Raw genomic sequence first — 57,671 nt, forward strand, 5'->3', positions numbered from 1 at the left:
TAGGGATCAGAACGCTGATATACAACAGGATAGATGAATAAAATATCAACAAAAAATAGAAATAATGTGGAGAATAGTAGAAAATAAAAAAAGGCTGCTCAAAAATTACTTTTGAGACAGCCTCTTTATTTTTAATAAAACTTTTTGCAACATCTCTGATATGAATCCAACGTATAGGATAAATTCTACTATTTTTGGCAGCAATCATCAATAATCTGTATGAAGAATAAATTTTCGAAGGCCTTACACGCACTTTTTCTTTCGGGCTTTTTGTTTTTAGGAGCAAAAGCGCAACAAGAAACCCTACTTTTGAGAAACCCAGATATAAGCGATAAGCATATTGCTTTTGTTTATGCTGGAGACGTATGGATAGCGAATAAAAATGGTGAAAACCCGCGGCGCTTGACAGTAAATCCCGGCGTAGAGCAGAATCCTATCTTCTCGCCGGATGGCCAGCAGATTGCTTTCACAGGCAATTACGATGGAAACACCGATGTCTATGTGGTTTCTATACAAGGGGGAACGCCACGACGGATTACCTTTCACCCCACCTCAGATATACTTCGCGGCTGGCTAAATAACGACGAGGTTTATTTCACAAGTACGCGAGAGTTCACCTACTCTTTAGGCCCCCGTTTATATAAAACATCGGTGAACGGAGAACTAGCTTCTCCACTGTTAATGCCGGAAGCCTATCAAGGAAGCCCCTCTCCCGACGGTCGTTATTGGGCATATATTAAAAACACGGATCCTACGGAAAGGGATCGCGTAGCGTTCAAGCGCTATCGCGGAGGCGGCATGCCTTCTGTTTGGATCTTTGATACGCAAACAAAAGAAGTAGAAATCATCCCAGGAGAAAACAGCAACGATGTGAAGCCCATCTGGTTGGGCGACAAGGTTTATTTTCTTTCAGATCGAGACAAAATAGTAAATATTTTCAGCTATGATACGAAAACTAAAAATATTGAGAAACTGACAAATTATAAAGATTACGATGTGCGTACGCTGAGCGGAAAAGGAAATGAGCTTACATTTGAATATGCCGGCCGCGTGCATATCCTTCATACCGCTACGAAAAATGTGAAAAGACTAGCCATCAATGTGAATGCCGATGCCATGTACAAGCGGCAGCATTATATAGATGTTGGAAAGGATATTCGTTCGTACACCATTTCTCCAACAGGTCAAAGAGTACTATTCGAGAATAGGGGAGAAATATTTACTGTACCGAAAGAAAAAGGTGATGCACGAAATATTTCTAAAGCGCCTGCTTCGCACGAACGCTTCCCAGCTTGGTCCCCGAATGGAAAATGGATTTCGTTTATTTCCGATAAAAATGGAAAATACGAATTGGTACTACGCGATCAAATGGCTAAAAACGAACCGATTTATATTCCCTTAGGAGAAGCTGCTTTTTATTACCAACCGAGTTGGTCGCCTGATAGTAAAAAGCTTTTCTATAATGATGCCCATCTCAATCTCTACTATGTGGATATAGAAACCAAGAAAATAACGCTGGTAGACGACGACCACCTTAGTTCAACGACAGGTAGGGTTTCCAATCATTTTCAGCCCTCGTGGTCCTTTGACTCTGACTGGATAGCTTATGTCAAAAGTCTAAGAAATGGTGTTCGTACGCTATTTATGTACAACCTGCAAACAAAACAGTCCACGCAGATCACAGACGGCATGAGTGCCGTCAACCAACCAACTTTTAGTCGGGATGGAAAGTACCTTTTTTTCTCTGCAAGTACGAATACCGGTTTGACAAATTCAGGACTACACATGACAGCTTATGAAAGAAATGTAAATTATAATGTTTACGCTTTTATTCTTTCAAAAGAAACACCGTCCCTGTTTAAAAATGAAAGCGACGAAGAAGAAATAACGGACGACAAAACGAAAAACAAAAAAGAGGAGAATAAAGAAAAGGAAGATAAATCTGAAGAAAAGCCTAGGGAAGATAAATCAAAGCAGTCAGTAACAAAAGTTGATCTGGAAGATATAAGCCGCCGTATCATTGCGCTACCCCTCTCTCCTGGTCGCTATTCGTTGAATGGGACGACGGAAAACATGTTGACTTATATGCGTGGCAATACGATTGGTGCCTACGACTTAAAGAAATTGGAAGACAATAAGTTGGTCGAAAATGCTTCGGGGTTTGATATCAGCGCAGATGGAAAGAAAATGCTTTATCGAAGCAATCGCGACTTTTTCATTGTGAATGCCGGACAAAAACCCGCCCCTGGAAAGGGAAAGATAGAATTTAAAGACGTTAAGCAATTAGTAGATCCGGTAGCGGAATGGAAACAGATTTTTCATGAAGTATGGGCAATGCAGAAGGAATTCTTCTATGTAGAGAATATGCACGGCGTCGATTGGAATGCAATGAAGATAAAGTATGAGAAATTTTTACCATACGTAGGACATCGATCAGATTTAGGGTATCTGTTGAACGAGATGATGGGTGAAATGGTCGTAGGACATAATTATATATATCCTGGTGACGAACCGGCAACGCCCGCTGTGCAAACGGGTACATTAGGAGCGGATTTCGACGTAGTAGAAAAAGGATACAAGATCAACAAGATATATACTACTTTAGATTGGAATCCGTCGCTCAGGGCGCCACTTGCTGAACCCGGCTTAAACGTCAGCGAAGGGGAGTATATTGTTGCAGTGAACGGTATTCCCCTAAATGAGTCAATTAATATTTTCCAGTTGCTGGAAAATACGGTCGATAAACAGGTGACCTTGAAAATCAATGATACGCCATCATCGACCGGAGCGCGGGAAATTGTTGTAAAACCTATATCATTTGGACAGGAGACCAGTTTGCGCAGGATGGCATGGGTGGAATCTAACCGTAAAAAAGTAGATGAGCTTAGTAAAGGCCAAATCGCGTATGTGTACATGCCAAATACGGGACCGGAAGGATATGCCTATTTTAACCGCTATTATTTTTCCCAGATGGATAAGAAAGCACTTTTATTGGATGAAAGAAACAATGGTGGTGGTTGGGTCGCGGATTATGTCATCGATTTATTGTCTAGGGAACTTATATCCGGTTGGCGGATCCGTGACGGAAGGAGCTTTACTACGCCGGGAAATGGTATTTATGGTCCGAAAGCGATGATTATCAACGAGAATGCAGGGTCCGGAGGGGATATGATGCCATATATGTTTCGTTTCAAAGGCCTTGGAAAGCTCGTAGGGCGTACGACAATGGGAATACTAGTGGGTATTTCGGGATATCCGCCGCTGTTGGATGGCGGACGTATAACCTCGCCAAACTTTGGAATATTCGACCTAGACAGCAACTACATTATCGAAAATAAAGGCGTTGCTCCCGATATTTTTGTAGAACAGATGCCGAAAGATTTGCTCGAAGGAAGGGATCCGCAATTGGAGAAAACCATTGCTATTTTATTGGAAGAGATGAAAACCTACCCATACAAGGAATTAAAAGACCCCAAAGATCCTGTGCGGGTAAAGTAACAATACATAAAAAGGAGTGAATTTCACTCCTTTTTATGTATTAAAACGGATGAAATACCTATTTTTAATCTATGAATACATCCGAGGTACAAGAAAAGAGCCCATGGGGAGACCTGCTTTTTTTGATTATGGTCCTGTTTATCTGTGTTTTCGCTGTTTCACTAATTTTCGGCGGACTGGGGTATTTTCTTTTTGGGAATATCGACTTTTTTTCAAAGGTATCAGGAGCAAATCCAGTGCAGCAGTATTATGCCTATTTGGTATTGGGAATCAGCTCTGCAGCTACATTTATTTTACCAGCATATATTTTTCAGCGCAAGAAAAAAGCGGAAGAATTGTTCCCTCGTCAAAATCTTAACGATTGGAAGACCTATGTTTTAAGCATACTCTTTCTCTTTGCTTTTTCACCTTGTATGTCGCTGATTGCGGAGTGGAATGCCAATATGCGTTTGCCGGAGACTTGGCGCTTTATAGAAGAGTGGATGCGCATAAAAGAGGACGAGATGGCTTTGCTGACCGAGAGCATTGTTATGACGGCTTCTTGGGATAGGCTCTTGTTAAACATTGTCGTCATGGCGATTTTGCCGGGTATAGGCGAAGAGCTATTCTTTAGGGGCGCGTTACTACAAATAGGAACACGGATTTTTAAAAATGAATATGTTGCTGTTTGGGTCGTTGCGCTTGTTTTCAGTGCGATACATATACAGTTTTACGGCTTTTTCCCTCGCTTAATCCTCGGCGTGTTTTTTGGTTATCTCGTCGTTTGGACACGGAATATCTGGACAGCTAATATTGCTCATTTTGTTAATAATAGCATGGTGGTTATACTGGCTTTTTATTATGCTACGCAGGGCAAAAGCTATGCGGAACTCATGGAAGGTGATTCTTATCCGATAATTGTGTATCTTGGTAGCTTCGTTTTCAGTATCATCATTGCTTTTATATTTTATCAGTACATAACAAGACTAAGGCTATATGGAAAAAGGTTGGATTAAATTACAGACATACACCGATGCCATTCGGGGAGAAATAGATAAACAGGTGCTAGCGGAGAATGGAATTCCCGCTGTTTTGCTCAACAAGCAGGATTCATCCTTCATGTTTGGAAAAATAGACCTTTTCGTTAATGAACGCGATTTCAGACATGCCCAAGAATTAATAGCGGAAAACGAGTCAGAAACAGATGAAAACTAGGGCGATAACAGGATTTTTTTTTATTGCGGTTTTAATAGGGGCTGTCTTGCTTGGGCCTTATGTTTTTGTGTCTCTTTTTTCGTTGATAGCCACTTATTGTGTATATGAGTTTTATCGCATGGTGCACACCCAGCATACCCAACCTTTGGTCTTTCTAGGTGTTGGGGTTACCGCTTTGGGATTGGTCTTAGTGGACATGGTACTTTTAGACCTTCTCCCCTATGCTATTCTACCCCTTGGCGTGACAGCCGTTTTATTACTTTATATAGCGGCACTTTTCCGTAAAACGGTGCATCCCATGCAAGACGTAGCGTATTCGCTTTTTGGATTAATATACGCCGCTATACCCTTCGTTTTTTTTATGAGTCTGGGATTTGTGAATGGTATATACAACGCATATATCCCGCTTGGTTTTTTGATTCTTCTATGGACCAATGACACAGGTGCCTACCTCGCCGGGAGGAGTATTGGAAGGCGTAAATTATTTGAACGCATTTCCCCAAATAAGACATGGGAAGGATTTTTTGGAGGTGCCGTGTTTGCTGCCCTTGCAGGATTCGTCCTTTCGCATTATTTTGCAATCCTTCCAATGTGGTGCTGGGTATGTATGGGTTTGATTATTGCGATATTCGGAACACTTGGCGATTTGGTAGAATCCATGCTGAAACGTAACGTGGGTGTTAAGGACTCTGGGAATTTATTGCCGGGACATGGCGGCTTGCTCGATCGGTTTGACGGCTTGTTGGTTGCCGCGCCTTTGGTTTATTTGTTTTTAAAAAGTACACTCTGATATGAAGGTAGAAAAACAAACATTGGACTTTTTGAACCAGCTTCAAAAAAACAATAATCGGGAATGGTTTCAGGAAAACAAGCCGACATATGAAACGGCGCTCGCGAATATAAAAGAGTATATAACAGCGCTAATCGTTGCGCTATCGGAGTTTGATCCTCACATCAATACAGATATACAAGCTTCGCGATGTCTATTCCGCATATATCGTGATACCCGATTTTCAAAAGACAAAACGCCGTACAAGACATGGTTCGCCGCTGGGATTTCGATAGATGGCCGGAAACTAGACGGCCCGGAATACTATCTGCACATTGAGCCAGGAAAACACTTTTTGGCGGCAGGATATTGGCGTCCGGAAAAACATCATTTGAATGCTATTCGGCAGGAAATAGATTACAATTTTGAGGAGATGGTCGATGCGCTTGCACAAGGAGGCTGGACAGTTGGAGATTTATCTACCGAAGACAAATTAAAAAGAGCTCCCGCAGGCTATAGCGAACAAGACCCCCATATCGAGGTAATGAAATTAAAAAGTTATATCTTGTACAAATCCTTTACCGACGCGGAAATAACAGGTACTAAATCGTTACAGCAGGTTGTTGATACTGCCAAACGCATTTTACCGTTTAAGCGCTTTATCCACCACGCTTTAGATCAATAAGGCAGGCTAATTTTGCCCATGCATATCGCAGGAGAATCTTTAATCTGTTGGACATGGGATGGTGAACCTGCAATGGTCTCGTTGGCAAGGAGCGCAAAAAGACAGGCCTCTTTAGCATCGGGATTTAATCCCAACGAGCTAAATGAGGAGACAGATACGGAGGTAAAGACATCACGGATGTTCTTCATTAACAAAGGATTGTAGATACCGCCCCCGCTCACATATATGTGTACATCTTCTAGCTCTGCCGATGCACGTATGATGCCGTCTACTATCGCTTGCGCTGCAAATTTGTTTAGGGTTGCTAACACGTTCTCTGGAGCAATTGATGAAGTATTCGAAACCGTTTGGGCTTCTCTCAAATAAGCTAAATTAAACAGCTCCGGCCCAGTCGTCTTTGGAAAATCCGCGTGTAAAAAGGGAGCTGTCAACAACGCCTCCAAAAGTGCGATATCTACGGTTCCCTTTTTCGCTATTTGGGCGTTCTCGTCCATTTCCAATCCGTATTGTTCAAAAGCGAACTGGTTCATCATTGTATTTCCGGGTCCTAGATCGGTAGCATACGCTTTCAGCTCACTTTCCTTTTTGGGGAGGAATGTGAAATTAGATATCCCGCCTATATTGAGCAGAAACCTGTTTTCTGTCTCTGAGGAAAAGAGAAGAAAATCCCCATAGGCAGCTAATGGTGCCCCCTCTCCTCCGGCTGCCACGTGCTTTTGTCGAAAATCTGACAGCGTGATGATGCCCGTTATGTGGGCAATGTGGTCACCATCTCCAATTTGTAAGGTGCTATTCGGCAAGATTGTTTCCCCAGTCAAACGCTGAGGTGCGTGGTACACCGTCTGCCCGTGACTGGCGATTAAATCCACATCCGATGAGGGAATATTCCATTGTTCCAATGCGCGATTAATGAGCTCGCCATGTGTTTTTCCGACATAGGCGTGTAACGCGCACAGCAATTGTTGGTCTATATGGCGTTTGGCGAATATCTCCCGAATGCGTTGACGAAAAGTTGTATCGTAGGGAATAGTGGTAAAATTATCGAGAAATAATGTCGTCTCTTGACCACTGCTTCCAATACGACACAGAGCAATATCCAAACCATCTAATGATGTTCCGGACATCAGTCCGATGATACGACGCTCTTTTTGTTGCGCGATGCGGTATAGTTTTTCGACTTGCTGGTTCATTGAACGAATATAAGCAAGAACGAATGAATTTTTGGTTATCTCATGGGATAATTATATTTTTGGGCAAATAATATAGATATGAATTTTCCAGCAGAATTAAAATACACGAAAGATCACGAATGGATTCGTGTCGAAGGTGACGAGGCCGTTATTGGAATTACAGATTTTGCACAACGCGAATTAGGCGACATTGTTTTTGTTGATATCAACACTGTCGGCGAAGAAGTAGCTGCAAATGAAATATTCGGTACGGTTGAGGCTGTTAAAACGGTTTCTGATTTGTTTATGCCTGTGAATGCGACGGTTTTGGAAGTGAATGAGGCAATTGATGCGTCGCCTGAATTGGTCAACACAGATCCCTATGGAGAAGGTTGGATTATCCGTGTAAAATTGAGCAATCCCGCTGACGTGGATGCATTGTTGTCTGCAGATGGCTATAAAGAAGAAATAAATGCTTAGCAGTCTATTATAAATAGCATAAACGATAAAAGCCGATCCCATAATAGGATCGGCTTTTATCTTGATACGTATGTCACCGATACTTCGTGTACATTACGTCAATCCACTGTTGTCTCTATATCACTGATTATTTTAGCACCTTGTGCTTCAATCGTTGTTTTTATAGAACTGCTTTTTGTGAAGTGGGTTAGTTTGTCTAAGGTGTAACTGCCAGACATATGACCGATTTCTTCTCCAGACTCCTGTGACATCGTACCTTTGATATCAATAATGTATCCATCAGCATTCTCTTCGCGGAAGGTTGAGATCATTTCTATTTTTGAAAACAAAGGATTTTCTGCTACTTCAGTGGCGGTCTCCCAAGACTCCCCCAGCGCCACCGCCTTTTCCGGAAAAGAAGGTGATAAGTTAGAAAAAGAGGTCGCGTCGAATCCCTGTGCAGCGAAACTAGCTGGTAAGTCGATATCTATCGTTTTCCCTTTTTCCGTAACAACAGATGAAATTTTTTGATCAATGATTTTGGAGAATTGTTCACCTAACATTTTGGCGGCCTCACTTGTAGCTTCTTCTTCTGAGTTATAAGACAGCGTCATCATACCGGCATCTATATCCGCCTTAATCGCTTTGATAACATTTTCCAGAGTGAAGTTTTCGTTTTCTTTTTTCGCCGGAAGCAACTCCATTTTCATATTCATATCCATGATTACACTTTGAGGACCATCTACATCTGTCTTCATAAGCATATTGAGTTGAAGAGGCTTTCCGACTTCCGGATTGAGTCTAAAGTCTACGGTCTTTTGAGCAAACGAAAAGAGGCCCATACATAAAGCAAAACCGGTAATAAATAATCTTTTCATATAAAAGTATGTTATGGGGGTGAATATAAGAAAAATTGAAAAAAGAAAGAGTCTTCCATATACATAGAAGACTCTTTTCCAATTATATTATTCCTCAGAAAGAGGGATGAATCTATTTGGTAATATAAGACACTTCTTTTACCGCTTTTACTACTTTGGCGATGCTTGGCAGACTTGCTTCCACCAACGTTGGAGCATAACCAAGAGGAACATCGGCAGACGTTACGCGAATAACTGGCGCATCAAGGTAGTCGAAAGCATCTTTCTGAACCTTAAACGCGATTTCGCCGGAAATAGACGCTAACGGCCAAGCCTCCTCTACCACTACTAAACGGTTGGTCTTTTTCACAGACTCGATAATAGCCGTATAATCAATAGGACGAACAGAGCGTAAATCGATTAACTCTACACTAACACCCTCTTTTGTTAGTTCTTCTACAGCAGGTATGACTACGCGAGGAACCATTTTACCAAAAGATACCACGGTTACATCTGTACCTTCTTGTACAGTATGTGCCTTACCGATAGGCAAGTAGTATTCTTCTTCCGGAACCGATCCTTTATCTCCATACATGACTTCTGATTCCATAAAAATAACAGGATCTGGGTCAAGAATTGCAGTTTTTAACAAACCCTTCGCGTCATAAGGATTGGATGGAATAACAACTTTCAAACCAGGTGTGTTCGCGTACCAATTCTCAAAATTTTGGGAGTGTTGAGCACCCAGCTGCCCTGCGTTACCTGTTGGTCCGCGGAAAACAATCGGACAAGAGAATTGCCCGCCACTCATTTGGTGCAATTTTGCTGCTGAATTGATGACCTGATCGATAGCGACCAACGAGAAGTTGAAGGTCATAAATTCGATAATAGGTCTAAGGCCATTCATCGCTGCACCAACGCCGATACCAGCAAAACCAAGCTCTGCTATCGGAGTGTCGATAACACGTTTTGGCCCAAATTCATCTAGCATGCCTTGGCTCACTTTGTAAGCCCCGTTGTAATCAGCGACTTCCTCGCCCATCAAGAATATCTTATCGTCTTTACGCATTTCTTCGTTCAATGCCTCACGAAGCGCTTCTCTGAATTGTATTTCTCTCATCAGTTGTAAAATTGTGTCTTTTTTGAATATCGCAAAACTACTATAATTAATTGATATTTCGTAATGGATTATACGTAAAAAAGGATCGAAACAACGTAAAAATAGCATTGTTTTGACAAGGAGAAACAGGTTTATAGCAATTAATTTATCAACCTTAAAAGGTGCTGTAGAAAGTCATTCAAATTTTTGATTGCGAGCCCAATTTCCCAGGCGTTTCGATTTCTGGGTTCGATATAATTCGAGACGGACCGGAATTGCAAGCAGCAGATATTTTGCTGCTCGGCAACGAAGAAGGCTGCCGCTCCTTCCATAGATTCAATCAAAGGTTTTTGGTATTGTTGATGTAGTCGCAGGATGCTAGCCTCTGATCCGTGTACACTATTGACCGTGATGCCCCTCGCTTTCTGAATGTTAGGAAGCTGGATGTTGATCGGGAGCTTCTCGGTATACACCCGTTTTCCGAAGCCAAGCTCCTCGATCGATAAAAATGTACCATTATCTTCGGCGCCCAATCCAAATATTTCGTCTGTATATATTTGATATACTTCTCCCAAGGGTGCTGAGGAGTCCAATGCTCCGCCAATTCCGACATGGACTAGTAAATCGACCTTGTGCCGCTGCAAATGCGTTGCCAATGCGTAGGTCGTGGCTACCATGCCTACTCCGGTAATGAGATAAGGTATACGTTTTTCCTTCAAGAAAGAAAGAGAAGGCTTTATTTCTTCGATGGTGGCGGCTACAACTAAAATGCTCATGTGGAACTATCGCTTTAAGCGGTGAAGATACTAAGAATCTAGTTTTTATCCGCTATCTTTGTCTTTATGATTTACATCACGAGGCGCGAACGATTCAGCGCCGCACATAAGCTATATCGGGAGGATTGGTCTCTGGAGCAAAACGAGGCCGTATTCGGCAATTGCTCTAACCCCAACTGGCACGGCCACAATTATGAGCTTTTTGTGACCGTAAAAGGCGAGATAAATCCTGAAACAGGTTTTTTAATTGACCTTAAAAAGATGAAAAGCATCATTTTGCAGCACGTTATCAGTAAGTTAGATCATAAGAACGTGAACCTTGATGTCGACTTTATGCAGGGTAAGAAAGCCTCTACAGAAGTTATCGCCGTCGCGATATTTCAAGTACTAAAGCCCTTTTTTGATCAAGAAAATGTACAGTTGCATGCGGTCAAATTGTACGAAACAGAGAATAATTTTGTCGAATACTTTGGTGAATAAGTAAAAGCCATTTTTAATTTAAACAAATGAGTAATCTAACAGCCTTCGAAAGCGAAGAACAAGATGGTTATATCAAAATCGATCAATATAATCAAAAACAAGTAGAAGAAATTGCTTCTTACTACCCCGCGATTTTGCGCGCTCTCGGTGAAAATCCGGAAAGGGAGGGGTTGGTCAAGACACCGGAACGCGTTGCTAAAGCGCTACAGTTTCTAACCCATGGCAATGACGTTGATGCTGCGGAGGTATTGCGTAGTGCTATGTTCGAAGAAGAATATAGTCAGATGGTAGTGGTAAAGGATATCGAGGTTTACTCTTTATGCGAGCACCACATGCTTCCTTTTTTTGGAAAAGCGCATATCGCCTATATCCCTAATGGACACATTGTCGGTTTAAGTAAGATTCCGCGTGTTGTAGACGCGTTTGCAAGACGACTACAGGTACAGGAGCGATTAACCAATGAAATACGGGATTGTATACAAGAAACGCTTAAGCCGGCAGGTGTCGCAGTGGTGATAGAATGTAAACACATGTGCATGGCGATGCGCGGTGTACAGAAGCAAAATTCTGTCACGACCACCTCTGCATTTACAGGAGCGTTTCAGAACGATGTTACACGATCAGAATTTTTAAGATTGATTATGGCATCGTTGGATTAATAGCAAACCATGTAAAAAAGGCCTTTTTTGATAGCAAAAGAGGCCTTTTTTATTTACGGGGGGTAAACAACGCGAGCTTTAATTTATGTTAAAGTTTTTTGTATTAAGATGCTACTTAGTAGTTTTGCGACTATGCTTGAAAATGAAGACGTAATAAATACGTATTTAGAGAAGACTTGCGATGCAGAAAGCGAGCTTCTGAAGCGTATAGCGAGGGAAACCTATTTACGTGAGACAATGCCTCATATGTTGTCCGGTCATTTTCAAGGAAGGGTGCTTGCGATGTTAGCGAAACTAGTGAAGCCCAAAAGAATATTAGAAATAGGCACATTTACCGGCTACGCTACACTGTGTCTGGCAGAAGGTCTTGATAAAGAAGGCGTGTTACACACCATCGATATCAACGAAGAGCTGGAGGAACGCGTACAACGTTATTTTGATATCTCTCCTTTTGGAGATCGAATAAAGTATCATATTGGGGATGCTGCTGAGATCATCCCGGAAATTGAAGGTAACTTTGATTTGGTGTTTATTGACGCTGATAAAAAAAGAAACCTGTATTATTTCGAAACGCTCATCGATCGCGTTGTCAGTGGGGGGTTGCTATTAATAGATAATGTACTTTGGAAAGGAAGGGTTTTAACGGACCATCCAGATAGCCAAACTAAAAAGGTGATCGAACTAAATGAAACCGTGGCAAAGGACAGCCGTGTAGAAAAGCTGATTTTGCCCATTAGAGATGGACTTTTTGTATTGCGCAAAAAGTGATGGTTTAACTAAAATAAATAATATGCAAAAAACAAGTATTGGTAAGTATGTAATGATACTACTAATGTTTGTGTTTACGGTCACCACGACCATTGCACAAAAATTTTCACCAAGTAGTTATATTGCGGAGCACAAAGACCTAGCTCAACAATTAATGATCGAAACAGGAGTGCCAGCTTCTGTTATTTTAGCGGTAGCTTTTCATGAGAGTGCATATGGCAATAGCCGCGTAGCAAAACACCTTAATAATCATTTCGGAATCAAAGGAAAAAATAAAAGTAAAGCCATTCGGTCGGCATATAAGGGTTACGGGTCGGCCGAGGAATCCTATCGGGATTTTGTAGGATTGATGCAGCGACGAAAAGCAAACAGGGTACTCTTTGATAAATATGATGCAGATGACTATGAGGGCTGGGTCAAAGGTATTTTTAAAGCTGGTTATACGAGTTTAAGTAGCTGGACTCCCAAAGTCCTAGCGACTATTAGACGCTATAATTTAGATAAATATGATCAAGTACAGCAGCGATCCGCTGACAAAGGAATGTTAGCAAAGAGCGGAGCAACAAAAATTCAACAGGATATATTGTTACGTTCCATGGAAGCCAATGACATGTCTGTAGATTTTACACCGGGAGTAACCCACGTCGTGACAAAGGGGGAGACACTATCGGATTTAGCAACACGTTACAATACTTCAGTGGAAGCTTTAAAACGAAGGAATAATTTGCAATCGTCGAAACTATCGATGGGGCAACGTTTGTTGTTGTAATTATATAATTGATAAGATTAAAGTCGATAAATTAGTTTATAGCCTACAGCTAAAATGAAATACAAGGGTTTAGGTATATTGCTGATATTCGCTACTGTTCTGCTGGTATTCGGATCCTGCGCTTCGCGTAGAACAACGCTTCGGCACCCAAATACCGGAAATAAGAAAACTGACCAAGCTCGCGCTTCGGGAGCAGCCTTTATATCTGGACAAGCGTATATTGATCGGTATAAAGATATTGCCATTGCCGAAATGAACCAATATGGTATTCCTGCAAGCATAAAGTTAGCACAAGCGCTATTGGAGTCGGGGAACGGCAATAGCTATCTTGCGCGTGAAGCCAATAATCATTTCGGGATAAAATGTGGTGGTATTTGGCAAGGAAAATCCATTACACGTCCAGACGACCACGTGCGGGATTGTTTTCGCGTATACAACGATCCCGAGCACTCGTTTCGGGATCACAGCCAGTTTCTATTGAGAAAACGCTATGAAAGACTGTTTACATTAGACAAGAACGATTACAAGGGCTGGGCAAAAGGTTTAAAAGATGCGGGATATGCTACGAACCCGCGCTATCCAGAACTGCTTGTCAACCTCATTGAACGGTACCAGCTCTATCAATACGATCGATCAGAATCTTATGCCCACAAGGAGAAGCGGGAAGAAAAGATAGAGGAAATTATCGAGGAGAAAGAAGTTGTAGAACCGGCGGTCAAAACGAACGACGATGAGTTGAAAAGTGCGGTAGCCATGGTTATTTACGAAGTAAAAGCAACGGACACGCTGTACAATATTAGCCAACGACATGGCGTCACCATGGAACAGATCAGACAGCTAAATGGCATGTCGTCCGACGATCTTTCAGTGGGTCAGTTATTGGTGATTTCGAAATGACCTAAATAATAAGTGACGATCGCCGTTATGGACTAAAAAATGTTAAAATTTCGTATTATACGTTTCTTTTCCCTTAGTTTTATAAAGTGGAGACCCTAAAGTATATCTTCTTATTTTTTTTGTTTCTATATGTTCCCGTTTTGACAGTAGCACAGACTAAAACTGTGCAGGGCATTGTATTGGATAAAGGTACAAATCAACGGGTGGGAAAAGCTTTTATCAAAAACGACGATACCAAAGAAAATACATTCAACAATGCCCGCGGCGAATTTGAGATTGGGGTTTCCTTAGGAGATTTGATAATAACATCTAAAGAGGAGTACGTGGCTGATACCATCAAGTACACCGGACAACAAGTACTTATGGTCTATTTGGATCGTACTTCTATTTATATACCTGAAGTAAGGGTCGTAGCTCGGCAGTCGCCCGAGGAGGTTTTTCGCCGCCGACAGGAGGAATACAACAAAGCATATAAACTAGCTGCCCCAAGGGACGTTTTCAGCCAAGGGGCAACAGGTGCGGGCGTCAGTATCGATATGCTTTACGGATTATTTAGTAAAGAGCGAAAGAATGCGAAGCGCTTTACGCGTTTTGTTCAGCGCGAATATGAGGAAGATGTGATTGATTCCAAATTTACGCGTGATCTCGTTAGCAATGTTACCGGCTTAACCGGAGATCAGCTTGGAATTTTTATGAGCAACTACCGACCCTCCTACTATTTTGTCTCGGTTGCCTCACCCTACGAGTTGACAACTTATATCAAAAGCAAGTATGAAATATTTAAATTAAATCCTAACTTGCGCTTTTTACCGAAATTGCCGGAAATTGATTTGGAAGTAAATAATTAAAACGTCATGCTTAAAAAAATAAACGTTCTGTTTGTTGTTTATTTGCTCGTTATGAGTCAGATAAGTGTTGCGCAGGTCGACCTTAAAGGATTAAGGGAAAAACCTGATACCAATATTGTGGCGAAGCCCCAGGCACCTGTGGCTAATTTGCAGGAAGTTTCGGTACCCATTCCAAAGCTGGACCTGGAGATTAATTATTGGAAACATTGGACTAAATTTGGAGTAAACATGAATCAAGCCTCCTTCAGTGAAAACTGGAACGCGGGAGGGGTGAATTCTATTTCGATTGGTTTGTTAGGTTGGCATAAATCCGAGTATAATAAGAATAACTTTCAGTATGTAACGGAGCTGGACCTGCGGTACGGAAAAATTCGAAATAAAGATCAGCTGGCGAAAAAGAATAACGACCGGATTTTTTGGGATCATAAAATCGCGCACAAACTTTCCAAAAGTTGGGCACTCTATTTTTCGGTTACGTTTGAATCCCAGTTTGACGTCGGTTATAAATACGGACGAGATCAGGAGACAAACGACGAAATTATTACGGATACGGTTTCGGCGTTTATGGCGCCAGGCTATTTTACGGAGTCATTCGGTTTGGAATACAAACCGGACAATACATTTTCCCTTCGTCTTGGTACCGGCACAGCTAGGCAGACATTGCTTTTAGACAATCGCATCGCACAACCGGAAGGGGGAAGCGAAGTATATGGTGTGGAGCCCGGGCTGAGATTTAGAAATGACTTGGCCTTTCAAATAACCGCTAATTTGGACAGGAACTTATCGAAGAACCTCAACTTAAAGGCTAGGTATAATCTATTTGCGGATTATAAGGAAATTAGTGATCCCGATCACCGATTGGACGCGACGCTTACGGCCAAAGTAACGAATTTGGTTAACGTTTCCCTAAGCGGTATTATGGTTTATAATTCAGCGGAGGCTGATAAAGTACAATATAGCCAAGCACTGGCTTTAGGTTTGACTTATGCTTTACCGAGATAGTATGAATGGTTGTGTGAGAAAGTATCGTAACGTTTGAGAAGTTTTTGTTATTTCCTTATCGTTTTTTGGCTGTTGACGTCCTGCGGTACACCAAAGCAGCGCATACTGCATAATGCAAGCGCACCTGTGCTCCGCGCAGATACCATCAAACTCGACCCGGACTCCCTAAAACTTCCTTCGGTAGCAGCATCGTTAGCAGAAAAACAGGTGATGGCCCTACCCGTAGCGGTCACGACCGAAGATAAAATCAAGATGCTGATGCGTGAAGGCATTAACAAGAATGTGGATTGGTCGGAAGCTGCTCATTACGACATTAGAAAGCCGAATTTTGTCATTATCCACCATACGGCACAAAATAGTATACAACAAACCATACGCACATTTCAGTTAGAACATACCAAGGTATCTGCACATTACGTCATCGGTAAAGACGGCCGCGTCGTGCAGATGTTGAATGACTATCTTCGCTCCTGGCACGCGGGGCGATCGAAATGGGGAAATGTTACAGACCTGAACTCCGTGTCTCTCGGGATCGAGTTGGATAATAACGGAAAGGAACCCTTTCCGGATATTCAGATAAATGCCCTACTCGTTTTATTGGATACGCTAAAGACCAAGTACCAGATACCATTCACCAATTTTCTAGGACACGCCGACGTGGCGCCGGCACGAAAGAATGATCCAAGTGTACTTTTCCCTTGGAAACGCTTAGCCGAGCAAGGCTTTGGAGTATGGTATGATGATAGTAACCTCATGCCCCCTCCTGCCAATTTTAACTATGTGGATGCACTCCGTATCATTGGTTACGACGTTAGCAATCTTAATGCAGCTATTGTTGCATTTAAGCGGAAATTTATTATTACCGATCTCAGTAAAGAATTGACTGATTATGATAGGCGTGTTCTGTACAATTTATACCGACGGTACTTTTAATTTGAGCGTCGTTTGTAAGATCAATCCGAAGATGATTACACATACACAGCCGACTAAGTTGAGCCATAGATAAGCCATGATATCCGCTTTCCAGATTCCGAAAACAACAACTTCGGAGAGTACAGCGGCCCAAAATACAGCTTTCCCCCCAATACGTTTTACATAGAACGCAACAAGGAAAATTCCTAAGATAGTGCCGTAGAAAAGTGAACCTAAAATATTGACGGCCTCAAGGAGGTTTCCGAGCTGACTGGCGTAGAGCGCTACAGCAAGAGTGAGGATACCCCAAACGAGGGTAAATAGCCTTGATGCGCGGAGATATCCCCCATCGGAACCCTTTTTGTTGATAAATCGTTTATAAATATCAACAACGGTGGTGGACGACAACGAATTTATGGCGCTGGCGGTTGCTCCCATAGACGCCAAAAAAATGATGGCAATCAGCAATCCGATAAGCCCTTTTGGGAATGTACTCGTTACAAAAGAAAGAAAGATATAGTTGTTATCATTGAGTTCTGCATCGGGGTTATTCCTTTGCAACAACGCCTCCACTTCCTTTCTTAATTCCTGGTTTTGTTTGTTTTTTTCCTGCAGAGCTTGACGGGAAGCGTTAATCGTTTCGGAATCGTCGGCTTTAATAGCAGCGACTAATTTCTCCACCCACTCTTTTTTCTCTTCGCCGACGGCTTCATGACGCACTATTATATGCTCGTATTCATCGCTATAGACGCTATTTTCAATTTTGGCAACCTCTACATTATTGAAAAATAAAGGGGGCGTGTGAAACTGATAGTAAGCAAAAACCAAGATGCCAATCAATAAAATACAAAACTGCATCGGCACTTTTAGTAAACCATTCATGAGAAGTCCTAATCTAGAATCCCGGATAGAAGACCCCGTGAGGTAGCGCCCTACCTGACTTTGATCGGTACCAAAATAAGAAAGCTGAAGAAAGAATCCACCAACGAGCCCGGTCCAAACCGTGTACTGGTTATTGAGATCGAAACTCCAATCTATGGCGTTGGTCTTGCCTGATTTCCCTGCGATATGCAAGGCTTCTTTAAAACCGATATCCGTTGGGAGGTAGTGTACGACCATGACACCTGCAGCCAATAAAGCGGTAAATATGATGCCCATTTGTAATAACTGGGAATACGAAACCGCTTTTGTTCCACCCCAGACGGTGTAAAAGATCACCATGGTCCCGATAATCAGTGTCGTATAGGTGACATCAAGGTGCAGAATGCTGGAAAGGATAATGGAGGGGGCAAAGATAGTGATGCCGGTGGACACACCTCGTTGCACAAGAAAGAGTAATGCGGTGAGTACTCTGGTATTTACATCAAATCTTTTTTCTAGGAATTCGTAGGCGGTGTACACCCTTAATCGATGGAATATAGGCACAAAAGTTATGCAGAGAACAATCATGGCCAGGGGCAGGCCGAAATAAAACTGAACAAAGCTCATTCCCGAGGAATAAGCGAGGCCCGGCGCCGATAAAAATGTGATGGCGCTGGCTTGTGTTGCCATCACCGAAAGCCCTACGTTGTACCAGGGCAATTCGCGGTCGCCAACGATATATCCATCGATGTTTTTGATTCCCCTGCTCTTGTAGACCCCGTAGGCGACAATGAGCAAGAGCGTGAGAAAGAGTACTATCCAGTCAATAGTACTCATGAATAATTTTTAGTAAACCAGTACATGAGTAAAATGCACGCGACAAGCCATATACAAACGAGTATATAGAATTGCCGCCAGCTTTTTACAAAAGGAGGAAGGCCCTTATCTGTCATGTGGTTTATGGGGAAGGATGAAATTGACAAAAATGATCGCAATAACTAACCCCACAATAGCACCCGTGATAACACCTAGTATAGTTCCACTGGCAATAACAGCCATCAAGGCGAAGAATACCGTTCCTAACAATAAAATAATGGCTGTCGGATTAACATTCGCGTTCTTTTCTACTTGATTTTCCATTTCGTAAGTTATATCTATTTTTCTTTTGCTAACAAATTTACAAATAATCTATTAGCCCCGGGAACTCCGGCAGGTAATTGTCTGAAAAAAGATAACGAAGTATAAACAAACTTCCCTTTTCCCATTCTATATATGAGTAAAGATCCCGCGTGTGAAGGCTCGTTCTTATCGCCCATCGCAAGTGGCGTTTGGTAACGCGGATCAATGTTTTCTGCAAAATAAAGACCTCGTTCCTGCACCCAACCATCGAAGTCTTTGGATGTAATTTTGTTCGGGTAATTTAGTGCAGGATCATTGGGATCGGTGAAAGTGACTTTCGCGTCCTCTTCTGTTACTCTGGTGCGGGTGATAGTGAAGGGCGCCGGTTTGGGTGAAAAGTGCTCTTCTTGCAGTCTGGAATTTACATTGTATTGCATTAAGACTACGCCACCTTCCTGGATGTAATCATAAATCAAAGGCAGTTTTTGTGTAATACGTGTATTCATATTTAAGGCACGCACACCAAATACAACCGCATCGTATCGCTGTAATACACCCGAGCTAATTTCGGTAATATTGAGTATATCAACCGCGGTCCCGATATTTCGTAAAGCCTCTGGAACGAGGTCGCCCGCGCCCATGACATAGCCGACCCGTTTAACGGGATTGACCAAAGTAATAGGGTTCAGTTTTACTTCGGCATCGGGGAACCATGTTTGTCGAGGAATGTGGTTGTGTGTAATCTCGCGGATACCCTTCAACTTTTTCTCATCTACTACGAAGCTTAAAATAGCTTCTTCTTGTTCAGCATTCACATTGGTTATCTCCAGTGTTTTGGAAAGGATATCCTGCCCGCCGGCGAAAGATAAAGTCAATCTTTGTGGAGATATTTTCCATCCCCTGGAAGAAAGATGTACGTCGACTTGTACTTCGTAGTCCGTGTTACGCTGGTTCTGGAATGCCACATGTAAGGTTTTCCTTTCACCTTGTTGAACAAGCAGATTATTGACGTCGATAGCGGCCGTAATCACTGGCGCAACTTCCACATATTCGTGCAGCTCTCCCCTCACAGGGTCGACATAGCGGTATTGTATTGGGGTTTGTATAACAAGGGGAACCTCGGCAATTTTGAGATGGATGTGAGCTGCCGGCAAATCGGGATTCATGGGATAGCCGAAATTTTCCGGACCAACGTCAAACTTGCCCAGTGTGTGTGGTTTGCGTAACCAATACGGTTGGGTGATTGCTGTCGGTGGGAGAACCTGTTCAAAGGTCGTTACTTCGTTTGTAGGGAGCGCTTGTTTGATTTCGGTATCGTTGATGCGCAAAAGTTCCACGTGGACATCTGGATTTCGCACGACGACTTCCGTCTGAAAGGCGATTGGTTGTCCATCGACTACCCGTAATCTCGGTGAAAGACTTTCAATTTTTATTCCCGCGCAGGCGAGAATAATATTCTCTACTTCTTTGCTCTTTCTTTCTTTCCAGTAGCTGTCTTCTAATTTTTGAATCTCATGCCATATTTTGGCGAGTTGTGTGATAGCAAGCTGCGGTTTGTTCGCATCGAAAGACGACAACAGTTTTTGGATCGCTAATTGGATGGACTCGCTACGGGGAACACGCTTCCAAGACAGATCAATGCCGTCGAACAGATCTTCTGTCGCTATTGAACCGTCGACGTTTTCGAACGTTTCGAGTGAGACACCATTAGTACTTGCCGTGCCAAACCCTTGGCTTTTATGTTGTGAACGGCTGACGGCTGACAGTTCTCCGTAGGATTTGCCAAGTAAGGGGTTGTATTGGCCAATGTCGATGCGAAGCCGATTGGAGTCATCTCCTTGAAGCCGCATAAAACTAGCTGTATTCCAGAGCAGGCGTTTTGCCTGCCAGGTTTTTACCTCCGCGAGCTGTTCTGGAAACATTTTAGGGTCAGCTGCGGCTATAAAAGCTTCATGAGCGAGTATGGCAGAAGCTTGGTGATGGCCATGGCCGCCACGTTCGTCGGGTGGAAAGCGTGTAATAATGACATCGGGTTGTAACTTTCGGATAAGCCATACAGCCTCCCGTAATACCGCTTGTTTTTGCCAGAATTTAAAAGTCTCGTCGTATGTTTTGGAGAAGCCAAAGTCAAATGCAGAAGAAAAGTACTGTTCTCCGCCATCCACTTTTCGGGCCTGTAGCAGTTCCTGCGTCCGTATTAACCCCAGCTCAATGCCTTGCTCCGTACCGATTAAGTTTTGACCACCGTCACCACGCGTCAATGAAAGATAAGCTGTGCGAACTTTACGTTCAGAAGCGAGGTAGGATATGAGCTTGGTATTCTCGTCGTCGGGATGCGCTGCGAAATACAGTACGGATCCTAAGACATTCAGCCGTTCTATCTGCAGCTGTATATTTGACGAACTGCTGGAAAATGCGGATTGTGCAAAAGAAAAGTGATTCGTAAAAAGAAAAGCTAGAAGAATGCAGAAAATATATCGTCTCATAGTGCCTAAAAATAGGGAATATTTCCGCGATAAAAAAGGCCTGATGGTAAAGGACGAGGGGAAAAATAAAAGGAATCAGATGCGTTCTGATTCCTTTTACCAACAATTAAAAATCCTTTTGTCTAAAACTTCCAAATCAACCCAACAAATTTAAAAACAAACGGGAACAGTCGATAGTTTTAAAGTAGTAACCTTATAGTGCTAGTAAAATTAGGATTAAATAATAGGAATCGCCTTCTTCTTGACAGAAAACTTTTCCACATAGAAGAAGTTATAAACAGGCCGCGCGTTCTTTATTTATCGATAGACCCGAGCACTCGTTGCATAAAGCCGTTTAATGCTTCTTTTTTAGGCGTGCCATTTTTAATCAGTTTGTCCACCTCCACGGCTCCATACATATTGGAAATCAATTCCCCTATCACATCAAGTTCTTCATCCTTGAGGGAGGGAACTTCCGTTAGCGCCTCCAGCGTTTCGATAGTTTCTAATACGAAATCTGCATCGTTCTGCTCTATAAACTCAATAAGGTGCTTAATTACTGGTAGCTTCATTTAATAAATCAATTAATCCGTCAATTTTGTTTGTTTGTACCTGGTTGACTAACTTTCCATTTTTAAACGCCGCAAAAGTCGGCAAATTGTTTACGTTTGCAAGTTTTCGGGATTCAGGAAACTTCTCTGCATCAACGATGACGAATGAAACGTTGTCGTTTTCTGACGCTAGTTTTTTGAATTTTGGTTTCATGATACGGCAATTCCCACACCACGAAGCTGAAAATTGTACCATGACGGTATCGTTATTCTCTACAATTTCCTGTAGATCGTCTTTGTCTAATTCTTGTAACATGATAATTTTATTTAAGAAAGGAGAGCGAATCTCTCCTTTCGAGGGTTGTGTATTTTAACTAGTTTGCAGAAAGGTAAGTCGCAACGCCTTCTCGTGTGGCGTTCATCGCTTCTTTTCCTTCTTCCCAGTTTGCTGGACAAACTTCTCCGTGTTTCTGCACATGTGTGTAGGCATCGATTAAACGAAGATATTCTTTTACATTACGTCCTAGCGGCATGTCGTTGACGGACTCGTGAAATACTTTACCTGTTTCGTCAACAAGATAAGTTGCGCGGTAAGAAACAGCAGAACCTTCAACCAATGTACCGTACTCTGGGTGCTCTACTTCTTTCATTTCTAAGATACCCAATACACTTGATAAGTTGCGGTTGGTGTCTGCAATAAGCGGGTACTCTACACCCTCGATACCCCCGTTGTCCTTTGCTGTGTTTAGCCACGCGAAGTGAACTTCAGCAGAGTCGCAGGAAGCACCAATGACAATCGTATTTCGTTTAGCAAATTCTTCCGAAAGCTCTTGGAAAGCATGCAATTCCGTTGGACACACAAAAGTGAAATCTTTTGGGTACCAAAATAACAATACTTTCTTGTTTTCTGCTTTTGCTCTTTCGAATACGTTGATCGTGAAGTTGTCACCTAAATAATCAATTGCGTCAACTGAAATGCTTGGAAAATTTTTACCTGTAAAACTCATAATATATATTTCTTTCTTTTTGTACTGCAAAAGTAGGCTTTTTATTGTCAATAAAACATCAAAAATCTTTATGACTTATTGCTAAAATCTATAACACCAGCGGTAGGAATATAGCTAATGATTATAAAATTAATAGAGAAAAAAAGTTATTTTTGTAGTCATTACCAGGCCCCGTAGTTCAACGGATAGAATAGATGTTTCCTAAACATTTGATAGCAGTTCGATTCTGCTCGGGGCTACGACCACTAAAGTCAAAGAACATCGAAACGCCGTAGATATTCAATTTGCGGCGTTCTTTATTTACCAAATTCCCATCGCATCCACGAGATCGCATAACGCGAGTGAGCAGTATCATTGGGGGAAAGAAATGCCGATCGGGAGGAACTGCCTTCTTTTTCCAGAGCTATTATTTAATTGAAAGGTAACAAAACAGTAATTAAATGGAAACGTGCACAAACCCGTAATGAACTACTTTTGCAAAAAAATCATCCTGAACGCTTAACGAAAAACAGAAAATGATATGCAGGATAATGCCCAAGAAAAGGAATTGCTGTCACGGCTCCACGATGGGGATGAGCAGGCTCTATCTAAACTAATGGACCGTTACTTTGTTCCGTTATGTAATTTTTGTAACTTGTTTATCGGTGATATGGCTACCTCAGAGGAACTCGTAGCCGACGTATTCTATACCATATGGACTAGACGTATGACGCTGGAAATTCATACCAACCTGAAGTCCTACATATATACAGCCGTCAAAAACAAGGCTTTACAAAAAAAGAGGAGCCTATCCTCCTCGAGGTCCGTTCCTTTGGATAGCATAACCTCTGAGGTAGCTGATTCACATAACGCCTTAACACACCTCACACTGCAGGAGTTTAATAACGACATTAAGAACCTGGTTCAAACACTCCCTGAAAAACGGCGCGTTATTTTTGAACTCAATCGGTTCGAATCTTTATCTTATAAAGAGATCGCAACGTTATTGGAAATTTCGGAGAAAACAGTACACAATCAAATAAGTCTCGCTATTAAATACCTGCGCCCCCGTATTAGTTTGCTCAGGAACAACATGGCCTAAACCAGTTCTACAGCAAATTCGCTTCTCATTTAGTTGTTCTTTTCTTAATAATTTATTAACTGACTAGGTCGGGAAGAAATAACTAAAAAAGGATCTTACTGGTAAAATCGAACTAAATGGGGAGCAGTGAAATGCTGGAGCTTATTGCGAAGCACCTTTCTAACGAGAGCACGACGGACGAGGATATTTTATTGGCCTCATGGATAAATAGCTCCAAAGGGAATAGACGACTATACCGGCAAGTTAAGCGCGCGTGGGATGAAAGCCAACCGGTCTCAGATCCCGAACGTTTAGCGCGGGGTAAAGCAATGGTTTTTGAGCGGATTAGAGAGGAGCCCCGTCAAGCAAACAACAGTTCTCTCTCCTCCCCGAGTTGGTGTAAGAGAACCGCCGTTGTCCGTGTAGTAGCAGCTTCATTGGCCATCGCCCTGAGCTGGTTCGGCTATGACAGGTTAAGCATACAACCTCAGCAGCCAGCTGCCCTCGTAATTGTGGAGAATGACAATGACCTTAAAGAGGTGTTACTCCCCGATGGAAGTACCGTAAGGCTCCATCCGGAAAGCCAGATTCGCTATGCCGACAATCTTTCAGGAAAGACCCGTGAAGTATTTTTAAACGGGGCGGCATTTTTTAACGTAAAGCGAGATGAATCGAAACCTTTTATCGTTCACGCCGGATCCGTGAGCACCCGGGTGTTGGGTACGTCTTTTACGATTAGGGCGTACGCGGAACAGCCTCATATCGAAATCACCGTCTCTTCAGGAAAAGTGTCCGTATCCGATTCAGCCGGTCTAATCGGTGAGTTGGAAAAGGATCAACAACTATCCTATCAGAAGTCTACTGGCTCGTTTACCCGTCAACCAGTAAAATCGGAAAATACGAAGCTTTGGAAGGATGATGAACTCGTTTTTGAAACGGAAACCTTTGGAACGGCCGCACAAATTCTTGAGCGTAGGTACAATGTCCAGATACAATTCGTCAATAGTAAAATCAAAAGCTATCCCGTTTCGGCCCGGTTCAGCAAGGATGTATCCCTGTCCCAAATCCTCCACATGCTGGGACTTGCTACCAATACTGAATCAATATTCAATGACGAGACAAACACCATACGTATACGTGAAAAAAATAGAGAAAACAATGATATAACTATCAGGCCTATGGAAAAATAATCACGAAAAGATCGAGCCGGACTGGATATCCAATTCCGGCATCTTTCATCACCGTCAATCAACTAAGAAAGATAATCAATAATCCGCAAGAATTATCAATTTACTTTAATATAATGAAAAAAAACAGTTACCTAACACGTGCATATTGCTGCTGCAAGGCATGTTTCAAAAAGCGAAATCTAATCATTATCGCTACGCTGTTAGTGCTCCTGATGAATGTATGGAATGCCCAAGCCAGTAGCGAAGACTTACAAAAGGAAGCTGACAAAATTACCCTTAGCCTAGAAAAAGGGTCGTTGACGCAAGCACTTAAGCAGATCGAAAGTGTATCCGGTCAAAAATTTGTTTACAACCCCGATTTGACAGCCCCCTATAGCATAAAGAAGCAAGAGATCTTACAGAAGGACCTTGATGCTGTGTTGACCAACCTGATGGCAGGAACAAATCTAACATTTAAACATGTCGGTGAAAATATCGTAATCTTATCAAAAGGTTCGGGCCAGAACAGGACCGTGTCCGGAAAAGTGCTCGATATCCAGGAACAGCCCATTGTCGGCGCTACCATCTCCGTACAGGGATCGACCCGACGCGCCGTAACCGATGAAGACGGGTCATTCAGACTGTCCATTCCACAGGGGGTAACAGCACTGGATGTACACCTAGTAGGTTACATAAACAAAACGGAGCCGATAGCTGATTCGCAGACCGATCTGGTTATTTATCTGCAGGAAGATGTTACAGAACTCGAAGAAGCAGTCGTAGTTGGATATGGAACCCAAAAACGTGTCAATCTAACCGGAGCCGTTTCGGTCGTTACCGGCGAAGAACTCGCTGATCGTGTCACACCTACTGTGACAGGTATGCTACAAGGAGCTGTACCTGGTGTCAACGTGACCACGAGTGCCGGCAGACCCGGCTCGACACCGGAAATCAATATACGGGGTATAACCTCGATCAACGAAACGGAACCCTTGGTGCTGATTGATGGTGCTGTGGGGGATTTGAATCGTGTCAACCCGGCCGACGTCGAGTCAATTTCCATCATTAAAGACGCTTCCGCCGCAGCCGTCTATGGTGCGCGTGCGGCTTTCGGTGTGATCCTTGTAACCACTAAAAGCGGAAGTAGCCAAGATGGTAAAGCTACCGTTAACTACAGCTCCCGAATAGGTTGGGAAGAGCCCACCGCATCGAGAGACTATGAGTACCGCGGCTATTGGTCGGTATTTCTGGTCAACAAGTTCTGGCAGGCCGATTCGGGAAACAAATATATTCAATACACCGACGAGGATATGGAAGAGTTGTGGGCACGTGTGGACGATAAAACCGAACACCCTGACCGACCTTGGGTTATTGAGGATATTCGGGAAGGTAGAAATCGCTGGATATACTACGCCAATCAAGACTGGTGGAACGGCCTCTTCACCAACAAAAACCCTTTCCAGCAACACCGTGTCTCCCTAACTGGAGGATCCGAGGACGTAAAATATTTGATGTCCGGCTCTTATCTTCGCCAGCAAGGTATGCAAAGACATCATCCTGATGTGTTAAACCGCTATAACCTACGTTCGAAGGTTGATTTCAATATCAATAAGTGGGCCACTTTATCAAGCAATATCGCGCTGTACGACTCCAAATACAACAATCAAAACGGTATCGATAACCTCATTCACCATGCTGGTAACCATGGTTTGGCAAATTTCCCGTTTTTCAACCCCGATGGAACAGGTATTTACGATACCGATGGACTGATTGGGACATATAAAGTGGGGAACGGCCGGCAAATCATGCTGAAAGACGGGCTGCATCCCACGATTGACTCCGACAACGATTTCACGACCACCACGCGTTTGGTCATGACGCCGCACAGAACGCTGTCCATCACAGGAGATTTTACCTACCGATTTTACCAAGGCAGAAGCACGGCCCGCGGAAATCCGTTGCCCTACCGCGTATATCCTGACAGTCCTATTGAGGAGTACATCACTGGGGCGGGTATCAATCGGTTGACGGAAACAGTTGGTACCAACAAATACAAAGCGTTAAATGCTTATGCCAACTACGAAGATACCTTTAACGGAGCACACCATTTTACGGCAGTAGGTGGATTCAACTACGAAACGTGGCACGCTAAAAATGTACGTGCCGTGGGGGAAAACCTTGTCGTGTCCGATGTAAACGACCTCAATCTTGTGGGGACCGACGCCAATGGCGCCGTTATCACTAGTGTTGGCGGTGGCCAAAGTGAGTGGGCGTTGTTAGGGATCTTTGGTCGAGCCAACTACGACTATAAGGGGCGCTATCTAGCTGAGTTCAGCGGTCGCTATGACGGCACCTCGCGCTTTGCTCCGGGGAGCCGATGGGGATTTTTCCCTTCGGCATCAGTAGGTTGGAGAATCTCGGAGGAGCCTTTTTTCCAGAACAGTGGAGCCGGAAACTTGATAGATAACCTCAAACTGAGAGGTTCTTTCGGTAGCTTAGGCAATCAAAACGTGTCAAGCTACTATGCATACATTAGATTGGTATCAATCAGCAATTTGAATCAGCTGTTCGGCGGGAATACGCCTTCCAAACAAGCTACACTGGGAAATCCGCTAGCCGATGACCTCACTTGGGAAACTGCGGAGCAATGGGATTTGGGGCTCGATTTGAATATGCTGAATAACCGCTTGAGCATGACTACCGATCTCTACATACGTGACACGAGGGATATGCTTACGGTCGGTGTAGCTTTGCCTGCCGTCTATGGGGCGAATCCGCCCGAGATGAACGCCGCCGACCTGCGTACCAAAGGCTACGAGTTTTCTGTCAGTTGGAGAGATCAATTCACCTTGGCTGGAAAACCTTTTCAATATGGCTTGGGTTTTAACCTCAGCGATTACAAAACCGTGGTCACCAAATATGACAATCCCGAAAGATCGTTTGCTAAAGATCATTATGTCGGACAGGAATGGGGTGAGATATGGGGCTACAAGACTGACGGGTTCTTCAAAACCGATGAAGAGGCAAGACAATACGCCGAAGAGGTGGATTTGAGCCTGCAATCTACACGGTTGACTGGCGGCTGGATGGCAGGAGACCTCAAGTTTCTGGATACGAATGGTGATGGCATTTGGGGTGTTGGTGCAAATACGGTCGACGATCCGGGTGACCTCGTAAAACTCGGCAATTCGCTGCCTTCAATGGCATACGGAATCAATGCGAACCTACGGTGGATGGGTTTTGACGCTTCCGCTTTTTTCCAAGGTGTCGGTACGCACCAAGTCTACCTCCATGGTAACACCAGAGATTTCTGGGGGCATTATTCGGCCTCTTATGGAACGTTTATGCCCTATAATTTTATCGATAAGGTATGGTCAGAAGATAATCCGGATGCTTACTTCCCGAGAGCGCGAGCCTACTTGGCAACTGGTGGTTACTTGGCGAAGACCAACGACCACTATCTCCAAAACATCAGCTATTTGCGCCTTAAGAATCTAACCGCTGGATATACGCTTCCAGCTAGAGTCACTAAAAGGGTCGGTATTGATCAGTTTAGGATTTACTTTTCGGGCGAAAACCTAGCATACTGGTCGCCACTGAAGAAGAAGACCAAATATCTCGATCCCGAAGCGGCGTACGTGCACCGCAATCGGCAAGGGGCCGACCAAGGGTCAACCAATCAGGCCCACTACCCATGGCATAAAACCTTTACGTTCGGTTTAGATATCACTTTTTAATTTGAAAAAATAGGATAACAATGAATAAAATACTTTCAATATTGTCGATTACAGCGCTTTCTGCCATTTTATCGAGCTGCGAAAAGCTACTGGATAAACAACCACTGAGTCAGATTCCGGAAAGCGGCTATTTCAGAACGGAGCAGGATCTCGAGTTCTTTACCAATCCATTATACAACATGTTAAATATGGACGACCGCCAGCAAAGCGATCATCTCGTACAGATGACACTCTCAGAGGTGATTATTGGAGGGAACCGCCGTACTGTTCCGAACTCTGGTGGTGGATGGGATTGGGGCGACTTACGTAGAATCAACACCTTTCTCGCCCGGGTAGATCAAGCAGAAGACGAGGCGGCGATACGTAAATATTCCGGCGTAGCGCGTTTCTTCCGTGCGATGTTCTATTTCAATAAGATTAAACGATTTGGCGATGTGCCTTGGTATGATGCTGAATTAGGTTCGTCTGACGAAGCACTTTACAAGCCGCGGGATCCGCGAGAGTTGGTGATGACCAAGATGATCGAGGATATTGACTATGCGATAGATAATCTCCCCGACGAAGTCAGTGTTTTCCGCATCAATAAATGGACAGCTTTGGCACTCAAATCGCGTTTTTGCCTCTATGAAGGTACCTTTCGAAAATACCATGGTGGTGAAGAGGTTGATAAATACCTAGAACTAGCGGCCGCTGCCGCCAAAGAGGTGATAGACGCAGGCAGGTACAGACTCTACACCACAGGAGGAGAGGAAAAATCGTATTTCACCCTCTTCAGCCAGGACGATGCAGACCCGGGGGAGTTTATTCTGGCGTATGATTATAGTGCAAGCCCCCGTGTTAATCACAACGGATCCTCCTTTACCATGTCTGCAGCGCAGGGACGTCCCTCGTACACCAAAAAATTTGTCAACACCTATTTAATGACAGACGGTTCCCGCTTCACCGATCAGTCCGGCTGGGAAACCATGACCTTTATCGATGAGGTAAAAGATCGTGACCCACGCTTGTCGCAAAGCATTCGCAATCCAAAATTCACCTTGTCGGATAACAGGCCGTTTCCAAATAAATTTTCGACATCGGTCAACGGATACCACCCCATCAAGTTCTTGCAAGATGAAACACTCGGGTATGATGTCCGTGTAGGCTACTCCTCCAACGACCTTCCGATTTTCCGCTATGCCGAAGTCCTGCTCAACTATGCGGAAGCCAAAGCAGAATTAGGCACATTGACTCAGGCCGATATAGATATTTCGATTAAACTTCTCCGGGACAGAGTGGGAATGCCCAACCTTGATGTAGCGACAGCAAACGCTAACCCCGATCCTTACCTCTTGTCGGCCGAAGCTGGGTATACCAATGTCTCCGCAGCTAACATTGGTGTAATCCTTGAAGTCCGTCGCGAGCGCGGTGTGGAACTTGTTCAGGAGGGTTTCCGACTGGACGATTTGGTGAGATGGAAAGCGGGATACTGTATAGACCAGCCTCTGCTGGGTATTTACTTCCCCGGTCCGGGCGAATACGACCTGACAGGAGACGGACAAACCAACCTCGTGCTGTATACCAACGGCAACAAACCTGCCGATGAAGTGGGGGTCGAAATGTTTGAAATCGGCATCCCAGTAAATAATGGGGGTATGATCCTCAGTGAAGGAACCAAAGGCAACGCGTTCTACCATAGCAATATCGCGCTGGCAGGATTCAACGAACAAAGGGATTACTTCTATCCGATCCCCATCAACGAACGCTCGCTTAACAACAACCTTGATCAAAACCCCGGTTGGGTTGACGGGCTCAATTTTTAAATGGACCCCAATTTGGAAGATGTCTGTTCAGTACTGCCTGAACAGACACCTTCCTCTTTAGTTTAAAGGTTTTACCAATCCAATCATATCGCTTCCATGAAGAAACTAACATATATCGCTTTATTTGGTTTATTGTTGGGGTCGTGCGCTCAACAAGCAAGAGTCTCCAAACAATTGAAGCAACAAGTAAATACGACGAGTATTGTCAAACCAGTCGACTATACCTACCCGGCCGACTCGTCGTTTACGGTCCTTTCCTGGAACGTGGAACATTTTTTAGATCTCCATGATGATCCGTATATCCACAATCGCCGGGAAGACAATCCTCCTGAAAACACTAAAAAGCGCATATCGCTACTGTTGAAAGCTTTAAAAAACGCAAATGCGGATGTTGTGGTACTGCAAGAGTTCGAGAGCGCGAAGTTTTTAAAACAGTTGGCACAGGATTCATTGCCTGATATGGGCTATCTTTATTTTGGCGATGCGCCCAGTCATAATTGGTACATGAATGTGGTGGTGATGAGTAGGTTCCCCATGGGGCTTATGACCTCCTACGGTTTAGCTACCACCCCGTTACCGGGTTTTGTGAACGAGCAAGGTAGGGCCGAAAGCCAGAACCATATCAATACTCGCATGTGGTCGGTAGATGTCTTTCCTTCCGAGAACTATTCGTTTTTGCTCACGGGGGTACATTTAAAAGCAGGACGGAGCGAGAGGGACATCGCTATGAGAAAGGGACAAATCGCCCTGCTTACCGAAACCTTTAACCGCTATTTGTCGCATGACCCAGCAACGAACATGCTTATGGCCGGTGACTATAATGCTACCCCGGAAAGCGAAGAGATAGCCTTGCTCACTAAAGGCACTGCCTTGAAGAATCACTTTGTGGACACCATCGATCCCGAAATTTTATCTCATCCGGCAAACGCGCCAACAAGACGCCTGGATTATATCCTTATCAATGAAAACATGAACAAGGAAATCCTAGACGGAGGGGCAAAAGTAGTAAATTTCTTTTCTCCGGAGACGATGAGAGTCATCAGTGATCACCTGCCTGTCGTCGCCCGGTTTCTAAAAGAGGACAAGTAATCGTTTTTGAAAAAAATAGTATATCATGGATAATTCCAGAAGAGACTTTATCAAGAAGGCGGCGCTTCTTTCGGGAAGTGCAGCCTTAGCGGGCATGTTTCCGCCAGCAATCGCCAAAGCATTAACCATTGATCCGGCACCAGGAAGCACGTTTTACGATGCCGAGCATATTGTTTTCTTGATGCAAGAGAATCGCTCCTTCGATCACCTCTACGGCACATTGAAAGGTGTACGCGGATTTAACGACCCTCGGGTTATCGATTTACCAAATAAGAACAAAGTTTGGTTGCAATCTAACAAAGAAGGAAAAACATATATCCCTTTCCGCTTAAATACGCAGGATACGAAAGTGCCCTGGATGGGTTCTACACCACATGGTTGGGCAGATCAAACGGACGCGCGCAACAAAGGTAAATATGACAAGTGGTTGAAAGTAAAGAAGCCATATAACAAGGAATACGCAGATATTCCGCTTACGCTCGGCTATTGTGATCGTTTAGATTTTCCCTTCTATTATTCGCTCGCCGATGCGTTTACTGTTTGTGACCAACACTTTTGTTCCAGCATCACTGGTACCCATCCAAATCGCTGGTACTGGATGACCGGAACCATTCGGGAACGCAATGCCGTGGATGCCAAAGCACATGTGTGGAACAACAGCGACTATAATAAACCTACGCTAAACTGGAAAACATATCCCGAAAGACTGGAAGAGCAGGGCGTATCCTGGCGGATTTATCAAAACGAACTTACGATGGGCTTTGGCTTGAACGGCGAGGAAAGCAGCTGGCTGAGCAATTTTGGAACCAATGTAATGGAATACTTCCAGAATTATAACGTGCGCTTGCATCCCAGTGGCATTGCCAACCTGCGTGAACGGGAGAAAATTGCACAGACAGAGATTGATCGGATCGGAGAAAACCCAGTCGAAGAAAGAGACCAAACAAGGTTAGCCGCAGCGAAAAAGGTACTTGCGCTGATTCAGGATGGGAAAAAACGCTATACACAAGAGAATTTCAGCAAGCTCTCGGCTTACGAAAAAGCCTTAAACAACAAAGCCTTCACCGTCAACAGTCAGGATCCCGATTTCCATAAGCTAACGACTCATCGCTACGATGACCAGGGAACGCCGCGGGAATTAAATGTGCCCAAAGGCGATGTGTTGCATCAATTCCGGGAGGATGTAAAAAAAGATCGACTGCCTACGGTATCCTGGCTGATGACTCCCGCGAATTTTTCGGATCACCCGGGGCGACCATGGTTTGGCTCTTGGTATGTAAACGAGGTGATGGAAATTTTACTTGAAAATCCGGAGGTATGGAAGAAGACAATTTTTATTCTTACCTACGACGAAAATGATGGTTTCTTCGACCACGTAGTTCCTTATGCGGTACCGAATCCTTACAAAGCGAATAGCGGAAAGGTGTCCTCCCCAATTGATCCGAAGATGGATTGGGCATTAAACTCACAGCAAACTAATCCTTCAGGTAGGGACGATAGGCTGCGCGAAAGTTCGTTAGGTTTAGGTTTCCGCGTGCCGCTGGTCATTGCTTCGCCATGGACAAGAGGCGGATATGTCAATTCGCAACTGTTCGACCACACGTCCTCCATCCAGTTTCTCGAAATCTTCTTTTCCAAGAAGTTTGGGAAAAAAGTTGAAGAGGAAAATATAACAGCATGGCGACGAACGATTTGCGGTGATTTAACATCTGTTTTTCGTCCCTACAAGGGAGAAAAGTTTAGCGACCTACAGTTTATGGATAAACAAGCATTTATGCGAGATATCCATAAGTCGCAGTTTAAAGATGTGCCGCATAACTACAAGAATTTATCGGCTTCGGAAATTGCTCAGATTAACGAAAACCCGACGACATCACCACTTTTTCCACAACAAGAACAAGGCGTTAAACCGTCTTGTTCGATTCCTTATGAGCTTTACGTGCAGGGAACGTACGATTCCGAGTCAGAGCGCTTCGGTCTTTCTTTCTCTGCCGGCAAGGCAGTACATGGGCCATTGTCCAGTGGCTCACCCTTCTTGGTTTATGCCATGAATCCGTACGAAGATGAAGTGCTGCGGACATGGGAATACGCGGTCGCCCCGGGCGACACCTTAAAGGACGATTGGCAACTCAGCGCATTCGACAGCAATGCCTATCACCTCCGTGTGTATGCGCCGAATGGATTTTATCGTGAATACCGGGGGCGGCAGAAGCAGTCTGTCGTAGCCGCCAATTGCCGATACGAATCGTCTTCCGACAACGCAGAGAAGTTAACAGGAAACTTAGTGATAGACCTCCATAACCCAACGATGGAAGTACAAACGGTCCTGTTGGAGGATTTAGGCTACAAACAAGGTGATCTCCAGAGAAAACTGGAACCGGGTCAAGCTTTGTCGATCACCTTAAATTTACAGAAGCAATATCATTGGTATGACATACGTATCTGTCTTGCGGGCAATGACGATTGGGAAGAACGCTACGCCGGCCATGTCGAAACGGGCATGCTCTCGAAAACCGATCCGTTAATGGGTGGGGTAGTCTAGCGATCGACGAGATGTTAACATTAAATATTTACTAAAACAACAAACAAACTAAATGAGGAAACTATTCATCCTGTCTATGCTGTTCATAATCTTCGGTCTTGGACATAGCATAGCGCAGAGCGTAACGACAGCCCAGATTAGTGGCAAAATTGATACTGAAAACGGACCTTCAGCGGGGGCTTCTGTCACTGCGGTACACGAGCCTTCCGGTACCAAGTACCAGATTCAGTCCAATAGTGAAGGGCGATTTACACTAAGCAATCTTCGTATTGGAGGTCCATATTTCGTACTGGTCAGTCATGTTGCTTATCAGCCGCATAAAGTTGACAATATTACGCTCTCTTTAGGTCAAGATCTGTACCTGCCTATTGTGATCTCCGGCGGTATGCAACTGGACGAGGTGGTCGTCAACGGAGCTGGCGATAACCTGATGAATGCTCAACGGGGTGGAACGGCATTGAACATCTCGCGCGAAGCAATGGAAACAATGCCAACCGTGTCCCGGAGCATAAACGACCTGACGAAAGCAATCCCCCAGTCCAATGGCACGAGTTTCGGCGGAGCAAATTCCCGCTTTAATAACTATACCATTGACGGGAATATCTACAATAATAATTTCGGGGTTACGGGCGGACAGTTTGCGGGCAGCAATCCAATCTCGCTCGATGCCATCGAAGAAGTGCAGATCAACCTCGCACCTTTTGATGTACGCCAAGGAGGATTTACCGGCGCAAATGTCAATGCCGTTACGCGTTCCGGGTCGAACCGGTTTACCGGATCCGTATATCATTACTTGCGAAATGACCAAATGACCGGTGATAAATCGTTTGAGGAGCGGCTCAACAAGGGGGATTCCGAAAACAAGATCACAGGATTTCGTTTGGGCGGTCCCATTATCAAGGACAAACTATTCTTTTTTGTCAACTATGAACAAGAAGACCAGTTGGCGCCGGGCAACAACAAACGGGCGTTACGGGAAGGTGAGTCGCCTGATCCAACCCGAAACATTATCCGCGTACCCTTTGAACGTGCACAGTACGTACAGGAAAAATTGCAGGAACTCTATCAATACAATACCGGTAATTTCGAAAATTACCCGTTTGCAAATAACAGCAAGCGGTTCAATGCCCGTTTAGACTGGAACATCAATGACAAGCATAAAATGTTCGTCCGGTTTAATGATTATAAACAGTTTCGGAATGTACAGAGCAACAACAACAGCCTAAGCTATCTTCCCAGCTCGGTAAGTATCACTGGAAGTCGTAATGGTAGCGAAGGGCTCAATTTCTTCAATTCGACCTACACGAACAATATTCGGGTCCGTTCCATCACCGGGGAACTTTCTTCTATCCTGAGTAACCGCATCTCAAATCAATTTTCAATAGGCTATAGCAGTGTTGAAGATCCTCGAAGGGGAGTGCCCGGCGGTCAGTCATTCCCCTTTATCGATGTATTGGAGCCCGATGCGGATGGCCAGCTGAAATACTATTTTTCTGTTGGTAACGAACTCTTTACCGTTGGTAATGTCGTTTCGAATAACACTTTCAATATCACAAATAATACCCATATTGTATTAGAAAATCACTTTGTGACGGCAGGCGTTAATTTCGAGTACATGACTTTCGAAAACGCATTTAACCCCATGTTCAACGGCTATTACCGCTACAGTTCGTACGATGATTTTGTGCGGGCCGTAATAGACCGCGATCCTACAGTACAACCTTATGCCTTCGCACAGGGATATAGTTATGGTGATCCTACGGTCCCTCCTGTCGATGCGACACGCTTTGCGCAACTGAGCCTGTATGGACAGGATGAATTTAGGCCATTAAGCAATTTAAAGTTGACATTGGGGCTACGTGCCGATATGCCATTCTACCCGATCTCTCTTCCGCAGAATGATAGGCTGTTGCAGTTTGAGCTGACCGATCCTAGGGACGGTTCTACTGTTATTCCCGATGTTTCGCAGTTGCCAAAAGCAAAACTTGTGCTCTCGCCACGCTTCGGATTCAACTACGATGTCTTCGAAGACCGCAGTATGCAGATCCGTGGCGGTACGGGGATATTTCTCGGTAGAATACCTTTCGTATATATCTCCAATCAGGTAAACCGGAATGGTGTGACCCGTGGCGGCTATGGCTTGACCGGTGATGACTTTGTCGCAGACCCCAGACCATTTAATCCCGATGTGGACGTCTACCGACCGGATCCGTCTACGCTGGAAGAACAGGTTTCTAACGAGATTAACCTCACCGACAAAAATTTCTCCTTACCAAAGATATGGCGAAGTACGCTCGCGCTGGATAAAACACTCCCGGGAGGCTTTGTAGCTTCCGTAGAGGGTATTTTCTCGATGGATATGAAACAGGTGACAGCAGAAAATTTAGTATTGCCTGAACCGCATGGTTATTTCCAGGGTGCAGATCCAAGGCCGTATTACACATCATCAACGACGAGTAACACATTTAGCAATGTGTACATGCTGCGTAACGCAGAGAAAAATGGCTATTACTACTCGTTGACCTTCCTGTTGAATAAACGCCTGTGGAGGGGGATGACCGGAAACGTCGCCTATACCCACAGCCGCGCCAAGGATTATGGCTTCAATGGTGGAGCACAGGCTGCTGAGATCTGGCCTAGAACCGTGCGCGAGAACCGCAATAACCCCGAGCTCGGATATAGCAATACCCATTACCCGCACCGTCTGATGGGGTGGCTAAGCTATAAAACCGGTAATACCACCGTATCCGTGTTTTATGATGCTGGACAGGGCGTGTATAGCTACACTTATCAAGGCAATTTTGGCGATGGAGCCAACAGACTTCTTTATATCCCGAACAGTGCGTCTGAGCTCCGGTTTGAAGAGTTCGCGGTCAACGATGAGGTCTATACTGCCCAAAGACAAGCAGCGCTACTGGATGCCTTTATTGATCAGGATCCGTACCTGAAGAAACGTAGAGGACAATATGCCGAGCGGAATGCTGCGAAGTATCCCTGGAATCATACTTTCGACCTGCGCATAGTTCAGGATCTGAACATTGCCCGTATTAAAGCAACTAACCATCGTCTACAACTTTCACTAGACGTACTCAATATCGGGAACTTATTCAACAGTAATTGGGGCGGACGCAAGACGACCGACTTTGCACAGCTTCTAAGTTACCGTGAGGTTAACGCCAACCAGGAGCCTGTTTATCGTATACGATTGGCTAACGGGACGAACGAGCCACCCACTGAGACATTTAGAAATAGTGTGAGCCTGTCCAATACGTGGAGAGCTCAGGTAGGTATTCGGTATATTTTCGATTAATTATTTAGAAAAACATAGACATGAAAAAACAACATATGATAAAAATATCCGTCCTCGCCCTTTTGGTGAGCATCGCACCGCTACTGAGCTACGCGTGGGGAGCAAAAGGACATCGTGCAATAGGCCGTATTGCCGAGAAACACCTAAACAAAAAAGCGCTGGCCGAAGTGCGCCGTCTGCTGGGCGACGAATCGATGGCGATGGTCGGCACATGGGCCGATGAGGTGATCCGCACAGAGAAATACAAAGATAGTCAGCCTTGGCATTATATCAATATTCCAAAGGGATTGGATCGCGGTGGCGTGCACGCGTTTTTAGCCGAGAACCGAGAAAAAAAAACAGCCTACTCGGGTATCCAAGAAATGGTAACCATATTAAAGGATAAAAGTAAATCTTCTGACGAGCGCGCTGATGCATTGAAATTTCTGATTCATATTGTTGGCGACATGCACCAGCCGATGCACTGCGGCCGTCTCGAAGATCGCGGAGGAAACGACATACCTGTATTGTGGCGGCGGGACTCCACTAATCTGCACGCCATATGGGATAGTCAGGTCATTGATGGGATAGGATTAAGCTTTTCGGAGATGGCGGAAGAATATGATCGTTTGGACCGGGGATCAATCCGCGAAATGCAGCGGGCATCGATCGAAGATTGGTTTTATAGTTCTTACCAGATCAGTGAACGTATTTACGGCGAGATTGAAGCCAATCCATCCGCGACGCAAAACACCTATATGTATGTTCGTCAACACCGCGACGACATCAAGGTCGCTATACGCAATGCCGGCTATCGCCTGGCGGGATTGCTTAACTATATTCTGTAGTCTGGTACTACTGCGATAAGAGGTGGCTGTCCCGGCTTGGGGCAGCCACCTGCTATTTGAGCGCGAACACCAAAGAACCCCGTCTTAAAAAAGCGGTTACCATGCTGCATAGTGATATTCCTGTGGATGAAGTCGCCTAGGCTTGCGGTATAGCGATTCCAGCTATTTTAGCCGAGTATTTAAAAAATAAAGATCTAAACAAATTGCTTTAAACGGGGTTATTTTATAAAACATGCCATAAATCATGACACAGAAAATAGCTTCTCTTAAAGAACTTCAAGAAAACGGTACAAATATCCACAGACTCCCTTTCTCTATTCGGATTTTATTAGAAAACGTTTTGCGGAACCACGATGGGTTCGCCATAACGGACGATCATCTCGATACCCTTATTAACTGGGATCCCGCCGGCACGGATAAAGACATTCCTTTCAAGCCGGCGCGTGTATTGATGCAAGACTTTACGGGTGTACCAGCCGTGGTTGACATCACGTCTATCAGGGCGGAATTTGTCCGAAAAGGAGGAGATGGCACAAAGATCAATCCGGCTATACCGGTCGATCTTGTCATTGATCACTCCGTACAGGTGGACTATTTTGGAACAGATTATGCTCATCAGGAAAATGTGAAGCTAGAATATGAGCGCAATGCAGAACGATATCAGTTATTGAAATGGGCTCAACAAGGCTTGGCAAATTTGACCGTCGTGCCGCCCGGAATGGGGATCTGTCATCAGGTCAATCTGGAATATTTAGCAAAAGGTGTGGTAGAACGTGATGGTTGGGCTTTCCCTGACACGTTGGTCGGAACCGACTCGCACACACCTATGATTAATGGTATTGGCGTTCTTGGTTGGGGTGTCGGAGGTATCGAAGCCGAAGCCGCGATGTTGGGTCAACCCATATATTTTACATGCCCGCAGGTTATAGGACTCAAACTCACCGGCGAGATTCCGGCAGGGTGTACTGCGACCGATATGGTGTTGTCTATAACCAAAATACTAAGGGATACCGGTGTGGTGGGTAAATTTGTAGAAGTGTTTGGTGATGGTTTAGATAAATTGACCGTTACGGATCGTGCAACCATATCAAATATGTCTCCGGAATTTGGATGTACCGTAACCTATTTTCCTATAGATGATCAAACGCTCGACTACATGGAGCGTACGAACCGCTCGCCGGAGCAAATCAATTTAGTAAAGGAATATTGCCAAGAGAATATGCTTTGGCGGGCAGGTAACGAAGATATAACGTATTCGAGAATTGTCGAATTGGATCTCAGTACCTTAGAACCAACGGTTGCGGGGCCGAAAAGACCACAGGATAAAATTCTTGTCAAAGAGCTTCATGCAACGTTTAAAACAATTCTCGACAAAGATTTCCAACGAAATTACGTAGCGTTTGACGACCGCAGGGAGCATGCCTGGTTAAATGAAGGCGGATCGGGGACCCAATATGTTCAGAAGGCAACGGACGAGCACATAGAAACCCTAGCAATAGAGTCAGACGATCTGCGTAGCGTCAAAATCAAGTTAAAAAATGGTGAATATCGTTTAAGCGATGGTAGCATTGTCATTGCGGCAATCACTAGCTGCACCAATACATCCAACCCCAGTGTCATGATAGGCGCAGGTCTGGTAGCGAAGAAGGCTGTGGAAAAAGGGCTTCGCACAAGATCGTGGGTGAAAACAAGTTTGGCACCCGGCTCTAAAGTTGTCACAAAATATTTGGAACGTTCTGGCTTAGCCACAGATTTGGAAGCGTTGCGGTTCCATACCGTGGGCTATGGTTGTACCTCGTGTATCGGCAATAGTGGACCATTGCCTTCGCATATTGCCGAAGCGGTTGATAACAGCCAGATGGTTGTGGCGTCGGTACTCTCCGGAAACAGAAACTTCGAAGCACGGGTGCATCCGCAGGTAAAAATGAACTTTCTGATGTCTCCGATGCTCGTGGTCGCTTATGCCCTAATCGGTCGTGTCGACGTGAACCTGATGGAAGACCCCCTATCCTACGATCCGAATGGGAATCCCGTTTATTTAAGAGATATTTGGCCCACACCGGAGGAAATCAATCGTACAATCCATGAGGCAATGCGAAAAGAAGACTTTAAAGCGGTGTATGATATCATTTTTGACGGTGACGAAGAGTGGAGAAAGCTTGCAGCGCCCGAAGGTGAAGAGTTTATTTGGGACGACGAGTCTACGTATATTCGCGAAGTTCCCTTTTTTAATGATATATCGACCGAGCCGTCGCCACTTACTGAAATCGAACGTGCGCGGGTTCTTCTTTATCTGGGCGATTCTGTAACAACAGATCATATTTCACCGGCTGGTTCTTTCAATGAGGAAAGTGCGGCCGGAAAATATCTTTTGAGCAATGGGATCGAAAAGAAAGACTTTAATTCCTACGGGTCGAGACGAGGAAACCACGAGGTCATGGTGCGTGGAACATTTGCTAACGTACGTATCCGAAATAAGATTACAGATCGAGAAGGTGGTTATTCGGTGTATTTCCCGACTAACGAAACCTTGACTGTTTATGATACCGCGATGAAATATCAGGCGGATGGCACGCCGTTGGTTGTCTTGGCGGGGAAAGACTACGGAAGCGGTTCCTCAAGGGACTGGGCGGCTAAGGGCTCCAGTTTATTGGGAATTCGCGCTGTAATCGCTGAAAGTTTTGAAAGGATCCATAGAAGCAATCTAGTAGGAATGGGTATACTTCCCATAGAGTTTCCTCGCGGAGAAAGCGCCGAATCATTGGGATTGAGCGGAGAGGAAGAGATCACCATAACCGGGATTTCCAGCGACCTGAAACCTTTCAAGAGAATAAAAGTACGAGCAATAAAAGCGTCCGGAGAAGTGATTGAATTCGACGCCAGAGCACGACTAGATTCGGATATTGATGTCGAGTACTTTAAACACGGCGGTATTCTCCAATATGTTTTAAGAAGCTATTTACACGGGTAAAATTTACCAACCGATCCGCTTTTATACACCAAATGGTGCAACCGGTTGTGTTACGAACAGCTGTCCTGCACTGTCCTGCAAACGTTGCCGGCAACGTTTGCGTGTTTTTTTATTCCCATTTATTCCCTTTTACTACCTGTATTACATTATAATTGTAATAGGATATTAACGCTAACAAGATATAAACATATGTTTCCAAATAGGAGAACTTGATGTTTAGACCAATTGAATCTGTTTAAAATCCAAAAAGAAATACAAAGTGTCATAATCTAAAAAGAGATTATCGTTCTTAAATTTTTAGGTAACCAGTTTAAATTATTTATCAAAATTATTATGAGGATATTAAAAGCTTTCATGCTGATGTTCTTCTTCGTCCAGTGTGTTATTGCACAGGAGCGAACTATTACAGGTACCGTACTCACACCGGATAGGGCGCCGCTGTCGGGAGCCACCGTAAAAGTAAAAGGTACTGCCAGGCAGACCAGTACGACTGACGATGGAAGGTATAGCATTACCGTTTCGCCAAGAGACCTTTTGGTGTTTACGTCTGTGGGCTATGTAGAGCAGGAGAAGGTAGTCTCATCTGAAGACAAAACAGTCAATATTGTCTTAGAAGAAGGATCTTCTGACTTAGAGGAAGTTGTTGTCATTGGATATGGAACCGTCGCACGAAAAGATTTAACCGGATCAGTATCATCGGTTGGCGCTAAACAGCTGAAAGATATTCCGTTGAGTTCTGCTGCAGAAGCGCTTACAGGGCGTCTTGCCGGGGTATCTGTCACGACGACAGAAGGAGCGCCGGGTGCAGATGTAATGATTCGGGTGCGTGGAGGTGGGTCAATTACACAAGACAACTCGCCGCTATATATCGTTGACGGGATTCAGGTAGAGAATGCCCTATCGATACTCTCTCCCCAAGAGATCCAGTCCGTCGATGTGCTTAAAGATGCATCTGCGACCGCTATTTATGGAGCGAGGGGCGCCAATGGTGTTATCATCATTACCACAAAAGGGGGAATGAACATGAAAACACAGGTAACCTACAATGGCTTTGGTGGCGTACGAAAAATCACCAACCAGTTGGATGTGATGAATCCGTATGACTATGTGATGTATCAGTATCAAGCCTATAATCTGAATACTGATGAGCAAACCAGAAACGCATTTCGTGACCGATATGGAAGATGGGAAGACCTAGAGCTTTACCGGGATATGCCGTTCGTCAACTGGCAAGACGCTATTTTTGGCAGAAATGCTAGAAATCAAACGCATGTGTTGGGTATGGTCGGTGGTTCGGAAAGAACATCGGTCAATTTTAACTTGACACATACTAATGAAGAAGGGGTGATGATCCGGTCCGGTTTTCAGCGGACCTTGGCATCATTGAAGTTAGACCACAAAATTAACGATCGCTTCAGAGCTGGCTTCAGTACACGCTACAGCCGACAACGTACTGATGGGGTAGGAACCTCCAACACGGGGTCACAAAGTAACAACCGCTTGCGGAATGCTGTACGCTATATGCCTTTTATAGCGCCGGGAATGGAAAGTGTTGTTGATGAATTTGATCCAGATTTTACCAATCAGACTAATTTGGTAAATCCCATGGTTCTCGCGCTGGACGAGACCCGAAATAACTACAGAAACGATATTATCTTTAATGGAAACGCTAGCTATGAACTTATCAAGGGACTGAGTCTTCGAACGGTTTTCGGTATTAATGCTACGGATCGTAAAGACAATCGTTTTCAGGGAATTTCGACCGGGGTTGCGCGTCAAAATAATAATCAACCGGTGGTTAACTTAACCAATGGCGAATCATTATCGCTGACGAACACCAATACCTTGTCTTACAGGAAGAAAGTCAATGATCATGCGTTTGATGGCGTAATCGGACACGAGATCTACCAGATCAACATCAAAAACCAATCTACGGAGGTGAAATGGTTGCCTGTAGATATTACCGATGAAGAAGCGTTTGCCGGCATTCAAAAAGCAACACCGCCAGACGGTATGCTGCAGACACCACCCGCGACGAACTGGTCCGAAAGTCGTTTATGGTCGTATTTTGGGCGGGCAAATTATACCTATAAAGACCGTTACATGGCTACGGTTTCTATGAGACGGGATGGCTCCTCCCTTTTTGCCCAAGAGAATAGGTGGGGGACTTTCCCCTCTATGGCATTAGCTTGGCGTATCTCCGAGGAAGATTTTATGGAAAGCGCACGCGATTGGCTACCGGAATTGAAAATGCGTTTTAGCTATGGTGCCGTGGGGAATAACCGTATCGGTATTGACTTGTATAAAACGATGTACGGTGTGCATAGCAACTACTCCTATGCGTATGGCGAAGCGATAACGCCGGGTTTTGCCCCGCTTTCACTTTCTAACTCCACGTTAAGATGGGAGACCACCGTATCCAGAAACTTAGCATTGGACTTCGGGATTCTGAACAACAGAGTTACCGGTTCGGTGGATTTCTATATGAATAATACCAAAGACCTCCTGCTTGATGCGCGTGTGCCCGCCACCAGTGGATACGCGACACAGCTAAAGAACATTGGGGAAACCCAAAATAAGGGGATCGAAATTCAATTGATGGGTACACTTGTGCAGAATCGTAATTTCACGTACCAGGCGCAATTCAACATGTCGTTCAATCGGAACAAGATCGTAAGTCTAGGTTTGAACTCTGATGGGCAACCGCTTAATTCCTACCTTGAGCGGGCTGGCTGGGTAAGCAGTCAGTTTGAAGACTTTATTGTCGGCGTCGGTGGCCCTGTCGGGCAATTTTACGGATACGTTACGGATGGTTTCTATACGATTGACGACTTTGATTATAATGCGTCAACCAGTGCCTACACCTTGAAGGAGGGTGTCCCCAATTCGAGAAATGTGGCGCTCGGCAATAGGAATCCACAGCCGGGCGATCTTAAATTGAAAAAGCTCAGCGACGACGGAGATGTGATGATCAATGCAACAGATCGTACGATCCTAGGAAACGCCCAACCTAAATTCATTGGCGGGATGAATCATCAATTTGCTTATAAAAACTTCGACCTCAGTGTGTTTATGAATTGGTCGGTCGGAAACAAAGTGTACAATGCCAATAAATTAGAATTTACTACACAGTATCTATATAGAGATAACAATATGTTGACAAGTATGAATGATCGTTTCAAATGGTTTGACGACAACGGTGTAAGAGTAACCGACCCGGAAACATTACGAGCAATGAATGCCGACGCTACGATGTGGACGCCACCAGGAGGCGCATATTTCCTACACTCCTATGCAATCGAAGATGGTTCATTTCTGCGGATAAGCAACGTGACTTTGGGCTACTCTCTGCCGGAAAACTTGATTCGTCGTTCCCGCGTTTTCTCAAATTTCCGCATTTATGCTACGGTAAACAACTTGTTGACTATTACGAACTATACAGGGTATGATCCCGAGGCCAATACACGACGGAATAACCCGTTAACACCTGCAGTAGACTATGCCGCATATCCAAGAAGCCGCTACATTTTGGCAGGCGTGAATGTCACATTTTAATCCTTAAGAAAATGAAAAAAATGAAATATATATATAGGATGGGTGTCGCTTCCATGGCTACGATGGCCTTGTTGTTCACTTCATCCTGCGAAAAATATCTAGAAGTAGAAAATCCTTCTAATTTGACTCAAGATGCGGTATTCGGGAGTGTATCATATACCAATTCTGCTATCACAGGAATATATAACCGCTTGATGGGCGACGATGGGTATGGAAGTCGGTTATCTATTATATATACGCAATCAGCCGATGACTTTAAAACATCTGGATCCTATAGTGCGCTTGATAGACGAGGAATAAGTGAATACGGCGTAGCCCCGCAAAATACCGAACTAAACAACCCCTTTCGTCAGTTATACGAAGGGATAGAAAGAGCTAATATCTGTATTAAGTTTATTCCATTGTCCGAACCGTATAATAGCGGAACGGAAAGCGAAAAGGCACAGATGAGGAAGTTTTTAGGAGAGGCCCTTGCGCTGCGAGCTTGGTTTTTCCACGAAGTTATTCGTAACTGGGGAGATGTACCGGCTTCTTTTATTCCCTCAGCAGATCAGCCGGACCTTTATCTAGAGAAAATGGATCGGGACGAAATCTATGATCAAGTACTTGCGGATTTGGAACAGGCTATCGCGCTGCTGCCTTGGCAAACAGAATCCAACGACCCAAACACACGTATTACCAAAGGTGCCGCCAAAGGCATTCGTGCCCGTATCGCCCTAGCGCGCGGCGGATATTCCCTTCGCAGGGACAGTAGGAAGATGGAGCGACGGTCGGATTACCTGCAGTATTATCAAATTGCACGTCAGGAATGTTTAGACGTGATAGAACGGGGGGATAATGGGCTTAATTCAAGCTTTGAGGACGTGTTTAAATCACTGCATGGACAATCATCTTTAGATGCAAATCGTGAGATGGTATTCAGGGTAGGCGCTTATGGTGGTAACGCCCGTACTGACAGTAAATTGGGATATGCTAACGGTTTGCGTCAAAACACCAGTTCCAGCTGGGGGTATGCGAATGGTGGTGTTCGGGCTATTCCGACATATTTTTACGAGTTTGGTATTGGTGATACGCGCCGGGATGTAACGTTGGGATTGTTTGAGCTTACTGCACAGGATGACAAACAGGTGGTGACAGCCATTAACATGACGGATGCTAAGTTTCGGAAATATTGGACGAACATCCACGATCAATCCCAAACATTAGGGATAGACTGGCCGTTGTTGCGCTATGCGGATATTTTGTTGCTATTTGCCGAGGCCGATAACGAATTGAACGGAGGACCGTCTGTACAGGCTATACAAGCACTGAAGGATGTTCGTGTGCGTGCTTACGCAGGTGACGAAGCAAAAATAGGCGCAATTCCTACAAGTAAGGACGAGTTTTTTAAGGCTATAGTTAAAGAGCGTCTGTTGGAGTTTGGTGGCGAAGGCATACGCAAGTATGATCTGTTGCGGTGGAACTTAACGGAAACAACGCTCAATGAAACACGGGAGAAACTGAACGCATTTAGACTGGGTGAAGGGATGTACGACAATGTGCCTAACAGGATCTATTTTAAGCTATCGCCCTTCACCAATAGCAGCGCTACGGAGGAAATACTGAATATTGATTTTGTTGGGGGGACCATCGATGAGGCTTTCTATAGATCAACGCCCGGCGGAGGTTCAGCGCCGGCACCAGAGGGTTATACTGCGATAAATTGGCGCGATGCCGTTAGCAACGGTTATGTCTATGGTGTAAATGATTCGGGTACGCCGGATGGAAGTGGCTATGCATTGCATTTCAAAGCCGGGCAAAGTGAATTGTTACCGATATATAGTGAAATCGTGTCGGAAAATTATCGGCTTACGCAGGATTACGGTTATTTACAATAGGATATAACGAGAAAAATATAGAAGATGAAGACATTACATAAATATAATATCCATTGGCTTTTGGCATCATGCTGTGTCCTTTTGTCTATTGCCTGTGATAAAAACGGAGAGCTTTTCAAGGAGTTCAATCCCGAGCGGATGTTTATGCCCGGCGGAGAGATTAGATCTGAAAGCGGAGAAACAGAAGTAAGACTGACGTGGGGTAAAGCACCCAATACGGAAACCTCAAATTACATAGTAGAGGTGTCGAAAGATAGTTTATTTACCAACGGAGCACTGTTCTCTCTCAATACGGACACGACCGGTGTCGTTATAACCGATCAGCAGATAGAAGTTCAGACTAAATATTTCGCAAGGATACGTACGGCCGAAACAATACAATCAGAAGCATCCAATTGGTTACATAGCAATGGGTTTCTGATCCGTGGTAAACAATTGTTCAATTTTATTGATGAGCAAATAGATTTACAGGATACCTGGGTGCGCTTGACGTGGCGTCCGGACCAAACTACAACCAAGCTTATTGTCGGAACACCTACGGGAGTAATAGATGAAGAGACCGGAAGAGAACAATTTCTGGTAGCACAGGAAATTACATTAACAGCAGAAGAAGTCGAATTTGGAGAACGAAGGGTAGACGGTTTACAACCCGAAACCGAGTATATTGCATTTTTGTTTGCAGGTAGCGTACAGGTAGGTGATATGAAATTCACTACCAAAGCCACCAGTAACTTCACGATAGAGGTCACACCAGAGGATGATCTCGCACAAGTGATTGCCGATGCTGAAAATCAGGCTGTTATCGGACTGCATCCAGGCGTTTATGACCTGACGGAAAATGTGGTGCGGATTGAGAATAAGCACATCACCTTCGGTTCGGTATCCGGCAATCCACTAAACACAACAATAAACCCCAAAGGTTTTGAATTGCGTGGTGATGGCGCGGGGATTCATTTAACTGACATTACAGTGGATATGCTGAATGTGGAAGGAACATACTTGGTCGATTTACAGGGGGGCGCGACGACATTTAGCTCGATTCTCGTACAAGGCTGCCGTATTAATGGCATTGGTAGAGCATTAGTGCGCGGTAGCCGTGCCGGAAATAGGGAACATCAAATCGATTATATCCGCGTGGAAAACAGTATTGTACAAGACAATGACCAGGACTATGCACTATTCGAATTGCAGAAGTTGCAGATGAATCGTTTTGAACTGGTGAATTCTACATTTAATAGGTTAAGTACGAATATCTTGCGTTACGATACCAATATCGGTACACCGGAAGCAAGTATCCTTATCGACTATTGTACCATAAATGCTTTTGGTAATACGGGTAACAGACGCCCCCTAATGGATGTGAACACACCTGCCGATATTGTAGTCAACAACAGTGTTTTGGCAAACACGGGCTGGATTTCACCTCGGTTTACCTCGTTATCGATGAATAATGAATTGCTAAGAGCAGGCAACGGTGCGACGGCGCGAATAGCCAATACGAATGTCTTTAACCTATTGAATTCTGCCGCACCGCGGGAGCCGCTTAATATCCCAAGTGTCGTCGTTGTATCAAATGTATTGTCGGAAACATTGCCCTGGGATTTAACGACAAGTGATTTCACGCTACCGGCTAATTCGCCACTACGGACAGCAAGCAGTAGCGCTGGGCCTATTGGAGATCCGCGTTGGGCACGTTAATTATAGGGGCTTCTTGCCCCTACTTTTAAACTTAACCGTTATAAAATAATGATGATCAAGGATATCAGTTTGCAGATCAAAAAGATCTCTCTAACTGCGGTTAGCTTATGTATATTAGGCATAACCATAAGCTGTAGCAAAGAAGTACAGGAGACGGCGGGTACTGTATTACCGCAACCCGAAAACTTTACCATAACACCAGCAAGTAAATCGGCCATATTTGAATGGGATGCTGTAGATAAAGCAGATGGTTACTTTCTAGAACTCGGGACCAACAGTTCCTTTTCGGAGATTGTCGCCAAAACCGATACGACACAGCAAACCGAGATAGAATTCAGCGGATTGTCGCCGGCAACGATTTACTATGCCCGTTTGCGCGCTATCCATAAGACTAACCCTTCTTTTACGTCTAACAGGCTCGTGGAAACCTTTACCACGACAGAAGAGGAACAGCCTGAACTGGCATTAGCATTCCCGGGAGCAGAAGGCTATGGTAAGATGACAACAGGTGGCCGCGGCGGTAGGGTGATTAAAGTGACCAATTTAAACGATGCAGGCGCAGGGAGCTTACGGGCGGCTGTCGAGGCATCTGGACCACGAATTGTAGTTTTTGAAGTCTCTGGGAATATCAAGTTGACACGGAGATTGCGGATTAGCCAGGGCGATATTACCATTGCCGGACAGACGGCTCCTGGTGACGGCATTTGTATTCAAGACTATGAAATGACCGTCGCTGCGGACAACGTTGTGATCCGGTTTTTACGTTTCCGAATGGGAGATTTGACTCAAAATGAGCAGGATGCGTTGTGGGGACGTCACCAGAAAAATATTGTTATTGACCACTGTTCGATGAGCTGGTCTATCGATGAGTGTTCGTCATTTTATGCAAACAGGGACTTTACGATGCAATGGTGTATTCTGGCAGAGAGCTTAAATAAATCGTTCCACGAAAAAGATGATCACGGTTACGGAGGAATATGGGGCGGTCATCAGGCCTCTTTTTATCACAATCTGTTGGCACACCACAATAGCCGTAATCCGCGCTTTGACGGCGGAAATCGTTCTGGTACAGGAGGATTGAGCCCGGTTGGAGCCGATAAAGTAGATTATCGCAATAACGTGATCTACAACTGGCGGGGTAATTCTGCTTATGGCGGAGAAAACGGCGAGTACAACATCGTGAACAACTATTACAAGCCGGGACCGGCAACACCTTCGGGACGTAGCAGACGTATCATGCAGGTATCCATGGAAAGGAATGTGGATGCGGATCTTTTGGGGCATGGCGTGTTCTTTATCGAGGGTAACTATGTGTATGGCAATGCGGGTGTTACGATGAACAATTGGGCCGGAGGTGTTGATTTCGATTCTGGTGTTTCTGCTGTGCAAGCGCAACGGACGACACCGTTCCCTTTTGAAATACCAAGTAGGCAACGCACAGCCGAACAGGCTTATGAGCAGGTATTAGCAAAAGCAGGGGCTTCGTATAAACGTGATGCGGTAGATCAACGTGTTGTGGATGAAGTGAAAAACGGTACGGCGACTTTTAATGGTTCGAAAACGGGCTACGCGGGCATCATCGACTCACAGACGGATGTCGGCGGATGGCCTACATTGGCACAGACTACAGCCCTAGACGATACCGATGGAGACGGCATGCCTGATGCGTGGGAGATTGCAAACAATCTGGATCCAAATGTGCCGAATGCCAACGGACGGGATCTAAGCGAAGTATATGATAATATCGAGGTATATTTCAATAGCTTGGTGGACGGGTTATATTAAAATCCAATCCCGAAACTTTTATTCCCTGAAACCGTTCTTATCATATAATCAACAAAGAAGAAAATGTTATGAAAGGGATAAGACATTTAAAGAACTTAATAGAGATCAATAATGATCGTACACTGGGATTTAGAAAAGCATTGGAAGACCTAGAGCCTGTAAACGCAGACCTTAAGCTCATCTTCACAGAATCAGCCGCACAAAGCGAACATTTTGCGCAAGAACTTACTATTTTAGCCGAACAACATGGAACAGAAGTGGATGAAGATGACGAAAGTGTGGCGGGAGCCATTCATCGCGCTTGGATCGATGTAAAAGCGCTGTTCGGAGGTAAAGATCGAAAAAGCATCTTAGAAGAAGCCGAACGTGGTGAAGACGCAATCAAGGCTGCTTATAAAAAGGTGATGGACAGCGGTGATTTGACCGGGCAGGCATTGGAAACCGTGCTTGACCAAGCTGGGCAAATCAGAGTCTCCCACGATAGAATCAAAGCTTTACGCGATAGCGCTAGTTAGCTTTTCAAACGAGGGTAATGCTTAAATGAGGTATTGAAACAGTGCAAACGTTGCCGGCAACGTTTGCACTGTTTTTTTATGCTATTTCTTATGTATTTATTTATCAAATACTTATTGTTGTAAAACATATAATAAACCGAACATAAATATAAACCTCGTTCAGATGAAGAAGTTAATCCTATCGATATTTTCCGTTTTTTTGGTCCTACAAACTTTTGGGCAAAAAAACTATGTGCAGATGGCAGATTCTGACATGAAGCGTAACCCAGAGGCGTGGATGCTCGATTTTTCAAAAACGTTGAAATGGAACTATTGCCACGGCCTGGTGATGCAGTCTATCTTACAAGTTTATGATAAGACAGGCAACCCGAAATATTATGACTATGTGTATGATTATGCAGACACGATGGTGAATGCTGATGGAACCATCAAGACCTATAAGCCTTTGGAGTATAACATCGACCGTGTCAATACCGGCAAAATTCTCTTCCCTATTTTGGCAAAAACGAAAGAGGATCGGCTCAAGATAGCACTGGATCATCAACGGGAACAAATGCGCACACATCCGCGTACGAAAGACGGGAGCTTTTGGCACAAGAAAATCTATCCGCATCAAGTATGGTTGGATGGACTTTATATGGCGGGTCCGTTTCTGGCGCAATATGCGAAAGAAAATGGTGAACAGGCACTATTTGACGACGTGGCATTGCAGGTTGTCGATGTCCGTAAACATCTGTATGATCCTCAAACAGGGCTGTATTTTCATGGTTGGGATGAAAGCAGACAACAACGCTGGGCAGATCCGAAAACGGGGCTCTCCCCTCACTTTTGGTCGCGCAGTATCGGCTGGTACATGATGGCCATCGTGGACGTTTTGGATTTTTTGCCAGAAAATCATAAGGATCGACCAGCCATTATCAGCATCCTACAGGAATTGTCTGCGTCCATCGAAAAATTTAGAGATCCGGAAACAGGGATGTGGTACCAAGTCACCGATTTAGGTGATCGAGAAGGAAATTACCTAGAATCAACCGGTTCTATCATGTTTATTTACGCTTGGATCAAAGGAGCGCAAAAAGGCTATTTGGACAAGGCGTATTTAACAAAAGGAGAGCGAGCATATGATCAGTTTTTAAAACGGTTCGTCAAGACAGAAGCAGACGGCTCCTTATCCATCACCGATTGTTGTTCCGTAGCCGGATTGGGGGGCGAAAAGAACTATCGCGATGGAAGTTTTGAATATTATATTTCCGAGCCGATCCGGGATAATGATCCTAAAGCTATCGGACCGTTTATTATGGCGAGTGTTTTATTGGATAGGTAGAGAATAATGAATCTCAGAACATATCTTTTATCTTGCCTTTTATGCTACTTCGTGTTTATCACCTATGCCCAAATACAGGTGCCGAGAGATACTTCTTTTACGCTGCATGGGACATATTTAAAAGAGCGGAAATACCGTCCTTATATCCGCATTTCGGAGCCGAAAGTTGACACGCAGATTCGGACCAAGTTAAATTTAGTGTATGATCACATTGGAGAGCGTCCATTATTTTTAGATGTGTTTTACCCTGATGGAGATTCCTCGACGCGTTATCCCGGAGTGGTGCTGATTCACGGAGGGGGATGGCAGTCAGGCGATAAATCTCAAATGCATTCTATTGGCAAGGCATTAGCGGCTAAAGGTTATGTTGCCGTTGCGGTAGAATATCGCTTGTCTTTAGAAGCCAAGTATCCTGAAGCTGTCTATGATTTGAAGGCGGCGGTAAGGTGGATGCGAGCAAATGCCGATAAAATCCAGTTGGACACCAAGCAAATAGCCAGCTTGGGAACGTCTGCGGGCGGACAATTGGCCAGTCTATTGGGTGTTACAAATGAAAATCCTGATTTTGAAGGACGGAGTAGAGGAAATGCCGGGCAGGTCTCCGATGTCCAAGCTGTTGTCAATATAGACGGAACGCTTGTGTTCCGGCACCCAGAGTCTTCCGAAGGTGCCGCAGCATCCAATTGGTTGGATGGGACCTATGAACAGAATCCGATAAACTGGGAATTGGCGGCTCCTCTAAACCATGTGTCACGAAATTCGGTGCCGATTATATTTTTAAATAGTTCTATTCCGCGATTCCATGCAGGACGAGATGATATGATCAAAAAGCTCGATCGGTATGGTATTTATTGGGAAATTCGAGAATTCCCCGATACGCCTCATCCGTTTTGGTTCTTCAGCCCTTGGTTTCAACCGATGATGGACTATACGGTCACTTTTTTGGATGGGATATTCCAATAAGCCCTTACATTATTTAACAACATGAAAAGTCTACTTATTTTCTTGCTGTCGGTTTTCTCCGCTGGATCAATATTTGCACAGCATGATATTGCTGCTTTTCCGGGAGCCGAAGGTTTTGGACGTTATGCTACAGGCGGACGCGGAGGAACGGTATATCATGTAACCACACTGGAAGATGGTGACGAACCGGGGACATTTCGCCATGCTGTCTCACAGCAGGGCACACGCACGGTGGTATTTGATGTGGCAGGAACTATTTTTCTCAAAAACCGCCTAAATATCGTCGACGGCAATCTGACCATTGCCGGACAAACAGCACCCGGGCAGGGGATTTGTATTGCACGCCATCCGGTATCCGTTAACGCAGATAACGTGATTATTCGTTACATGCGGTTCCGTGTGGGTAATGAGGGAGGCGGCGAACCGGACGGATTAGGAGGAACAAAAAACAAGAATGTCATTATAGACCATTGTTCCATTAGCTGGTCGGTTGACGAAACCTGTACGTTCTATGGCGGCGAAAACGTAACGGTACAATGGTGCCTGATTTCGGAAAGCCTTCGTACAGCCGGACATGCTAAGGGAAAACATGGTTACGGAGCCATTGTAGGCGGACACCGGTCTTCATTTCATCATAATCTGATGGCCCATCACGAAAGTCGCATGCCTCGTTTGGGTCCGCATGTTTCGACGCAGGAGCGCGAATATGTGGATATGCGCAACAATGTGCTTTATAATTGGGCGGGAGCGGGGTGTTACGGTGGCGAAGGAATGCACGTGAACATTGTAAACAATTATTACAAGCCTGGTCCCGCAACGCCGAAGAATAGTCGTGTACACTATCGTATTGCTGCTATCGGCGTACGTACTTCCGAATATGTGACCGGAAAGAACGGTCAACCCAATGGATGGAAACCTATGGAACATGTTTGGGGGCGTTTTTATGTAGACGGAAATGTGATAGAAGGATATGAAGAAATTACGCGAGATAACTGGCCAAAAGGAATCTACGAACAAATTGGTCCTAACAATGATAACACTTTTACGGAGCGGGTGAAAAACGAGATGCGCCTTTCCTCCCCGTTGGAAACCGACGTTGTTACCACCCACACTGCTCAGGAAGCTTATCGTTTGGTTGTACAATATGCAGGATGTTCGAAACAGCGTGATAGCATTGATATACGAATCATTGAAGAAACGAAAAACGGAACAGCAACTTATCTCGGCAGTATTTCTTCAGACGCTAAAAATTATCCCGGACTCATAGACGTTCCTAATGATGTAAAACCTTCAGACGCAGCAAGCGCGTGGCCCGATTTGAGCGACAGCGATGTTAACCCCGAGTCTCTGCAAGATTCCGACGGCGATGGTATGCCGGATTGGTGGGAAAAAGAGAACGGATTGGATCCCAATAATACCTCTGACGGAAGAGCCGTTACATTGTGCAAAACGGGATACACCAATCTTGAGGTGTATCTGAACAGTTTAGTAAAAGAGCTTACACAGAAACAAAACAGCGAAAGTCTAAAAAAGGCAAAGTCCCCATTTTGTACATGTACATTGGCCCGTTGCGCATGTACATAGCGGTTATGTACAGTGACATAATGATTATGTCACTGTAGTTGACGGCTTTGTACCGTGTCAAAACGTATTTGTTGCCTGACATATCGATTCTGTCCTTTTGATGGTCGATGACCGCACGTGACATATCAAACATGTCACGTGCGTGAACGACTATGTGCTTGTAGTTGACCACAAAGTCACGAAACATAATCAACAACTCACTTGACATGTCGGCTTTGTTCTGGTACAAAACAGAAATGTACCATGCAGGCATTCGCATGTACATATACATAACGACGAAAAAAATGAAAGAATAATTAATTACCTTTAGGGTATGCTAAGCTCACTAACATATGATTCATTGTAGAACCTTTATCGTACTCTTCCTTATTCAGTTCACTGTCTTCCCGTCGATGGCGCAGTCGGAGTTTTCGAGCCATATCACCTACGACAGCCTAATAACGAAAGCGAGACAACGGGATAAGCCTATGTTCTTTGTAGTGCATCAGCGTAGCGAGCAGTTTTCTCCTTATGCCGGCTTGACAATATCAAAAAAAACGAAAGACCTGCTCACGGAAGCCTTCGTTTCGGGCGTCGTACGGGTTGCCCCGGAAGAGGTTAACCATCCCATATCGAAGACGTACCACCTCCGTACCCCTATATATCTCTTTACCGACAAAGATGGTTATCCGATACTACGTTATAACAAACAAATCAAACAGGAAGATACCTTGCTGAAATTGATCGACTCCGCTAAGACCATCGCTGCAGGCGAGACTATGGGAAAGCTAATAAAGCAATATAGAAAAGGTTTCCGTAGCCAGTCTTTGTTACAAAAGTTGCTGGAGCAATATCAGATATTCGATCAGTATACAGACGAGCAAGTACTAAGTGATTACGTTTCTAGGCTAACGGTACAGGAACTGAATAATTTTGAAACGGTGGCGTTCTTGTTGCGCAGCGGCCCGGCTTATGATAGCCAGACCTACCAATTAGCTTACACCAACCGCAACATGGTGGATAGCCTCTATGCGACCCTGCCCTTGCCTATCCGAAACGAAATAAACGGGCGTATACAGCGTCAAACCTTTCGGGAGGCACTGGATAAAAAGAGCTTTGCTTTGGCCCAAAACTTGGGAAACCGGATGGCTAATACTTGGCAATCGCATCGTCTGCGAGGCAATATAGCCCGAAGTTACTATCCGATGAAGTATTTGCAGCTTTGCGGGGATACGATATCGTATCGATCCTATGCAAGAAATCATTATAACAATTATTTCTATCGTCTAGACCAGGATTCCTTAGCCAAGGTGGATTACGCCAATAGTCAAAATATGAATATCTCGAGAAGAGGATTCGCGTTAGACAGTGTCGAGAATCTACGCTTTCAGAACTGGTTGGAAAAGCATCGTCCGCGGTACGTAAAAACGCAGGTGGACAATTTAAATTACGGAGCGAACCAACTGCTGGCCTTTGGAAAAGAGGATCCGGAGGTGTTGTTCGATGGTATCCGCTGGATGCATAAATCTATTGCGCTACTCCCTGATCGCGGGCAATCTCACCATATCCTCGCGAAACTGCTATATCAAATCGGTTTTTATGCTGAGGCAGAAGCCGCGCAGCAGCGTGCGGTTGAGCTGTATAAACCACAGAAGCATTACTATAAGCGAATGCAAGAAATATTGAAGCAGATGCAGGGCCGCTCCTGGAGCGGGAGCTAATTATTGCCGCTTTGACGAGGATCAGCTATATTTAACGAAATCGGCAGTGTATAGGCCACACGAACCGGAACACCCCGTTGGTAGCCTGGCGCCCATTTCGCTGACTTTTTGAGCATTTCAATGCCAGCGGCAGCGGTGCCATATCCCAGATCGTTTACGATTTCAAAGTCAGTTGGATTACCGGCTGTATCAACCACAAAACGGAGGATCACTTGCCCTTTTACACCAGCCCGAGCCGCCTCTTTCGGGTAGCGATAGTGCTGCGCCACAAACCGCCTAAGATTTTGTACACCGCCTGGGTACTCGGGGTGAACGTCTCTTTCCTTGTAAGGAAGCGTTGCTCCTACACTATCGGTGCTAACGCCCCCGGTAACGGTTCCCTCCTCGTACCATTCTTCAAAGCGGTACTTCCCTTTCCTAAAGGACCCTTCCCAGCGGCCTTCCCGCAAGCCTTCTTTGTACAGCCCTTGTTCGAAATCGACGCCATTGTCGTGGCGGAGCACTATCTCGCCATTGCCGTGCTGCACTTGCATGGTCCCAGTGGAATCCGCATAGTAGAGCAAGCGCTTATTCGTCCCGTCCCATGCTGGCCGTTCTTGTCCTTCTTTTGGCTTCAAATAAACCTTCACTTCTTTTAAAACGCCGTTTTCGTAATAGCGGTGTGCCGTATCAATCCGCTTGTTGTCGGTGTAATAGGTAGCAGTCTCCAGAGATCCGCTATCATAATAAGTTTCTACCAAGCCTTCCAAACGCAATCGCATCGGATCCGGAGCCTTCACCCACCCATGGCGCTTTAAGTTTCCGTTTTGATAATAATCGTTTAGCTCATACAGTCCCTGCTCGTTTGGCTTTATACGCAGTATGCTGGTATATTCCGCCGAATCCTTATATGCGGTACGACCGCCGTTCTTAGTGACGTAGGACACAATGGTTTCCTGTGCTCTTGATAATGGGGAAGCGAAAAGGCACAGTAAGAACAATGCGAATTTACAAGAGTCGATTATTAGGTGCTTCATATCAGTGCAATCTAGTAATGTTGGATTTTTTTATTAAAATAGAAAAAATACGTTAATTTAGAGCGAACCACAAATCATTATGAGGTTAATTGTCTAACATTTATTACTTTTACTTTACCATTATTTCCCCGCCGCCTCCCCGATAACCGTTATTGCATGATTGATAGAAGTGCAGGGAAGTCCACCCAAGTCCGTCGAAGTCCGCCAAAGTCCGTATATACTTTATATAAACTTCGGTTTAACCTCCTATCAATATCGGGAAGGCTTCGGGTTAACTTCGGGAAGACTTCGGATTAGCACTGA

43 protein-coding genes and 1 tRNA gene are annotated in these 57,671 nt (G+C 44.5%); 33 read left to right on the forward strand and 11 right to left on the reverse strand.

The features are described from left to right. Positions 1-219 precede the first annotated feature (219 nt). The 5 genes from C5745_RS14900 (at position 220) to C5745_RS14920 (ending at position 6,146) form a co-directional block, all read left to right on the forward strand. Positions 220-3,498 carry a S41 family peptidase gene (locus C5745_RS14900; RefSeq protein ID WP_105717809.1) on the forward strand — a complete coding sequence of 1,093 codons (3,279 nt, stop codon included), beginning with the start codon at positions 220-222 and terminating at the stop codon, positions 3,496-3,498. Positions 3,499-3,569: 71 nt separating this feature from the next. Beyond that, complete coding sequence (locus C5745_RS14905; protein ID WP_105717810.1) at positions 3,570-4,493, forward strand: CPBP family intramembrane glutamic endopeptidase; 924 nt, start codon at positions 3,570-3,572, stop codon at positions 4,491-4,493. Further along, on the forward strand, positions 4,474-4,692 hold the full coding sequence (locus tag C5745_RS14910; RefSeq protein WP_105717811.1) for a putative signal transducing protein: 219 nt from the start codon (positions 4,474-4,476) through the stop codon (positions 4,690-4,692). Before C5745_RS14905 ends, C5745_RS14910 begins: the two co-directional genes overlap by 20 nt. Then, on the forward strand, positions 4,682-5,482 hold the full coding sequence (locus tag C5745_RS14915) for a phosphatidate cytidylyltransferase (RefSeq protein WP_105717812.1): 801 nt from the start codon (positions 4,682-4,684) through the stop codon (positions 5,480-5,482). The genes C5745_RS14910 and C5745_RS14915 overlap by 11 nt, the downstream gene beginning before the upstream one ends. Position 5,483: 1 nt before the next feature. Then, on the forward strand, positions 5,484-6,146 hold the full coding sequence (locus C5745_RS14920) for a DUF2461 domain-containing protein (protein WP_105717813.1): 663 nt from the start codon (positions 5,484-5,486) through the stop codon (positions 6,144-6,146). On the opposite strand, the gene C5745_RS14925 is transcribed toward C5745_RS14920, so the two are convergent. Next, positions 6,140-7,336, reverse strand: a complete 1,197-nt coding sequence (locus C5745_RS14925; protein WP_105717814.1) for an anhydro-N-acetylmuramic acid kinase — start codon at positions 7,334-7,336, stop codon at positions 6,140-6,142. The genes C5745_RS14920 and C5745_RS14925 overlap by 7 nt on opposite strands. 78 nt (positions 7,337-7,414) lie before the next feature. Here C5745_RS14925 and gcvH point away from each other — a divergent pair, with 78 nt between their 5' ends. Next, positions 7,415-7,795 (forward strand): glycine cleavage system protein GcvH, encoded by a 381-nt coding sequence (gene gcvH / locus C5745_RS14930; protein ID WP_105717815.1) that lies wholly within the window; start codon positions 7,415-7,417, stop codon positions 7,793-7,795. A 98-nt stretch (positions 7,796-7,893) separates the two neighbouring features. Here gcvH and C5745_RS14935 read toward each other — a convergent pair whose 3' ends face one another. The 3 genes from C5745_RS14935 to mqnB form a co-directional block, all read right to left on the reverse strand. Beyond that, a complete protein-coding gene (locus tag C5745_RS14935) occupies positions 7,894-8,652 on the reverse strand; it encodes a DUF6263 family protein (protein ID WP_105717816.1) in 759 nt (252 codons plus the stop codon). A gap of 112 nt (positions 8,653-8,764) precedes the next feature. Then, positions 8,765-9,751: a pyruvate dehydrogenase complex E1 component subunit beta gene (locus tag C5745_RS14940; RefSeq protein ID WP_105717884.1), complete on the reverse strand. Its 987-nt coding sequence runs from the start codon at positions 9,749-9,751 to the stop codon at positions 8,765-8,767. A gap of 140 nt (positions 9,752-9,891) precedes the next feature. Beyond that, positions 9,892-10,506: a futalosine hydrolase gene (gene mqnB / locus C5745_RS14945; protein WP_105717817.1), complete on the reverse strand. Its 615-nt coding sequence runs from the start codon at positions 10,504-10,506 to the stop codon at positions 9,892-9,894. A gap of 66 nt (positions 10,507-10,572) precedes the next feature. Here mqnB and C5745_RS14950 point away from each other — a divergent pair, with 66 nt between their 5' ends. The 8 genes from C5745_RS14950 (at position 10,573) to C5745_RS14985 (ending at position 16,862) form a co-directional block, all read left to right on the forward strand. Beyond that, on the forward strand, positions 10,573-10,986 hold the full coding sequence (locus C5745_RS14950) for a 6-pyruvoyl trahydropterin synthase family protein (RefSeq protein ID WP_105717818.1): 414 nt from the start codon (positions 10,573-10,575) through the stop codon (positions 10,984-10,986). Between the two features lie 26 nt (positions 10,987-11,012). Next, the gene (gene folE, locus C5745_RS14955) at positions 11,013-11,645 is read left to right on the forward strand and encodes a GTP cyclohydrolase I FolE (protein WP_105717819.1); all 633 of its coding nucleotides are present in this window, start codon (positions 11,013-11,015) and stop codon (positions 11,643-11,645) included. A gap of 108 nt (positions 11,646-11,753) precedes the next feature. Next, entirely contained in the window at positions 11,754-12,413 is a 660-nt protein-coding gene (locus C5745_RS14960; RefSeq protein WP_394342077.1) for an O-methyltransferase, read from the forward strand. A gap of 22 nt (positions 12,414-12,435) precedes the next feature. Next, a complete protein-coding gene (locus tag C5745_RS14965; RefSeq protein ID WP_165793105.1) occupies positions 12,436-13,182 on the forward strand; it encodes a glucosaminidase domain-containing protein in 747 nt (248 codons plus the stop codon). 54 nt (positions 13,183-13,236) lie between these two features. After that, positions 13,237-14,079 carry a glucosaminidase domain-containing protein gene (locus C5745_RS14970; RefSeq protein WP_105717822.1) on the forward strand — a complete coding sequence of 281 codons (843 nt, stop codon included), beginning with the start codon at positions 13,237-13,239 and terminating at the stop codon, positions 14,077-14,079. Positions 14,080-14,219: 140 nt separating this feature from the next. Further along, complete coding sequence (locus C5745_RS14975; RefSeq protein WP_133166358.1) at positions 14,220-14,927, forward strand: hypothetical protein; 708 nt, start codon at positions 14,220-14,222, stop codon at positions 14,925-14,927. A gap of 51 nt (positions 14,928-14,978) precedes the next feature. After that, positions 14,979-15,929: a DUF3078 domain-containing protein gene (locus C5745_RS14980; RefSeq protein ID WP_243403365.1), complete on the forward strand. Its 951-nt coding sequence runs from the start codon at positions 14,979-14,981 to the stop codon at positions 15,927-15,929. A 33-nt stretch (positions 15,930-15,962) separates the two neighbouring features. Then, complete coding sequence (locus tag C5745_RS14985) at positions 15,963-16,862, forward strand: N-acetylmuramoyl-L-alanine amidase (protein ID WP_243403366.1); 900 nt, start codon at positions 15,963-15,965, stop codon at positions 16,860-16,862. Here C5745_RS14985 and C5745_RS14990 read toward each other — a convergent pair. From C5745_RS14990 to C5745_RS15015, 6 genes are all read right to left on the reverse strand, one after another. Next, entirely contained in the window at positions 16,842-18,539 is a 1,698-nt protein-coding gene (locus C5745_RS14990) for a sodium:solute symporter (RefSeq protein ID WP_105717825.1), read from the reverse strand. The genes C5745_RS14985 and C5745_RS14990 overlap by 21 nt on opposite strands. Positions 18,540-18,644: 105 nt before the next feature. Then, on the reverse strand, positions 18,645-18,842 hold the full coding sequence (locus C5745_RS14995; RefSeq protein WP_105717826.1) for a hypothetical protein: 198 nt from the start codon (positions 18,840-18,842) through the stop codon (positions 18,645-18,647). A 14-nt stretch (positions 18,843-18,856) separates the two neighbouring features. Continuing rightward, positions 18,857-21,307: a PIG-L family deacetylase gene (locus C5745_RS15000; protein WP_105717827.1), complete on the reverse strand. Its 2,451-nt coding sequence runs from the start codon at positions 21,305-21,307 to the stop codon at positions 18,857-18,859. Between the two features lie 293 nt (positions 21,308-21,600). After that, positions 21,601-21,858: a DUF6952 family protein gene (locus tag C5745_RS15005; protein WP_105717828.1), complete on the reverse strand. Its 258-nt coding sequence runs from the start codon at positions 21,856-21,858 to the stop codon at positions 21,601-21,603. Further along, positions 21,839-22,153 carry a thioredoxin family protein gene (locus tag C5745_RS15010; protein ID WP_105717829.1) on the reverse strand — a complete coding sequence of 105 codons (315 nt, stop codon included), beginning with the start codon at positions 22,151-22,153 and terminating at the stop codon, positions 21,839-21,841. The genes C5745_RS15005 and C5745_RS15010 overlap by 20 nt, the downstream gene beginning before the upstream one ends. A gap of 58 nt (positions 22,154-22,211) precedes the next feature. Continuing rightward, a complete protein-coding gene (locus C5745_RS15015) occupies positions 22,212-22,844 on the reverse strand; it encodes a peroxiredoxin (RefSeq protein ID WP_105717830.1) in 633 nt (210 codons plus the stop codon). Between the two features lie 167 nt (positions 22,845-23,011). On the opposite strand from C5745_RS15015, the gene C5745_RS15020 reads away from it, so the two are divergent. The 19 genes from C5745_RS15020 to C5745_RS15110 all read left to right on the forward strand — a co-directional run bounded on the left by C5745_RS15020 (position 23,012) and on the right by C5745_RS15110 (position 56,352). Continuing rightward, a tRNA-Arg gene (locus tag C5745_RS15020) sits at positions 23,012-23,083 on the forward strand. Between the two features lie 281 nt (positions 23,084-23,364). Then, positions 23,365-23,925 (forward strand): RNA polymerase sigma-70 factor, encoded by a 561-nt coding sequence (locus tag C5745_RS15025; protein WP_105717831.1) that lies wholly within the window; start codon positions 23,365-23,367, stop codon positions 23,923-23,925. Positions 23,926-24,041: 116 nt separating this feature from the next. Continuing rightward, positions 24,042-25,094: a FecR family protein gene (locus C5745_RS15030; protein ID WP_105717832.1), complete on the forward strand. Its 1,053-nt coding sequence runs from the start codon at positions 24,042-24,044 to the stop codon at positions 25,092-25,094. Positions 25,095-25,207: 113 nt separating this feature from the next. Beyond that, on the forward strand, positions 25,208-28,810 hold the full coding sequence (locus C5745_RS15035; RefSeq protein WP_207795818.1) for a SusC/RagA family TonB-linked outer membrane protein: 3,603 nt from the start codon (positions 25,208-25,210) through the stop codon (positions 28,808-28,810). Positions 28,811-28,830: 20 nt separating this feature from the next. After that, a complete protein-coding gene (locus tag C5745_RS15040) occupies positions 28,831-30,612 on the forward strand; it encodes a RagB/SusD family nutrient uptake outer membrane protein (RefSeq protein WP_105717833.1) in 1,782 nt (593 codons plus the stop codon). A gap of 96 nt (positions 30,613-30,708) precedes the next feature. Continuing rightward, the gene (locus tag C5745_RS15045) at positions 30,709-31,701 is read left to right on the forward strand and encodes an endonuclease/exonuclease/phosphatase family protein (RefSeq protein WP_105717834.1); all 993 of its coding nucleotides are present in this window, start codon (positions 30,709-30,711) and stop codon (positions 31,699-31,701) included. A 25-nt stretch (positions 31,702-31,726) separates the two neighbouring features. Continuing rightward, positions 31,727-34,243, forward strand: a complete 2,517-nt coding sequence (locus C5745_RS15050; protein WP_105717835.1) for a phosphocholine-specific phospholipase C — start codon at positions 31,727-31,729, stop codon at positions 34,241-34,243. Positions 34,244-34,295: 52 nt separating this feature from the next. Beyond that, positions 34,296-37,553, forward strand: a complete 3,258-nt coding sequence (locus C5745_RS15055) for a TonB-dependent receptor (protein WP_105717836.1) — start codon at positions 34,296-34,298, stop codon at positions 37,551-37,553. Positions 37,554-37,573: 20 nt separating this feature from the next. Further along, entirely contained in the window at positions 37,574-38,380 is an 807-nt protein-coding gene (locus C5745_RS15060) for a S1/P1 nuclease (protein WP_105717837.1), read from the forward strand. A 244-nt stretch (positions 38,381-38,624) separates the two neighbouring features. Beyond that, complete coding sequence (gene acnA, locus C5745_RS15065; protein WP_105717838.1) at positions 38,625-41,351, forward strand: aconitate hydratase AcnA; 2,727 nt, start codon at positions 38,625-38,627, stop codon at positions 41,349-41,351. A 333-nt stretch (positions 41,352-41,684) separates the two neighbouring features. After that, positions 41,685-44,906 carry a SusC/RagA family TonB-linked outer membrane protein gene (locus C5745_RS15070; protein WP_105717839.1) on the forward strand — a complete coding sequence of 1,074 codons (3,222 nt, stop codon included), beginning with the start codon at positions 41,685-41,687 and terminating at the stop codon, positions 44,904-44,906. A 20-nt stretch (positions 44,907-44,926) separates the two neighbouring features. Continuing rightward, positions 44,927-46,783: a RagB/SusD family nutrient uptake outer membrane protein gene (locus tag C5745_RS15075; RefSeq protein ID WP_207795819.1), complete on the forward strand. Its 1,857-nt coding sequence runs from the start codon at positions 44,927-44,929 to the stop codon at positions 46,781-46,783. 24 nt (positions 46,784-46,807) lie between these two features. After that, positions 46,808-48,481 (forward strand): hypothetical protein, encoded by a 1,674-nt coding sequence (locus C5745_RS15080; protein WP_105717841.1) that lies wholly within the window; start codon positions 46,808-46,810, stop codon positions 48,479-48,481. A 48-nt stretch (positions 48,482-48,529) separates the two neighbouring features. Continuing rightward, positions 48,530-50,266 carry a pectate lyase gene (locus C5745_RS15085; protein ID WP_105717842.1) on the forward strand — a complete coding sequence of 579 codons (1,737 nt, stop codon included), beginning with the start codon at positions 48,530-48,532 and terminating at the stop codon, positions 50,264-50,266. A 68-nt stretch (positions 50,267-50,334) separates the two neighbouring features. After that, positions 50,335-50,781 carry a ferritin-like domain-containing protein gene (locus tag C5745_RS15090; RefSeq protein WP_105717843.1) on the forward strand — a complete coding sequence of 149 codons (447 nt, stop codon included), beginning with the start codon at positions 50,335-50,337 and terminating at the stop codon, positions 50,779-50,781. 163 nt (positions 50,782-50,944) lie between these two features. Next, positions 50,945-52,105 carry a glycoside hydrolase family 88/105 protein gene (locus C5745_RS15095; protein ID WP_105717844.1) on the forward strand — a complete coding sequence of 387 codons (1,161 nt, stop codon included), beginning with the start codon at positions 50,945-50,947 and terminating at the stop codon, positions 52,103-52,105. Positions 52,106-52,111: 6 nt separating this feature from the next. Continuing rightward, positions 52,112-53,068, forward strand: coding sequence for an alpha/beta hydrolase (locus C5745_RS15100; protein ID WP_105717845.1), 957 nt, complete (start codon positions 52,112-52,114; stop codon positions 53,066-53,068). A gap of 21 nt (positions 53,069-53,089) precedes the next feature. Next, positions 53,090-54,652, forward strand: coding sequence for a pectate lyase (locus C5745_RS15105; RefSeq protein WP_207795820.1), 1,563 nt, complete (start codon positions 53,090-53,092; stop codon positions 54,650-54,652). A gap of 332 nt (positions 54,653-54,984) precedes the next feature. After that, a complete protein-coding gene (locus C5745_RS15110) occupies positions 54,985-56,352 on the forward strand; it encodes a hypothetical protein (RefSeq protein WP_133166359.1) in 1,368 nt (455 codons plus the stop codon). Here C5745_RS15110 and C5745_RS15115 read toward each other — a convergent pair. Continuing rightward, positions 56,349-57,368 carry an energy transducer TonB gene (locus C5745_RS15115; RefSeq protein WP_105717847.1) on the reverse strand — a complete coding sequence of 340 codons (1,020 nt, stop codon included), beginning with the start codon at positions 57,366-57,368 and terminating at the stop codon, positions 56,349-56,351. The genes C5745_RS15110 and C5745_RS15115 overlap by 4 nt on opposite strands. Positions 57,369-57,671: the final 303 nt, after the last annotated feature.

It is taken from the genome of Sphingobacterium haloxyli (assembly GCF_002980525.1).
Taxonomy (GTDB): Bacteria; Bacteroidota; Bacteroidia; order Sphingobacteriales; family Sphingobacteriaceae; genus Sphingobacterium; species Sphingobacterium haloxyli.

What these genes read in the sequence shown, in the direction of transcription:
- C5745_RS15030 (WP_105717832.1), top strand. Translation starts at nt 24,042, where the DNA reads ATGGGGAGCAGTGAAATGCTGGAGCTTATTGCGAAGCACCTTTCTAAC.
- C5745_RS14900 (WP_105717809.1), top strand. Translation starts at nt 220, where the DNA reads ATGAAGAATAAATTTTCGAAGGCCTTACACGCACTTTTTCTTTCGGGC.
- C5745_RS14980 (WP_243403365.1), top strand. Translation starts at nt 14,979, where the DNA reads ATGAGTCAGATAAGTGTTGCGCAGGTCGACCTTAAAGGATTAAGGGAA.
- C5745_RS15045 (WP_105717834.1), top strand. Translation starts at nt 30,709, where the DNA reads ATGAAGAAACTAACATATATCGCTTTATTTGGTTTATTGTTGGGGTCG.
- C5745_RS14925 (WP_105717814.1), bottom strand. Translation starts at nt 7,336, where the DNA reads ATGAACCAGCAAGTCGAAAAACTATACCGCATCGCGCAACAAAAAGAG.
- C5745_RS14995 (WP_105717826.1), bottom strand. Translation starts at nt 18,842, where the DNA reads ATGGAAAATCAAGTAGAAAAGAACGCGAATGTTAATCCGACAGCCATT.
- C5745_RS15000 (WP_105717827.1), bottom strand. Translation starts at nt 21,307, where the DNA reads ATGAGACGATATATTTTCTGCATTCTTCTAGCTTTTCTTTTTACGAAT.
- C5745_RS15095 (WP_105717844.1), top strand. Translation starts at nt 50,945, where the DNA reads ATGAAGAAGTTAATCCTATCGATATTTTCCGTTTTTTTGGTCCTACAA.
- C5745_RS15015 (WP_105717830.1), bottom strand. Translation starts at nt 22,844, where the DNA reads ATGAGTTTTACAGGTAAAAATTTTCCAAGCATTTCAGTTGACGCAATT.
- C5745_RS15035 (WP_207795818.1), top strand. Translation starts at nt 25,208, where the DNA reads ATGAAAAAAAACAGTTACCTAACACGTGCATATTGCTGCTGCAAGGCA.
- C5745_RS14920 (WP_105717813.1), top strand. Translation starts at nt 5,484, where the DNA reads ATGAAGGTAGAAAAACAAACATTGGACTTTTTGAACCAGCTTCAAAAA.
- C5745_RS15055 (WP_105717836.1), top strand. Translation starts at nt 34,296, where the DNA reads ATGAGGAAACTATTCATCCTGTCTATGCTGTTCATAATCTTCGGTCTT.
- C5745_RS15105 (WP_207795820.1), top strand. Translation starts at nt 53,090, where the DNA reads ATGAAAAGTCTACTTATTTTCTTGCTGTCGGTTTTCTCCGCTGGATCA.
- C5745_RS15070 (WP_105717839.1), top strand. Translation starts at nt 41,685, where the DNA reads ATGAGGATATTAAAAGCTTTCATGCTGATGTTCTTCTTCGTCCAGTGT.
- C5745_RS15005 (WP_105717828.1), bottom strand. Translation starts at nt 21,858, where the DNA reads ATGAAGCTACCAGTAATTAAGCACCTTATTGAGTTTATAGAGCAGAAC.
- C5745_RS15040 (WP_105717833.1), top strand. Translation starts at nt 28,831, where the DNA reads ATGAATAAAATACTTTCAATATTGTCGATTACAGCGCTTTCTGCCATT.
- C5745_RS14940 (WP_105717884.1), bottom strand. Translation starts at nt 9,751, where the DNA reads ATGAGAGAAATACAATTCAGAGAAGCGCTTCGTGAGGCATTGAACGAA.
- C5745_RS14970 (WP_105717822.1), top strand. Translation starts at nt 13,237, where the DNA reads ATGAAATACAAGGGTTTAGGTATATTGCTGATATTCGCTACTGTTCTG.
- C5745_RS15085 (WP_105717842.1), top strand. Translation starts at nt 48,530, where the DNA reads ATGATGATCAAGGATATCAGTTTGCAGATCAAAAAGATCTCTCTAACT.
- C5745_RS15025 (WP_105717831.1), top strand. Translation starts at nt 23,365, where the DNA reads ATGCAGGATAATGCCCAAGAAAAGGAATTGCTGTCACGGCTCCACGAT.
- C5745_RS15115 (WP_105717847.1), bottom strand. Translation starts at nt 57,368, where the DNA reads ATGAAGCACCTAATAATCGACTCTTGTAAATTCGCATTGTTCTTACTG.
- C5745_RS14960 (WP_394342077.1), top strand. Translation starts at nt 11,754, where the DNA reads ATGCTACTTAGTAGTTTTGCGACTATGCTTGAAAATGAAGACGTAATA.
- C5745_RS15010 (WP_105717829.1), bottom strand. Translation starts at nt 22,153, where the DNA reads ATGTTACAAGAATTAGACAAAGACGATCTACAGGAAATTGTAGAGAAT.
- C5745_RS14935 (WP_105717816.1), bottom strand. Translation starts at nt 8,652, where the DNA reads ATGAAAAGATTATTTATTACCGGTTTTGCTTTATGTATGGGCCTCTTT.
- gcvH (WP_105717815.1), top strand. Translation starts at nt 7,415, where the DNA reads ATGAATTTTCCAGCAGAATTAAAATACACGAAAGATCACGAATGGATT.
- mqnB (WP_105717817.1), bottom strand. Translation starts at nt 10,506, where the DNA reads ATGAGCATTTTAGTTGTAGCCGCCACCATCGAAGAAATAAAGCCTTCT.
- C5745_RS15100 (WP_105717845.1), top strand. Translation starts at nt 52,112, where the DNA reads ATGAATCTCAGAACATATCTTTTATCTTGCCTTTTATGCTACTTCGTG.
- C5745_RS15090 (WP_105717843.1), top strand. Translation starts at nt 50,335, where the DNA reads ATGAAAGGGATAAGACATTTAAAGAACTTAATAGAGATCAATAATGAT.
- acnA (WP_105717838.1), top strand. Translation starts at nt 38,625, where the DNA reads ATGACACAGAAAATAGCTTCTCTTAAAGAACTTCAAGAAAACGGTACA.
- C5745_RS15110 (WP_133166359.1), top strand. Translation starts at nt 54,985, where the DNA reads ATGATTCATTGTAGAACCTTTATCGTACTCTTCCTTATTCAGTTCACT.
- C5745_RS15050 (WP_105717835.1), top strand. Translation starts at nt 31,727, where the DNA reads ATGGATAATTCCAGAAGAGACTTTATCAAGAAGGCGGCGCTTCTTTCG.
- folE (WP_105717819.1), top strand. Translation starts at nt 11,013, where the DNA reads ATGAGTAATCTAACAGCCTTCGAAAGCGAAGAACAAGATGGTTATATC.
- C5745_RS14905 (WP_105717810.1), top strand. Translation starts at nt 3,570, where the DNA reads ATGAATACATCCGAGGTACAAGAAAAGAGCCCATGGGGAGACCTGCTT.
- C5745_RS14965 (WP_165793105.1), top strand. Translation starts at nt 12,436, where the DNA reads ATGCAAAAAACAAGTATTGGTAAGTATGTAATGATACTACTAATGTTT.
- C5745_RS15060 (WP_105717837.1), top strand. Translation starts at nt 37,574, where the DNA reads ATGAAAAAACAACATATGATAAAAATATCCGTCCTCGCCCTTTTGGTG.
- C5745_RS14915 (WP_105717812.1), top strand. Translation starts at nt 4,682, where the DNA reads ATGAAAACTAGGGCGATAACAGGATTTTTTTTTATTGCGGTTTTAATA.
- C5745_RS15075 (WP_207795819.1), top strand. Translation starts at nt 44,927, where the DNA reads ATGAAATATATATATAGGATGGGTGTCGCTTCCATGGCTACGATGGCC.
- C5745_RS14910 (WP_105717811.1), top strand. Translation starts at nt 4,474, where the DNA reads ATGGAAAAAGGTTGGATTAAATTACAGACATACACCGATGCCATTCGG.
- C5745_RS15080 (WP_105717841.1), top strand. Translation starts at nt 46,808, where the DNA reads ATGAAGACATTACATAAATATAATATCCATTGGCTTTTGGCATCATGC.
- C5745_RS14990 (WP_105717825.1), bottom strand. Translation starts at nt 18,539, where the DNA reads ATGAGTACTATTGACTGGATAGTACTCTTTCTCACGCTCTTGCTCATT.
- C5745_RS14950 (WP_105717818.1), top strand. Translation starts at nt 10,573, where the DNA reads ATGATTTACATCACGAGGCGCGAACGATTCAGCGCCGCACATAAGCTA.